Here is a 57,671-nt window from a genome sequence, read left to right on the forward strand (position 1 = left end):
TTTTTAGTTAGTTTTACACAATAAAATAGTGTTAATAATTATGTGGAAAACTTGTGGATAAATAATTAAATAAATGTTGATAACTCAAAAATTAAATGTTTTTTTATACCTTTATTATTTAAAAATAATAAGATTAAAACATGTCGATAAGTATTAAAAATGAAAAAAGTTTAGCTTTACAAACATACACAAACACTTTTTTAGAGATTTTGCAAAATGAAATTGGCGATCAATTAACTTTTAAAACATTTTTTAATGATTTTAGGATTACTAACATTGATGGTTCGCATATAACAATTGCTGTTTCACATGCTTTTATTAGCAGACCAATTGTTTTTGAAATGTATAAGCCAAGTATTCAGAAAGCATTAGATGAGGCATTTGATTTTGATTGCACTTTTGATTTTGAAGATGCTTCTGAAATTCAAAAAACTAAAAAGAAAGCTACTGTAAAAAATCCTGAAGTTGAATTTCAAGATATAAAAAAGGAAGCAACATTTGATAACTATGTTGAATGTGATTTTAATAAAGAGGCTATAAAAATTGCAAAATACATAATTGATGGTGGTAATGACTATGTTCCTGTTTTTATTTTCGGTAAATCGGGACTTGGAAAAACTCACTTAATTCATGCTGTTTGTAATGAACTAATCAAAAAAGGTGAAAAAGTTAAATATATAAACGCTAACTCATTCTCAAGAGATATAAGCTTGATATTACAAGAAAATGATCAGAAAAAGCTGAAAAAAATTAGAGATGAATTTGATGAAGCGGACGCTGTTATGTTTGATGATTTTCAAAGCTATGGTATTGGAAATAAGAAAGCAACTTTAAACTTAATTTTTAACATATTAGACTATAGAATAGAACAAAAGAAAACAACAATCATCTGTTCTGATAGACCTATTTACTCACTTAAAAACATGTTTGATGCTAGATTAATAACTAGGTTATCTATCGGTTTTCAATCGGAAATTAGGGAACCACAATATAATGATTTATTAAAGATTTTGGATTATATGATCGAGGAGCAAAACCTAGAACCTTCTCTTTGAGAAAAGGATGCTAAACAATATATTATAAGAAACCATGCTAATAGTATTCGTTCATTAATTGGAGCTATTAATAGATTGCGTTGATATAACAAAGATATTATTAAAACTAATTCAAAATATACATTATCAGTTGTTAATTCAATTCTTAAAAATATTCAAGAAGATAAAAAAGATATTACACCTGATATGGTCATAGATTATGTTGCTAAATACTACAAAATATCTAAACGGGATATTTTAGGCAAAAGCAGAAAAAAAGATGTTGTTTTAGCTAGACATATTGCTATGTGATTAATTAGATCTATTATTGATATATCACTAGAACAAATTGGAAAAATGTTCAGTAATAGGGATCACTCAACAGTTATAAATGCTATTAATAAAATAGATAAAGAATCAGAAGAAAGTGATACAGCATTAAAAAGAACTATTTCACAAATTACTGATGAGCTTTATAGGAATAAATAAACACATAATATACATATTTTATCCACAACTTAGTTTTGGGAAAAAGTTCAAAATTAGCAGAAAAAATATACAAAAATTACATTTTTTGGACTTATTCACATAACCACACAATATACTATATATACAAGCAAGAGCTTAAGTAATTAACTTAATAAAAATCTTGGAAAGAGGCCAACATGAAAATAAAAATTAATAAAAATAAATTAGATGAAATTATTGAAATTGTTTCAAAATTTACTGACCCAACAAGCTCATTTTTCAGTATGAGATGTGTATTAATAACAGCAACAGGCGGACAACTTGTTTTTAAAGCATGTAATGAAATAACATCTATTATTAAAAACTTGCCAGTTGACGACGAAAATGTTATTGTTGAAGAACAAGGTGAAGTATTGGTTCAATGTAATTTATTCAAAGGTATTATTAAAAAATTATCTGGTTTCATTGAAATTAAAACAGATCAAAATAATAACTTAGAAATTATTCAAGAAGACTCAAGGTATTCACTTAATACAACAGATGTAAATACATTTGTAGCTATTGAAGGTAATTTAAATGTTAAGAAGTTTGAAATTAATACAGAAGAATTTAAAAAGGCTATTAAAGATGTTGCGTTTGCGGCAAGTACAGAACCTAACTTAATTTATAAATGTATTAACTTTAAATCAAAAGGAAATAAACTCAATTTAGCTGCAACTGATATTTATAGATTAGCTTACTACACAATTGATACTAAGAAACCATTAGAAGAATTTGACTTTAATGTTAATGCAAAAGATGTTAAAGAATTAATTCCTGCTGATGCACCTAAGAAAATAACATTATTCTATAACTCACTTAAATTTGGTGTTGAATATGAAAATACAATTGTTGCTGCTAGAATAACAGATCTGCCTTATCATGATATTGAACAATTATTTAATCAAGTTATGAATGAAACTAAATACAAATTAACAATTGATAAAAAAGAATTAAATAATTTACTTAATAAGATTTGATTAAATAGTAATGATAAACAAAATAGAATTGAAATTAAGATTACTAAAAATGAATTAAGTATTTACAGTAGACTTGATGAATTAGGCGATTCTTTAGTAAAAACTGATAAATTTGATATTGAAGGTGGAACATTAGTATTTGATATTAACTATAACTATTTAAAAGATGCTTTAAATATCTTGGATGATGAAATCTATTTATTAATAGATGAAAAGATACAAAAGATTTTAATTTTATCTAAATCAAATCCTAACTCTAAACAAATAGTTTCACCAATGAGAAGATAATATGAAAATAAATGTTGAAATTAAAGAAGACTCAATTGAAATAGGTCAATTAATAAAGAAGCTTGGTTTAGTTTCTACTGGTGGTCAAGTAAAATACTTCATGAGCAATAACAAGGTTTTAATTAACAATAAAATACCAACTGGCAGAAGTACTAAAGTTCATCCTGATGATATTATTTGAATTAATGATGACTTAATCAAAATAAATGAAGTTAAATAATGCTTGTGTATATTTCTATAAATTTATAATTAAATAATTAGATATATCAATATAGATATATCTTTTTTATTGATCTAATTTAAAATTAAAGACAATAAAAAATCAACCTAAGGTTGATAATTTTATCTTTTAATATATTTCTTAAATCATGTTTTCTTATCTATTGTATAGCTTGATATATAAGTCTTATAATATCCTTCATTAGCAATAACACCGAGATATATAAAATATGACATGTTAGATACTAATAAAGCAATATACATGAATACACCAAATACACCAAATTTTTTATAATCTATTAATGATGTTAAATAACCAAAGATTGAGATGAAGATCATAGTTGGAACAGAAGCAATTAAAACTCCAGGTGTAACTGTATTTCAACCAACTTTAAATGCAGGTGTAAACTTAAATAATAATGAAAATCCTAAATATAAAGTAACCATTAAGTAAATAGAGAATGATATATAGAAATAAACGTTTTTGGCTATTTCATTGGTTGTTTTGGCAAATCCAAAAGCTTTATAAAATGATAAATAAATAGCCATTGTAACAAAAATGTAAATAGAAATTCAAAAGACTGTAATAAATCCCTTTCCTCTATTTATGAACCAGTTTCCAGTTGTCTCATGTTTATAAATATAGTTTTCACTATAAATAAATTTAGCAAATCCACTAGAAGCTACTCATAAAGAAGCTAAGAATAAAGGAATAATGACAGCATATGTACCAGCTATAGAAAAGTCAATACCTTTTGTAATAGATTCAAAACCAGGGATAATCTTAACTAAAATATTGTTTAGGAATAATGTTTCCAAACCTCACGGTAAGAACTTTAATAGCAGGAATACAGAAAGCATAACAGGTATAAAAGAAATTAATAAGTAGAATGAGAAAGAAACAGGAATAAAAGCGAAATCCCGACCTGAGAACCGTTTATATACTCTATCAATCATTTCTCTAACTTTAGGTTTATTTTTTCATGATGATTTAGGTATAGCAATAAACATAATTATTGAAATAAAGAATTTAATGATCTTTTCAATAAGCATTGATTGATGCTTAACAGGCATAATGTTTTTATTAAAAGCAGACTTCTTAAGCAAAGAATTATATTTCCTTTGCATTGCTTTCACATTATTGTTAGAATAAATCACAGGTAAATTTTGCTTCATATATTAAATATTAACAAATTTAAACAAAGATTAAATTAATTAAAAAATAAGGAAACTATTTTTCCTTACTTTCAACTTTATTATAATCAAAATCAGTTGGAACTTTTTTACCAAAATATTCAATTTCAACAGTTACTGTTTGTCCTTTGTCACTGCTTTCAAGAACTTTACCTTCAGTGCCTTTGAATGGACCGTCAATAATTTCAACAATTTCACCAATTGAGAATTTGTTTTGTGGTGCATTCTTATCAAATTCTTCTTGTAATTTTTCTTCTTTAGCAAATGATTTCTTCATTTGTTCATCTGAAACAGGAGTTGGTTTAGAACCTTTACCTGAAGAACCAACAAGTCCAGTAACATATTGTGTATTACGGATAACAAATCATGCATAATCTTCCATTTCCATATTGATGAAAATGTAGCCACTATACATATTTACGTATTTAACTTTGTATGGTTCACCCATGTTTTTCTTTTCAGCTTCTTTTGCTGTTAAAGTAGGTTTTTTAAAAATTTTGAAAGCACCATCAGGTGTAGCATCTTGATTGAAAAGATCTTCAATTTGTTCACTGATAATACGGTTTTTTAAAGATTCAATAACTTGTTCTTCTTTACCAGAAACAGTTGTAATCATGTATCAACGATAATTGTGCATATTGGCTCCTTTTATTTTGGCATTATTCCAGATTGTTTAAAAATAAAGAAAATTAATGTTGTAAAACCAAACACGATAAGTGTGAAAATAATTGTAAATATGATAACTTGAGCAAATGAAGCTCATGTTTTCTTTGCTGAAGGTCATCTAACTCTTTTGAGTTCTTTAACAAAACGTCTAATTAAATATTTCTTTTTCTTAGCTTGTTTTTGAGCAGTTATATCTTTCTTTTTCATTATTTTTCTTCCTTATGTAATGTATGTTTTTTGCAATTTGGACAATATTTTTTGATCATAATTCGATTAGCACTACTTGATAAGCTCTTAGAAGTAGAGTAATTTAATTTATGGCATTCTTCACAACTTAATGAAATTTTCTTTTTTAACATAGTTCAATTATAAATTAATATTAAATTATTAATATGATATTTTATATTAAGTTTTAAATATGTGAAGTGAACTTCAAAAATACGATACTTATAATAACTTCAAAAATAACGAATTTTTAACTTTTTGGTATCTTTATTTATGCTATGAAAAAAATTGAAAAAATAAATTGTTCTAATTATGAACTTAGAAATGAGTACAGATTAGAATTTATAGCAAAAAATATGAATAAATCCATCACTTGAATTAGTAAATATTTGCAAATTAATTGGCATACAGCAAAGAAACTTAGAGATAAAGTGTTAAACAATTGCTTAATTATTTCTCATAAAAATAAAGGTAATCAACACCATAGAAAAATTAGCACTAATAGGATTGATGAGTTGATTAATGAATATCTCACTTTTATTGATGATGTATATGACCGAAAATGCGATTGTTCTGTTTCATTAATATTTTTTTATGATTATTGCTTAAAAGATTTTGACAAGAACAATATGACTTATAGATTATTCATAAAGAATCTGGTTGCTAAGGGTTTTTATTCAAAAAATATGACCAAGAAAACAAAGAAAAAAGCAAGAGAAAATTTAAGAAAACTTAAAGAAAATAATGGAGATGTAATAGCAATAAAAAGATTAATTAAATATAATGAAACTATGGAAACGACAATGTTTAAAGCAAGAAAATGTAGAGATAATAACCTTGATTTTGGTGAAATAGTTGAACTTGATGCTTGTGAACATCGTTGAATGAATGGCGAAAAATCTAATATTTATGTAGCTGTAGATTCATCAACTTCAAGAGTTTTAGCAGTACATATTGAACAAGGAGAGACTAATCTAGGCTATATGAAATTATTGGAAAATCTATTTAGAAATTATGGTAAACCAAAAATAATTAGAACTGATAAAAGAAGAACTTTTTGAGGTACTGATTATTCGGATACGCCTTTAAAACAGTATTTAAATTCAAAAGGTATAGAACTCCAAAGCTCTAGTATTGCCATTTTTAAACCTCATGTTGAAAGAGCAAATAATTCTCTACAACAATTCTTACCTCCATATTTACATTTAAAGAAAATAAAAACATTTGAAGATTTTATTCACAATAAAGAAGAAATCATTCAAGCTTATAATAAAAGAAATAAAAAAGATTATGAGCACAAGAAAAATATATTTTCTAAAATGGATGAAAGTCAATGTAGTGTCTACTTAACAATAAAAAGAAAGATATACGCATCAACTGTACAATTTCAAAATAAGTTTTATGTTGCTGTTAATGAAGAAAACAAAAGGCAATTTATTTCGCCTGATGACGATGCTGCATTTATTATTAAAAGTGATGGAAGTTTATGTTTCTCAATAAACCAAAAAGAATACAAAACTGAAATTTTAAAAGACAAGGAGCTAAATGATTTTCAGCAATTTTGTATTCACTTTAAATTTGATTCTAGTCAGTCATATTCGAAAGAAATATATCAATGATCTAAAAGAGGCTATTCTTTTTATAGAATGCTTGATGACTTAGTTTTTAAGCTTAAAGATGCTTTAATTAAGTTTGATCCAGATGATGAAACATTAAAGAATATTGTTGTTCAAAACGATGAAATTCTAGAGTTTTTCCATAAATGACTTTTAGAAATAGAATCAAAAAATCTCGACGTCATTTAAACGCAAAGATTTTAAAATTTTAAAACTATAATCTACCCAAGATGATTATAGTTTTTTTCTTTTAAAAAAGAAGAATTTTAATGTTTTTCCAATAATTAATTTGTTTTAAAAAAATCGTTATTTTTGAAGTTCAGTTCACAAATTATTAATATGATATTTTATATTAAGTTTTAAATAATTAAAGAAAAAGCTAGTAATTGTAGAAACTAACAACCTTACTAGCTAAATCGTTTTTATATTGGTTAATCTTTTGAGGAGAGCAAAAATCTTTTGCATCTGATAAGATTAAATTCATTTTATTTTTGTCTTTTTTATTTAAATATTCATAAAAGTTTTTATAGTCTAGATTATCGATCAGCATATTAAATTTATTTTCAGCATCTTCATCTTTTACATAATGTAAATCTTCAAACGACACCATATTAGAAGCGAAGAAACGTTTTTTAGCACATCAATATTTGATTGTTGAAAAACAAAAATTCTTGATAATAACTTTTAAATATGATAAGAATGAAGCATCATCTTCATATTTATATTTTCGAATTATCGGTATACAAAAACTTAAAAATTCGTTTGTTATATCTTCTGGTTCTAATGGCATGTGTTTTACTTTATAGACATTAAAATAGACGTTTTGGTAAATTTCTTTATAATAATTTAATGCTAAAAATGAGATTAATTCTTTATCAGTTAATCTAGCAAAAATTTGAGGTAAATCGTTATCTTTTATATTTAATAAATTTAGTCAAGTTTTAATTTTCGGCTTTTTCATTTTTTATTAATTCAAACAAAAGAATACCGGTTGCAACAGAAACATTTAACGATTGTACTGTTCCAAATTGATCAATATGAATAATTTGATCAGCAGCATTTAAAACTGATTTAGATACTCCACTTTCTTCATTTCCTACAACTAAACATGATGGTTTATTGTAAGTAATTTGATTGTGAGGCAATGACTTTTGTTCAAGTGCTGAAGCGTAAATCCAAAAGTCCCATTTTTGTAATTTTTCAATTGAAGCCACAATACTATTAACTTTTATAATTTTTACACCAATAAAACCACCCGAACTAATTTTTAATACAGTAGGTGTGATATCTGCTGAACGTTCTTTCGGAATGATTATATGTTTGATACCAGCAGCGTTTGCTGTTCTAAGAATAGCGCCAAAATTATGAGGATCTTGAATATGGTCAAGTATTAAAACGTTATTTGGTTTATCATGTTTAATTGATTCCAAATCATAAATAGGAAAATCTTTTAATAAGGCAACATATCCTTGGTGATTTTCATTTTTATAGGTTTGAAAAAAGTTTGCATCTTTAATTTCAATTTTTATTTTGTTTGATAGTTCCTTTATTTTATTAGCGTGTGGTAATGATTGAACATAAACGCAGCTTATAGGAAAGTTATTTTTTATCGCGTCAATTACTGTATTTCTACCACACAAATATAATTCTTTCATATTCAAAACCTCGATTTTATTATTTTTTTACTTATTTTACTTTGTTAATAAAAGTTTTTTTCCATAAGAATTTTACGGATTTTATCAGCTTCTAAATAGTCTTTTTTATCTACTAAACAGCGTCATTCGTCAAATTGAGAAAGTGCTTCTTCATAACGAGTAAACCTTGTTAATTCAGGGTGAATAACATTAAGAATTGAAAAAATATTTTTAGCATTTTCTAAACTTTTAGTTTTATTGAATTGTTTAATTTCTTCATTTAAAATGAAGTTGTAATCAGAAAAATTACCATTTGAAATAGCTTCTAGCATTTTAACAACTTGTTCAGATTTAACATCAATTAAGTTAATATTTTTAAAAGTTGTAAAGAATTTAAATATTAATTTTTGGAATTTATTTTCTAACTGAATCATGTTATTTAGCATATCTTCAGTGATGTTAATATTTGCTGTTAATTTTGTATTTGTAAAGATTAATTTTAAAACAGTTGGTGAATAAGTTTTAAGGAAATCTTTAGCTAAAATTACATTACCTAAAGATTTAGACATTTTTACTCCATCAAGATTAATTTGTCCACATCTTAATCATTCTTTTACTAAAGGTTTTTTAAATAATGAATAATGTTGGATGTTTTCATTTTCATGATGAGGAAAAGTTAAATCCATTCCACCACCGTGCAAGTCTACTCCATCTGATCCAAAATGTTTATTGATTAAAGCACAACATTCGGTATGTCAACCAGGACGTCCTTTTCCAAAAATTGAATCAAATTTTATTCCTTTGGTTGTTTGTTTTCATAAAGCAAAGTCAGCTTCGTACTTTTTACTTGTGCTTTGTTCTTCAAAAATCATATTTTCTAACTTTTGATTAGATACCATACCATATGCATCACGGTTTTTTGCTACATCAAATCATACATTGCCTTCATTATCAACGTAGGCATTTTTTGAATCAACAAGTTTCTTTATATAGTTAATAATTACATCCATATTTTCAGTAACTTTTTCAATATGAGTAATTGTGTCAACATCAAGATTTTTTAATAAATTAAAATACTCTTCAGTATAAAAATTGCTGATATCTTTTTCAGTTTTGTTTTCTTGAATTGCTCTATTAATAATCTTGTCATCTACATCTGTAATGTTATGAACAAAGCAAAATTTTTCACCTAAAATACGTCTACTTTTAAGCATGATATCGTAAGTAATTACGGCTCTCATGTTTCCGATATGAGGGCTATTATAGACCGTTGGTCCGCAAAGATAAATTTTTAACATATAAAAATTATAAAGCATAAAAAAATATTTATAAATAATCCAAAAAGCAAAATTTTAGAACTTTTTGCAAATCCACATTTTTTATTATTCTACTATTTTATAGGCATATTTGGAAACACGATGTTTTTATATCAAGGGTGCTAGTGATTTTTAAATATATCATATTAAAATTATAATTTTAATCTATAATTTAAACATTGTATTTATATATGAGAATTTAATATTAAGTATTAAATAAATACAATCACTAAAAAGAATTAAATTTTCATAATTTAAAGGAGAACTCATGTGAAAATTAAATTTGAAAAAACATGTATGACATAAATATGTTATTTCAGCAGGTATCTTAGGTGGTATTACAGCAATCGCATTAGGATCAATGTATGCTTATTCAAAAAATTCAGACGACAAATTAGGTAAAGTTAACCCTACAAATCCTGAAGAATTAAAAAATATTTTTATTGACAGGAAAGTAGAGCCAAAAACTAATTTTGTTGAAATTCACAATAATAAGCACCGCATTACATATGACCCTAAAACAGATAGCGTATTACTAGAAAACAATAGATCTGTATCAGCTGAAAAATATTTAGATGACTATTACAAAAAATATCATGCACTTCCATATTTAAATATTAAATATGGTTCTTTCAATTTCTACAACCAATACATTGAAGCAGTTAGTCCTTATGAGTTCTACAAGTTCACAAAATGATTTATGAATAATGTTTCATGAGGACCAGAAATTATCACCTTGAAATCATTCTCAATTGTAAAAGGTGTTGAAATGCACGGAAACAGTATTACTCTTGGTTCGCACGCTAATAAGAACAAAGAATATACAACAATTAAGTTCTTCCCTGATGCATTTTTTGGTACTTTACCAGTTTATTCAGAACTTGAAGGAAAAGGGAATGCTCAAGATTCATTAACTTACAAAATCAACAAGAAGATTTTAACTGAACCAGAATTACAAAGTTTTTTAGGAAATATTGCTAGATATAATGCAATTGCTAATGTTTCAGCAAAAACAATTAATGCAAATCATTTTAGAACAATTAGTAACGTTAATGCATTAATTGGTAAAAAAGTTTTTGCTGTTAAAGGCAATTTAAGTGATGTATATGTTAAACAATCAATTTCACCAGTTGAAAAGAATAGATACTTTAATAAGTCTCCATACCTTATGGTTATTTCAGCACAAAACGAAGCGGAAGCTAGAGAAATTCTTAAAGCAAAATTGGAACAATATAAAGATCCTAACAATATTTTAAAAATTGATCCAGCAACTGTTACTTTGGAACAAAAAACTATTTTAAATGTAACCTTAGATGCTAATGAGTCAAATAATTCTAAAAGAATTATCGACAAATATTTAAATATACTTTTTGATGATGGAACAAGATACTACCTTAATAGAAGCTTTAATGAAATCCTTACTTTAGAAAAAGACCAATTTGTATTATTGGATGATTTTATTCAAGTTGATAAAGCGTTATCTCAATACAAAAATGATTATGATGAAATCAACGAAAGATATAAAGAAGCTATTAGAAAAGTTGCAAATAAAAAAGAATGAACTGACGAAGAAATCAATAAACTAGTTAAATTAGCTCATGACTGATCTATTGCAAAATTTAAGAAAGAAACATTTTCAAAACAAAAAAATATTTATGAAATAACCAAAAAATGATATCTTGACATCAAGAAAAATATTAGTAATTATGAATTAGAGGTCAAGGGAATCAATGAAAAAATTGAAAAACTTCGTAAAGATGAAAAAGAATATGAAGAGAAAGTCAAAAACGCTACAGATAATAACGAAAAACAAGTTGCTCAATCTAAATTAGATAGTATAAGACAAGATATTAAAGAACATGAAGAATGAAAGAAAAGTAAAGAAGACACGAAAAAAGCACTTTCAAATCAAATTAATGACGCAGGAATTAAGAAGTACATTGAAGATAGAATCATAAAACGTCAATCCACAATAGCAAAATATGATCAAAAAATTGAAAAAGAGTTAGAACCTGAACTAGAAAAAGCTGAAAAAGCGAAAAATCAAAAACTTGCTGCGGCTCTTGAGGATGAAATTGCCAGAAGAAAACGCTTTAAAAATGAATTTGGTTTATTCAATTCAAACGACCAAGAAATTGTTGCACAATTTACAATAAATCCTAAAGATTTAAACTTAATTATTGATGAACTAATGGCAAAAAATGATTCACGGTTCCAAGAAGCAGATGCTAAAGTACAAGAATTAAAAACTGAATTCATGAAACTCGGAATGCTTTCAGCTGAAGAAAGCGAAAAAGACAAAAACTTAGCTTTTCTTGAACTAGTAAATAACTTTTGAACATTCCAATATGACTATTATGCTCTTTTACCAACTCAAGCAGATTTTGAAAAAGAATTTAAATCTGAAAGAATGAATGATTCATTCTCGAGAGTTATAGATCATAATAATAAGTTAAACAAGTTCTTCAATATGCTTGATCCAGAAAGCAAAACTGCTGAACAAAAGACGCACATCAATTATAACTACTACAAATATGACATTGCATATACACCTATGCAAGTTATTACAAATGAGTCATTAAGTGAACTTGTTGAAAATACACAATTAAACTGAAGAGATTTTTATAACCTTCATGATTTTGCTAAAGATAGAAAAAATATTTTAGGTGATGATAAAACTGAATTTTTCGTTTACACCAATAAATTAACTGAATTAGCAAATATCTTAGAACAAAAGAACCCTGATTTCTTTAAAGCTATTGATAAAGATAAATTGCTTAATGATTTAGCTAAAGCTAAAGCGACAGTTAAAAATGATTCTGAATTCATTACTAATTATGAAAAAATGCAATTATCTATTTATGATAGTCTTAAAAGATTTATTGCTAACGATGTTTTACCAAACGATTTTGCACTTTTAGGTTTTGAAAAAGAGGGTAAATTATTTAAAGATGAAAATGAATTTCAAAACTTCATTTTGAATGATTTAACAAATGTTAAATTGTATTTAGAATCTATTTTAAATGGTGTTCCTAATTCAAAAATTGATTCAAAGAAAATTGGCTTAAAACAATACCTAGCAAATTTAGTAGGTACAATACCAGCTGATAAAAAAGCAGATTTTGAAACATTAATTAATGCTATTGAAAAATTTCAAGAGTTAAACAGTTCAACTGCTCTAGATACAGCTGAACTTGCTAAAGCTTTAAATGATTTGCAAAAAGCTAAAGATAAATGAAATGAAAATCAAAAAGAAACTTGATTCATTAAATACAGCACAATTGTGAACTTATTAGATTACAAGAAAATAGTAGAAAATAATCTTGAAACAATTTCTCTTCTTGAAGGTAAGTATGTTGAATACAAACAAAAAGTTGCTGAGCTTCATTTTGAAACTTTAAAAGTTAAAGAATTAAGCTGAAAATTCCAATTATTCAGTTCAGCATTATCAGCAAACAATAAAAACTTGCAACAACAATTTAAAGACTTGATTAATTCATTTGAACAAGAAATGCCACAAGTTAAAAATGATGTTGAAGAAAAAACAAAATTAATTTTTGATAGTAGAGAAAAACTTAACACTGCATTAATGACATTATTGCTTAAAAGTGATGATGATCTTTTAACACTAACTCACTTAAATAATCAAAGCTTAACAAAAGAAGCAATCGACAAGACAATTCAAGATTTAAATACTAAATTAACAACTGCTCAAGCAGCTACAAATAATTTAAAAAATGCAAGTGATAATGCTAGAAATGTTTTAAATACCAAACTTAGAGGAACAACTCTTGATAAAGAAACTCTTGATCTAATTAATAAAGAAGGCGAAGAAGCCAATAATGAATTCTTTAAACCTCTAAAAATAGAAGAAAATACCAATCTAGAAAAAGCCTTTGAAATATTATTTGATCCTATTTTCAAAATTTTAAAAGAGTTTAATCATGATATGCCTGCTGAAAACGGCGGAATAAATGCTAGTTGATATAGATATTTAAAACAACAACTATTAAAAGATTTAGAAGCAGCGGTTAAAGACTCTAAACTTGAAGATGTTCAACGAATTACTGATTCATTAGATAAATTAGAATTAATGAGTGAATGACACAAGAATATTGAAAATGAAATTGAACAAATTAAACAAGGTGCGAAAAACGGTACAAGTAGTATTGTTGAATTATCAGCAATTTTTGGAAAAATTAAAACTGATGTTTCAGATTTTATTAATAATAAAAATCTCAATTACAGCAAAGAAGCATTTTTCGCACATCTTAAAAGACTTAAAAGAATCATTAATATTAATGGAGAAAAGTTAACAACTGTAAAACGTCAATCTCATAAACTTAATGAAGAATATTTTAAAGCTTTAAACAAATATAAAGACAATTTAGCAAGTATTGATTTGATTCAACAACGTATAAAACAAGAGGAAACGTTAAAACAACATATTGAAAACTTTGACAAGAATCAAACTCTTAAAGACAACTTTAATAAATATATTAGTGAAACTGATCAATGCAATAAAGATCTAAAACAAGCGATAGAATATCTAAACTCGTTAGAAAAAGTTTTAAGTGATAAAAGTGTAAATCATCAATTAAATACATCGCTTAACACATACTTAAATGCTTTAGATGATTATGTAAATTCAACTCCAGAAGGCAAAGAATTAACTAAAGCCGAAAATGAATTAAAGGATCCAAAATACGTTATTAATGTTAAAAAGCAAGAACTTGATAATGCACGTCAAAAGTCACCATATCTTGGTGTATATAATGAAATAGAAGCAACAAAACAATACTTTAAAGACTTTATTGCTAACTATACAGAAAGCTATAAAGCAGCTATAGAAAATAATATTATTGCTGAGATCTTCCCAGCACGTGACTGAGCATCATTTATTGAACCAGCTTTAAAAGATTCAAAAAATAATTTCTCAGAAAGATTCCAAAATCTTTTTGCTGCATTCTTTAAAAATCTAAATATTTTAAATAATAAAGATGAAATTGATTTATATCAATTATGTCAGAAATTAACTTATAGAATTATTGCATTAAACAAGAAAATTATTAGTGGAGATGCTGCAGTGAACGCTAAAGGTGCAGCGTATAAAGAAGCTCTTAAAACAGAATTTGATAAAAGAACCAGCATTGTTTTTGCCAAAATTAACCCTGAAACAGTCACATTGGACGAAATGAAAAAAGGTTTTGAAAATCTTAACAATATAATTAAAGAATTTAATACTCAGTTCCTTCATTCATCAGAAACTGTTTCAATAAGTCTTGATTGATTCAATGAACTTAAACATTTCGAAAAACAAATTCAAATCTTCCAGGATTCAGCAGCCGGATATGCAGGCAAGTTGTTTGGTATTATTAATAGTTCAAGTTGAGCGATAGTAGGCCAAGATTATCTACGCTATGCTTGAGGTCTTAATTATGCAATTAAGAATAGCAAGATTAATAAAGGCTACAAACTTAATGAATTTAAATCGAAAATTAAAGAACAAATTGCTAGCTCAAAAGATCCAGTAGAAAAACAAAGTTTAGAAAAACAATTAGATGCTCTTGACCATATTGATGAAGTTTATGATGAAGTACATAAATTAACTAGAGATGATTTTAAACCTTTTGATGAAAGTTTAATTCCACCAGACAAAACTATTGAACCAAGACGTTTATTTAATAGTGCGTTGAAAGAAGTTAAGAAGAGTGAGAAAAATCTTACTAAATTACTTGAAAAAGAATCTCCTAAATTCCAACAATATGCTAAATATATTAATTTTGCTACAGTTAAATCAGGAAATGAACAAAAACACTTAGATAATTATTTGATGAAGGTAGCAAACAAGCTATTGAATTTATTAAAATTAGATCTTAAAAACAAATTATTATATGGTAATTCAGATAGCGTTCTTAAAGACATTCCAGTAAATGAATGAGTAAATGCAGATGATTTAATTGTTGCTAAATCAAGAATTGAACTTTTTGAAATCTTAACCAAAAAAGGTATTCTTAAATTCAATGCAACTAATGACGAAATCAATAAAGTTGTTCATAAAATGGATTTAAGAGATTTCAAAAAAGATGGTTCAAAATTAATTATTGAAATGGCTTCAAATAACCAAAGCGACTATATTAATACTAAAATGGTCAAATTCTCTGTTGATGCAAATGCGAATAATGCAATCCTTGAAAACGTTAATGAATTCATGTCTGTAGTAGGATATAAGAAGATTCTTGTACCTACATTGATTAAAGAACAAAGTGAAGTTAAGAATCTTGAAACTGGTAAATATGAAAAAACATATGACTTGTTTGCTGATGCTTACGAAAACTTAATTGATTACTTAGTTCAAAAAGTTCCTTATGCTGCTGAGTGATTAGAAGGTCCACACATTGTAAAGAAACTTAATGCTCAAGGTGTAATGGAATATAAAGTTGAAAACGGGAAATACTTAGGATTTAATAAGGATTCTCGTGTTGGATTATGAGCTATTCTTAAGATATCTGATCCAAACTTTGCAGGTATTTCAACTGACTTCCTTAAATTTGTTGGTGCTCACGAATATGGTCACCACATGACATTAAATGGAGCTCAAGATTTAAGTAATAGAGGTAATAACCCAATCTTCGTTAGTGCTTTAACTCCAAACTCAACCCCTAATATTAATAACTACTATAGTAAAGATGCTGTTGAACTTTACTTAAAAGCTAGAACTCACGTTGAGTTAGATACCAAACGTCTTTTAGATGAATTTGGTGTTGTTAAAGACTATGGTGAATATGCTACATTTAAATTCCCTATATATAATAATGGCAAAGTTTCTTATGGAGATGATGAAGCAGATAAAGATATCTGAGGTGTTGATTTAGATAGCCAAGATGTTAGAGCTGCTTTAGAAAATAAGAGAAGAAGATTCTTACAAGATTACGCCGGTATGATTAAAGCTGTTGAAGAAAGAAGAAAAGCTAATGGTTTAACCGGTGATAATGCAAAATGAATTAGTCCATTCGACTTATGAATTATTAATGCTATTGACTTCTACTCAGGTACATTAAACCCTACTGTAGATAGCGACTTCGAAAATGCTGCTGTTGTTAAATACATGATTAAAGATGGAAATAACCAATACGTCTTTAAAAAAGCATCAATTGAAATGCTTAAAGGTGTTTTAAAAGATGGTTCAGGTGCTCAAGTAGAATTTGAAGAAATTAAAAATCCTGATGGAACAATAATTACTTTAGTTCCTAAAGTAGTTGAAGGTATTAAAGATGATGAAACAGGCAAATATGTTCAAATTAATAAAGTATTAATGAAGAATAAAGATGGCTCACCAGTTGTTAGTGTACCTTTAGGTGTAAGACTTGATGACAAGAATGATCCAAACTATGACCCTAATGCTTTAAATTATGTAAATGAACAAATCAACATGATAACCAAGACCATTCAATCACTTATTGTAACTAGATTCCAAATTAATGGTTGAGATAAGAGCTGAACTCGTTTAGATGGAACTCCAGATATTCAAATTGATTATCCTGCTTTAAGAACAATGATGGGTTCAGCGTTATCAAGTGATGTTGCTAAAACATTCTTAAACGTTTATAAAGATTATGTAAAAATTAGAGACAATGAAACAGGTTCATTTGATTTAACTGATCCATTATTTACAGTATATAAACTTGATGGAACAGTTGATAAAGAAATTACTGCTTTATTTAGAGAAGAAGGTAAGGAACTTAGAAAACCATTAATCTATGCTAATCCAAACATCTTTGCTAAAAATAATGATGTAACTTTTGCTAATGTGCTTTCAACCTTGTTTATAGCTGGTAACCAATTAGGTAATAGAATGAACTCAGGTGAAGGTCAAATTCTTTACATTGATAAGGATCACCAATACATTCCTAACATGATGTTAGATAATGCATTTACTGATTTATTCTTTAAACATTCATTACCTGAAACACTCCAAAACCTCTTCCAAACAAAGAAATTGGTAAAATGATTATCTAAATATACACCTGACTTTATTGGTATAAACAAAGATGCAAACATTGTTTGATTAATGCAAAATAAGGATGGTGAATTAGTTAACTTATTTGAAAATAATGGTAGCTTAAGCCTAGCTGGAATTGGTAATACTGAAAAACTTCAACTTAACTACTCAGTTAAAATGGCTCAAATTGATAAGAACCCATTAAACGGTTTATTTGGATACATTTTAGGTGAAAAAGGTTCAACAGGAGATAAAACTTACTTCAGTGATTACAACAAATGATTAGACTTTGTTTCAGTAGACTTTTCAAAAGCTAAATATGATACTAAATCTAAATCTATAAATTGAGATGTTAAGTACGTTAAATCAAAAGTAGACTTTGCTAAATTCAAAGAAAACTTCAAGAAGAATGTAATTGATCAAATTCCAACTTATGTTCTTAACTCAGCTGATAGTGCTAAATTAGTTGCTGAATACACTAAATTCTTAGAAGAAGCTAATAAAGATACTAGTGATCAAAAATGAGCAAATGAAATTATGTCAAGATTTGCTCGCTCACAATATGTTATGTTTAATAGAAGTTTCACTTTTGATGAAATTAAGAAAAATCCTGATTTAATGTGAATCTTTGATTCAAAATTAGGTTATGGTGAATTCAAAAAAACTGAATTTAAGATTGAAAACCCAGATTCAAATAAATGAGAAATTAGCAAAGATGGTATGCTTAAAGCATTCGATGGTATTGCTAAGAAATTAGATGCTAAATTAGATCAACTTAACTTATTTGATACTTTAGTATTTGATAATAAAGTACAACTTTATACATCACAAACCTTAGCTATGTTCTTCTTACAAAGAATGGATTTATTAAGCATTTTTGCTTCGCTTGCAAATGCAACATTTACAACTAGTCCTACAAGTGATGTACTTGATTACTTCAAGACCAAGAATGAACGTAAGTACAATGAATTCTTCTCGGATTATACATATAACTTTGCTGAAGTTATAAACCGTGATAACTTACAAATTACTTACTCACCATCAACACATGACTTTGGTAACATGCCTTCATTCTTATCAGGAATTAGTGAATCTAATACTGGTTTAGAATACATTGTTGATGGTACATCAACCAAGAAATGAATTTCAAAAGCAATTAAATTTAAAGATACTAGAAATAGATATGGTATTGCAAATGCTATTTTAGACTACGAAGGCTTATATGACTTAGAACAAAAATACAAGGCCGAAGCTTTCAATAAGACCTATAAACAAAGCGTTTTCGTAAATGAAACAAACTTAAACAATACTGAAAATTACATCAATAATTACTTTGGAGACTTCCAATCAATTAATAATGGTTGATTTAAAGATAGATGATACCGTGATATCTTAGACTTCAAACTTTATGATGATAAAGGTCAAGATATTAAGGATGACACAATTAGAATTACAGATTTAACTGGTAAAAGAGTTGAAACTAGAGCAAAAGCTTACTGAGAATTCTATATTCAATCTCAAGGCGTTGGTAGAAGAAACATTTCATCAATTTGAAGAAATTCAGATAAAGATGCTGTATGTATGTTTGGTTACTTAACTAGTGATATTGCTGATAGAGTTAACTATATTGCTTTCAAAGATAAAGTAACTGGTGAAATTAAAACCTTAAAGATAAATAAAGATCATACAGATAACATGTTCTACTACAAATCACAACATATTCTTAATGAAGATAAATTTAATAATGGTGATAAATCAGTTCGTCATACACTAGCTGATGAAGAGTATGACTTTGCAGATAGAAACGGTCACCATAAAGGTAAAGGATTTGTGGGATGAGTTAGTGATTATGCAATCATGTCTAAATATAGAGATAGATTATTATCACCAGGTCATTCATATGAAATTTACTTCTGTAGCGATGAAAAAGGCTTAAAAGACAAAAAATTCATTGACTTAGGTTCATGAGAAACACTTGCTGAAAACGGCAAGACATTCTCGCAAGCGCCAATTAAGGTAACACAATACAAAGTTGATCCAAAGAATGGTTACAAATTAATTTTAGATGCAAACGGTAAACCAATTTATGAACCAACCATCTACATTAATGACCAATTCAATGGTGTTAAATAAAAGAAAGGAGAAAACAATGAAATCGAAAAAAATATTGTTAGGTGCATTAGCAATTTCATCGATTGCTTCCACAGTTGCACTTACATCTTGTGGAAATACAAAAATCCACAATGTTAAAGATTATGATTTAGGTTTAGTTTCTGAACCAATTAACTCATTGAACTATATTAAGTTCTCATCAGTTAATAAAATTTTGCCTTCATTAGTTGAATCTCCTTTAAAGAGTGGACCTAGTGAAAACATCAAAAGAATTTTAAGCTTACCTGAATTACCTATGGGCGTTTATCAAAATAATAATATGCCTATAGCTGAATACTTTAATAACGTTTCTGCTTCAGATCCACAAACTGGTACATACTACCCTCTTGACCAATTCGGCACTGCAGCAGGGGTTTTGAGCACAGATAGCTCAATTTATAGACCTGTAAATTTAGTTGTAAATAATAATAAAGTTCAATCAATGAGTATCTCATTGAATGAAGGAAATAGTAAATGAAGCAACGGAGATGAAGTTACTGCTGATGACTTTATTGATGCGGTTCATTACATCCTAGACTTAACAACTGGTAGTCAAAGATTAACTGGTATGCTTCAAAGAAAATTTGATAATGCCCAAAACTTAGTTGATATTCAACAAGAGTACATTAAAGAATTTGGTATTACTTATACTAATCCATTCCAATACCCAAGCTTAATTCAAGTTAATGGTGTTTGAATGTATGATGGATTTAATCCAAACTATAAATTATTCCCATCACAAATTGATAAAATTGTAAAAAGTCAAAAATTTGCAAATGTTAAAAAAGATGATGCTTGAAAGAAACAAATTCAAGCTAAAGAAGCAGAAATTCTAAAACGTTTAGAATATGCTGTTCGTAATTTAGGAATTTACTCAGGTCGTTTATATTGAAACTATTCAAATAAGGATATTCTTTCAAGTATTCCTTATTCACCTGATTTTGATCCTAATGCCGATGAAACAATTGTAATGCTTCCTAACCCAGATTATATGTATGGTAAACACAGCATGGAAGAACTAGCAAATATTCCTCAACGTGTTGCTACAAGAGTTAAAAAATATTTATTCACTGATAGAAGACAAAAGTTTTCAAGTAGTTTTGATGAATTATTAAGAAGAAGTAGAAAACTTAAAAACAAAGTTAGTGTTAAATATAGTGAAGCAAACAAAGCTGAATATAATGCTGCTGTAAATGCTGCATATAATAAGGAAGACACAATTAATAATGACTTCGTTAAGAAGTTTGACTCAAGAGTTTATAGATTTACAAGACAATTAGCTTTCAATGAATACTCAATTAGAGTTGAATACTCACCAAGTGAGCCAACTTCACTTTCAAATGCTGTACAAGATTTACAAAGCCATTTAATTCCAATTAATAGAAAGTTCGTTGAAATTAATGGTGGAATTACAGAATTTGGTTTGAACAAAAACAAATTCTTAACAAATGGACCATTTAATTTAGATGAAGTAGTGCTCGGACCTCAAGGTTTTGTAACCTTACTTAAAAATCCTCATTATTACTCATCTGATAAAACACTTTCAAATAAAATTAAAATTTTATTCAGCTCAGACCCTAATATTAACTCAGCACTCTATGCTGATAAATATATAGCAGCTACTAAAATTCCAGCAATTCAACAATTGCTTTACTGAACTGATATCAATTACAGAAAACATATGAAGAAAGCTTCAGGTTTTGGAACCATAGCATTAGCCTTCAATCTTGATCAAGAAAGATATGAAAAGGCTAGTCAAAATGAACGTTATATTTATGATGAAAACTTAAGATGTGCAATTTATTATGCTATTGACAGAAATGAAATGCTTAACATTGTAGGTTGAAACTCATCATATCCAGTTATAACTTGAACTGCATTTGGTCAAGGAGCTTCATCATTTGGTGACCCTATTGAATTAGCTTTCGACCACGACTACATGTATCCAAATGTTAGTGATAAAGTTAAAAAACCAATTCCAATTGAAAACTATACTCACATTGACCACTTATCTAAGAACTACAACTTTGAACATGTTGATAGAACAGATAAAGCTCACCATTTAGATATAGCTAGAGAATACTTAGAAAAATTTAAGAAAGCTCACCCAGAAGCTAAAAGTGTTAAATTGAGATATATTTCAAACTCAAGTGATGAACAACAAAATGCTGGGCTTGCTCTTCAAGACTTTATGACTAAAGCATTTGGTGGTTATGTAGATATTGAAATTAAAAGCTTACCTGAAAACGTTTATGAAGATTTCAGAACTAAAGGTCAATTTGACTTGCTTTATAGAAACTTTGATGCCTTCGGAACTGATGCTTATAGCTATGTAAAAGTGTTCTTTAGAACCGATGGAATTGATACTAAAAATGCTAAGGAAACTGGTTTTAGAAACAATCCTTCAGGTTCATGAACTTACGCAGACTATTTTGCTCAATTAGGCTATAAAATGGGCAAAGACGGAAAAGTTACTAACGATAATTTAGCAGCTGATAGTCCTGCTGAAACAACAAGAAAAAGACTAATGATAAAGCAAAAGGTATGAGACAAAATTGTTGAGTTAGTATTCAAAAAACCTAATGAAACAAATAATGATTTTACTAATAGATATACTTCATTCTTTACTAACCAATTTACACCAGAAGAATTAAAAGAAAACTGAACTGAACAAAGTGCATTTGCTATTATTGCTGGTTTAGAAAAAGTAGTTCGTGATGGTGCACCAGTAGTACCTTTAATGGAAGTTGATACTTATTGAGAAATCTCAAGAGTTAATGGTGCCGAAAACTTATATACATATTCATTACAATTTGCATATGATATTGCTAACCCACCTAAACCATATCTTCCAACTGAAATAAAAGAAGACTAATTATAGAAAGGAAAACCAATGAATCAGAACACAACCTTAATAGATAAAAAACAAGGTATTATGTTCATCGATGATTTAAGCGAGCTTGATCCAAAAGCTAAAATAGTTGATAACACTCAAAAAATCGACTTTGAGGGCAAACTAAAGAAAAAGCTTAAGTGAAATCAAAAAATCTTCGATATCCAGAACCCTTGATTAAAAATATTTTTAAAAACACTTTTGATACTTCTAGAGTTTTTCGTGATAGCTTTCATAGTTATTACAATTACGTTCTTCTTAATTAATTCAGTACCTGGTGGAACTGGTATTACAGCTGGACTAGACGAAGCATCAAGAAAAGCAGTTGAAGAAAAATATGGATTAAATGAACCACTTATTATTAGGTATTTCATTTATTTATATTCATTCCAGAAATAAAAGTCCCAACATTTATAAAATGTCGGGATTTTTCTGTCCTTTTGGTAAAATAAAAATGATAAAAAGAAAGGACAACATAATTATATATGAAAAACGATAAAAAAATTTTCTGTACTTTGGTTAGAAGTAAAAATGTGCATAACAAAATTCAAACTTCACAAATTCATTTCGCTGTTGATAAGAATTACTCTGAAATTTTAAGCCGCTCGAAAAACTACTCGACACACAAAAACCATATCGGTTTTGCAGAAGTGTTTCAGATAATATATGGATTACTAAATTTTCAATCTTTAAAAGAAATATCTCAAAATATTGAAATATCGACTAAAGCGATTAAAAGGTTTTTATTTAAATATTCAAAAGGAATATATTTAGGCAAAGGCGATAGAAAAACCTGTGATTGTTGTGATGCTAAAATTAAAAAAGTTCGTTATTTAAATCTTGATGAATTTATGATAAATGTTGCTAATTTTGATAAAAGTAAAAGAATAGCATATTCAAAAAAGAAAATAGAACAATATCAAGATTTTAGAAATTTTTGAACAGAGCTTTTTGATGATTATACCCAAAATAGAAATAATAAAGATTTAGCAAAAAGAACGCCTAAGCTAAGCGCTAACGAAATATTAAGAAGATTTGAAGAAAAGTATCCAAACAGCTATAAACCTTCAAAATCTATGGTATATAATTTGATATCACAAAGAGTCTTTAAAGACCTTGAAATAGGCATTTTGGTCAATTTATCCACCAAAGGAATTAAACAAAAACGACCCCCAAAAAGAGACAGTCGAAAGCTTAAAAAGATTGGAGTTAGCATTGATCAACGCAGCACAGAAATCAATGAAAGACTTAGAGATAATGATTATGAATTAGATACTGTTATTGGTTCAAAAACTGATCAATGTTGTTTCGTAACGCTAATTAATAGAAAGACTAGACGCTTCTATTTTCATATGGTACGGCGGACTAGCACTGGTGTTAGAGATGGGCTGATATACCTAATGCAAAAATATAACTTGACAATAGATTCGCTAACCATAGATAATGGTAGTGAAAATGCGAAACTAGATGAAGTGCCAGGTATTAAGCAAATATATAAATGTCACCCATATTGTTCGGGAGAAAAAGGCTCTATCGAAAACTGCCACAGGTTATTAAGACGGTATTTTAAAAAAGGCAAGTCTATAGACCCTTACTACGGTCAAGATTTGACTCCTGTTATGGATTTTATAAATAATTACAAGAGAAGCATTCGCTTCTAATCCAAACTTTTTATGTGCTAAAAAGTTTGACAAAAAGGCACTTACTTTTTTGGAAAAAAGTAAGCAAAAAACTCAAGTTTTTTACAAAACTTGGTATTTTCGTTTAAATTTTTTTAGGATTTTAAAGCTTTTCTTGGTAATAATTTATAATTTTTGTAACATTTTTGATTTTACGCAAAATTAGGACTTTTAAAATTGGAATTTATAATTTCATTTATTTAAAGAACTTAGCAAAATTTGACTTCGGTATATCATTATCAGTTTTCCCTGGAGAACACATTAATGATTTCGTATGAGTTAGATTTTACAAAAGTTTCTTAATAGGTATTTTCTCAGTTATGCTTACATTATTAATTGGTATCCCAGTTGGTGTATATGTAGGTATGAACCCAGATAAATTACCTGACCATATTGCGACTGTAGTTGTTTCAATTTTCTCATCTATTCCATCGCTTATTTTTGCCTTATGGCTCTTGTTAATAGGGCGTCAGGTCAATCTGCCATACTTGTTTGACGAGCATAATATCGCAACATATGTGCTGCCTGGTCTCGCCTTGTCGCTAGGTTCTATAATTGTTTATATTAAATATATTAGAACTGAGCTTAATAGAGAACTTAACTCGCAACATTGCAAATTCTGTTATTTAAAAGGTATTTCAAAACGCCGTTTTGTTTGAACACATGCTCTTAAACCTGCTTTATTCCCTATCGCAACATTCTTCCCTGTAGTTATCTTTGGTAGCTTTATTGGATCAATGTTTATTGAACAAATATTCTTTATAACAGGTTCTGGTGGACTTCTACTTAATGCTATTACTTCGAAAGACTATAACATTATTCTATTTATGGTTACATTATTCTCATTAATTACAATTCTTTCATATACTTGTCGTGATGCGTTATACCAAATCATCGACCCAAGGGTAAGAAAGAGAGGTTAATCGTGGCTAACAAGGTAAAAGAATGATTTTCTAATCTTTCTAGAAGAAATAAAGCAAGAAATGAGAGTCCAACCAATGAAATGGGGAAAGATTTAGCACCTAACCCTATTTTGCAACCATTATTACATAAAGAATGACAAATTATAGGGAACTTACTTGAATTTAACGAAACCAGCAGAATGCATAAAAAGCAAAATGCTTTCGTTGAATTCTTCTATCGTTTCAGCAGAAGCTTTGCCGGTGTATTTGGATTTGTGACCTTGATGGTACTTATCTTATTAGCGATGATTTTACCTTTTACAACTCAGAGCCCTTCAACTATTAATGTTCAAGAAAGATTTGAAACATTTTTCACAAACGGACATATTTTAGGAACGGATGCCTTAGGGCGTGATTTATGAGCTAGATTATGACATGGATTAAGATACTCGCTTACTTTGTCATTTGTAGCAACCTTTATCCAAGTGTTTGTTGGGTTAGTAATTGGTATTATGATGGGACACTTTAGAGTGTTTGATAAGATTATGACCTTCATAATTAAAATTATTTCTAACGTTCCATCAATTATTATTCTTATTGTTATTACAATTATTCTTAAACCAACATTCTGAGTTATGGTATTTGCTTTATCATTTACATCATGGGCGGGTATAGCTAACCAAATGCGTTCACAAGTTTTACGTGCTAAATCATTTGAATGAGTTAGTGCATCAAAAATTTTAGGTACACCTACTTATAAAATCCTCGCAAACTACTTACCTGTATTAATTCCATTATTAATTACAGAAATAGTATTCCACATCCCAGGTATTATTCTTTCAGAAACTTCTTTAGCATTTATTGGACTTTCAATTCCAAACGTTGCTACATTAGGTAACTTGATTTCGGAAGGTTCAAAAATCTTTACTGTATATCCTCGTTATGTATTAATTCCTTCATTCGTTTTAATTCTTGTAACTACCTCAATTCAATTAATGTCAGCTGCTGTTCAAGATAGCTTATTAAGACAAAGATAGGTATAAAACAATGGAAAAAGAAAAACAAACAGAAATAATTGAAGAAATTAATGAAGCTATTAAAGAAGATAAAAACATCTTAGGATACAGTAAGAAATTTAAAGAAGTGATTGAATATAAGAATAAACCTGCTCCATTAGATATGATGGAAATTAAGAGTGAAAAAGGTAAAGGATTTTGAAGAAACTTTAAAGATTACTGAATTCAAAAAGGCAGATGATTTAAATCATTAGGAATTAAAATTGCTAACCTTTTTAGAAAGAAAGATAAAAAGATTAAAGAAGCCGAAATTGATGTCTTTACAGGCACACAAAGCGAAATGGTTTTTGGCAAAGAAACTAAGATTGCTGCGGAAATTGATGATATTTATTTAACATTTAAAAACCCAGCAAACCCAAAAGAAAAGAACTTAGTTTTAAGAGGACCAAGTTTAAAAATTTACGAAGGAAAGGTTCATGCCTTAATTGGTGAATCTGGTAGCGGTAAATCAGTTATTACTTCTTTACTATATGGTTTAACCGGATCTAACTCAATTATCGAGGGCGGTAAAATTAGACTTTATGGTTTAGAAGTTCAAAACTTTACAGCTTATAACTGAGAAAAATCTAAACTTAGAGGAAGAATTGTTTCGGCAGTTTTCCAAAACCCTATGTCAATTTTGGACCCAACTATGAAAGTTGGTAACCAAATTATTGAAGGGATGCTAGTTAATAAAATTGTTAAAAACAAAAAAGAAGCTCGTGAAGAAGCTATTAAATACTTAAAATTAACTAAAATTAACAATCCAGAAGCTGTTATGAAGACTTATCCTCATGAACTTTCTGGCGGTATGATTCAACGTATAGCTATTGCTGCAATTATTTCGCTTAAACCAAAAATTTTGGTTATGGATGAACCTACAACAGCACTTGACCCAACTGTTCAAGCTTTAGTGCTTGATATTATTAGAGAACTTCAAGAACAATTCCATATTGCGATTGCATTTATTACACACGACTTAGGTGTTGTTGCTTCGATTGCTGACTTTATTAATATTATGTATGCTGGTCAAATTGTTGAAAGTGGTACAAAAGAAGAAATTCTTTTACACCCACAACACCCATATACTTGAGGTTTAATTACCTCAATGCCTGACTTTAATAAAGGTGAAAAATTACAAGTTATTCGTGGAGCTGTTCCATCTAACTTAAATAATATTCAAGGTGATGCTTTTGCTGTTCGTAATGATTATGCATTAGGTATTGACTTTAAGCAAGAACCTTCGTTTTATCAAGTTTCTAAAACTCACTTTGTAAAAAGTAGTTTATTAAGCAAAAACGCTCCTGAATATAAACCACCAAAAATTATTCAAAACTTGTGAAAGAAATACGATCATAAATTAGCTGAAATTGCCGGCAATAAAAATGATATTTATGTTTCTGATGAAGGATTTCAAGAATATGTAAAACTTGCCGAAAAGCATAATGAAGAAGTTCATGCTTTATGACAAGAAAGAGACGCTATTCTAAAAGAAAGAGCAAGAATTAAAGAAGAACAAAAAGCTAAAAAGGCTATGAAACAAGCTAAAAAAGAAAATAAAAAAGAAAATAAAGAGGTAAAACATGAGTAGATATTATGTTGAAAAAGGTAAATTTGGCAAGATATTAACTCGTGAAATTTTACCTGGAACAGAAGAGATGCTTAACGCATATCCTGATTTAGAAAAGCTTGTTGAAATTAGAAATTTAGATATTACTTATGGTTCTGGAAATAAAACTTTTAAAGCCATCAAAGATTTAAACTTAAACATTTATGATGGTGAAGTTTTAGGTCTTGTTGGTGAATCTGGTAGTGGTAAATCAACAACTGGTAGAGCTATTATTGGTTTAACTCCACATAGTTTTGGTTATATTAAAATCTTAGATAGAATTATTCCTAAAAATTTAGATAAAGGTTTTAAATGAGGTAAAGCATACAAAGATATTGTGAAATTCATGGTTAATAAAGTTCAAATGATTTTCCAAGATCCAACTAACTCACTTAACCCATTCAAAAATGTTGAAACAGTTGTAGGTGAAGGTTTGACTAACACCAAAAACTCAAAATGAATTTATTTATCATCATATGATGAAACAGTGTTTATTGAAATTAATAACAACTTAGTTGCAAAAAACAAAAAGTTTGAATTGTATAATAACCCATTAAAGGTTCATAGTGAAAACTCACAAACTATTGAAGCTTCATACAAATTTGTTTATGAAGATTTCAAGCAAGCTTTAGAAGAAAATAAACCTAAAGATGAAGCATTTTTTGCAGAACAACTTGAATTATTAGAAAAACACAGAATTGAAAGAGATTCATTAACTAATTTAAGTGAAAAAGAATGTAAAAAACGTTTAATCATTGATATGCTTAAACAAGTTGGTTTAGACGATTCAGTTCTTGATCGTTTCCCGCTTGAATTCTCTGGTGGACAACAACAACGTTTAGGTATTTGTAGAGCAGTTATTTTACAACCTAAATTACTTATCGCTGATGAACCTATTAGTGCACTTGACGTTTCTATTCAAGCCCAAGTTATTAATATTTTCAACGAACTTAAAAAGAAATATCACTTAACAATTCTTTTTATCGCTCACGACTTAAGAATGGTTGAATATATTTCAGATAGAATTGCCGTTATTAATAAAGGTGTTTTATTAGAAATTGGACCAACTGATGAAATTATTAATAATGCCTTTCACCCTTACACAAAAAGTTTATTAGATGCTGTGCCATCAATTGAAAATGAAAAAGGTTCATTGCTCGGTTCACAGTATGATCCAGCTATTCATGGTTATGATGAAAATGTTCAACCTAAATGAATTGATTTAGGCAACAAGCACTTTGTTTTAGCAACTGAAGAGGAAGTTGCAAAATATAAAGAAGCTAAAACAAATAAGAAAAAATAATATTTTAAAAGACACATCTTGGTTTGAGGTGTGCCTTTTATTTTGTGGTTTATGCCATGCGCAGATCTTAGTAAATATCTAGTTAATTATTAATTATTCATTTTGCTAATTTCCCTATGAAACAAATGAATTAGAAAATTAGCATCATTACTAATTACTAAATTCCACGAGTTTTTTAACAAACTACATATGAAATTTTTTATAAAAATTTAAAGCGTATATTCACGAAAACATGTGAACTGAACTTCAAAAATAACGATTTTTTTAAAACAAATTAATTATTGGGAAAACATTAAAATTCTTCTTTTTTAAAAGAAAAAAACTATAATCATCTTGGGTAGATTATAGTTTTAAAATTTTAAAATCTTTGCGTTTAAATGACGTCGAGATTTTTTGATTCTATTTCTAAAAGTCATTTATGGAAAAACTCTAGAATTTCATCGTTTTGAACAACAATATTCTTTAATGTTTCATCATCTGGATCAAACTTAATTAAAGCTTCTTTAAGCTTAAAAACTAAGTCATCAAGCATTCTATAAAAAGAATAGCCTCTTTTAGAATATTGATATATTTCTTTCGAATATGACTGACTAGAATCAAATTTAAAGTGAATACAAAATTGCTGAAAATCATTTAGCTCCTTGTCTTTTAAAATTTCAGTTTTGTATTCTTTTTGGTTTATTAAGAAACATAAACTTCCATCACTTTTAATAATAAATGCAGTATCGTCATCAGGCGAAATAAATTGCCTTTTGTTTTCTTCATTAACAGCAACATAAAACTTATTTTGAAATTGTACAGTTGATGCGTATATCTTTCTTTTTATTGTTAAGTAGACACTACATTGACTTTCATCCATTTTAGAAAATATATTTTTCTTGTGCTCATAATCTTTTTTATTTCTTTTATTATAAGCTTGAATGATTTCTTCTTTATTGTGAATAAAATCTTCAAATGTTTTTATTTTCTTTAAATGTAAATATGGAGGTAAGAATTGTTGTAGAGAATTATTTGCTCTTTCAACATGAGGTTTAAAAATGGCAATACTAGAGCTTTGGAGTTCTATACCTTTTGAATTTAAATACTGTTTTAAAGGCGTATCCGAATAATCAGTACCTCAAAAAGTTCTTCTTTTATCAGTTCTAATTATTTTTGGTTTACCATAATTTCTAAATAAATCTTCCAATAATTTCATATAGCCTTGATTAGTCTCTTCTTGTTCAATATGTACTGCTAAAACTCTTGAAGTTGATGAATCTACAGCTACATAAATATGAGATTTTTCGCCATTCATTCAACGATGTTCACAAGCATCAAGTTCAACTATTTCACCAAAATCAAGGTTATTATCTCTACATTTTCTTGCTTTAAACATTGTCGTTTCCATAGTTTCATTATATTTAATTAATCTTTTTATTGCTATTACATCTCCATTATTTTCTTTAATTTTCTTAAATTTTCTCTTGCTTTTTTTCTTTGTTTTCTTGGTCATATTTTTTGAATAAAAACCCTTAGCAACCAGATTCTTTATGAATAATCTATAAGTCATATTGTTCTTGTCAAAATCTTTTAAGCAATAATCATAAAAAAATATTAATGAAACAGAACAATCGCATTTTCGGTCATATACATCATCAATAAAAGTGAGATATTCATTAATCAACTCATCAATCCTATTAGTGCTAATTTTTCTATGGTGTTGATTACCTTTATTTTTATGAGAAATAATTAAGCAATTGTTTAACACTTTATCTCTAAGTTTCTTTGCTGTATGCCAATTAATTTGCAAATATTTACTAATTCAAGTGATGGATTTATTCATATTTTTTGCTATAAATTCTAATCTGTACTCATTTCTAAGTTCATAATTCAGAACAATTTATTTTTTCAATTTTTTTCATAGCATAAATAAAGATACCAAAAAGTTAAAAATTCGTTATTTTTGAAGTTATTATAAGTATCGTATTTTTGAAGTTCACTTCACATTTTTATAAAAATTTAAAGCGTATATTCACGAAAACAGCAATTTCCTTTATAATTTAAGAGAAATTAAAGCATAAAGGTGGAGCTAATGAACTATAAGAAAATTTTAATTAAGCTTTCTGGCGAAGGTTTGGTAAACAAAGAAAAACATTTAGCAATTGACTACACTCTTGTAGAAGATATTGCGAGACAATTAAAGGAAATTGTTAAAAAAGGAATTCAAGTTAGCGTTGTAGTTGGTGGCGGTAACTTCTGAAGAGGCGCTAGTGCAGCTAAGAATGGTATTCCAAGAAATAGAGCTGACTACATCGGTATGTTAGCAACAATAATGAATGGACTTGCTTTAAGAAGTGGTTTTGAAAAAAATGGATTAAAAGCTAGAGTTCAATCATCACTTAACATTGATCAAAAGGTAGCTGAAAACTACATAAATGAAAAAACAATCAAATACTTAAAAGATGGTGAAGTTGTTATTTTTGTTGGTGGTACAGGTAGACCATACTTCACAACAGATACAGCAGCGACATTATTTGCTTCAGAAACCGGAGCAGAAGTAATTTTAATGGGTAAGAATGGTGTTTCTGGAGTTTATGATTCAGATCCTAAGACTAATCCAAATGCAAAAAGATATCAAAAAATTTCATATGATGAAATCCTTGATAAAAAATTACAAGTTATGGATTTAACAGCTACAAGTATGGCAAGAGACAATAACATTAACTTAATTATTTTTAACATTAATGAAAAGGATTCTATTTTAAGAGCTATTGAAGGCAAAATAGAACACACAGAGGTAACTAAATAATGGAACTAGATTTATATTTATTAGAATTTGAAGAAGAAACAGAAAAAGTGCTTAACCACTATGTTTTCGAACTTTCAAAAATTTCAACAGGAAGAGCTAATCCTCAAATTATTAGAGGTATTAAAGTTATGTATTATGATTCTTTAACACCACTTGAAGAATTAGCAAATATTAGTGTTCCTGAACCACAACAATTACTTATCAAGCCATTTGATCAAACTTCAGTTAAAGATATTGTTAAAGCTATTTCATTGGCTGGCTTAGGAATTAATCCAGTTGATGAAGGTAGTCAAATTAGAATTACATTTCCACCTTTAACAACCGAAAGAAAGAAAGAATTAGTAAAAGGATTAGCTAAACATACAGAAGCTGCTAAAGTTGGTGTTAGAAACGTTCGTCAAAATATTAATAAGTCAATTAAAGCTGATGAAGAACTTTCAGAAGATGTTCAAAAAAGATATTTAGATGAAGTTCAAAAATTAGTTGATAAAAAAATAGCCCACATTGATGACTTAGAAGCCAAGAAAGAAAAAGATATCTTAACAGTTTAATTTAATAATTAATGCACTTCGTGTGCATTTTTATTTTGCCTAATTTTCCTATTAAATAAGGGCATAAGCGATTTATTAAACAGCTAAACAAGAGCACTTTTCATTTAATTAAGTGCCGCGTTCATAAGAAAATTTTAATAAATCGCTTTCTACACCACACTTAATTTAAAGATTTAATACTTGGGAAAAACATGAGGTTTTTATCATTTTAGTTCTTTTTCTCAATGAAAAGTCTTTTATTTAAATAAAAAGATGTATGAAAGCAAAATGAAATATATTTTTAGGAGTAGTTATAGGTATAGCATCTGTTGGAGCAGCAACTTCAATAGCTTTTTCGACATCAGAAGCCAAAATTAAACCTATTGACAAAAATAAAGAATCAGGTAGGTTTAAAGTAGTTGTTAAAGGCTGCGTTCAATTTCCAGATACATATTATTTCGATAAACCGACAAGTTTAAAAGAGATTTTTAGTATATGCCATCCATTAAATAATGCTGATCTAAGTTCTTTTGATTTAAATCAAACATATGCAACCAATACAACAATAGTAGTTGATAAAAAACAGAATAGTTTACATAATTCAAATAATGAATATGGCAATTCAGGTATGTTGCAATGAAGCCAATTAAATAATACTAATCAATTAACTTCTAGAGGAATAAGCAAATCAATTGCTCAAAAAATTATAAATTTAAGAAAAAATAGGGAGTATGTTACATGAAATGACATTTCAAATATAAAAGGCGTTGGAGAGAAAACGCTGAAAAAATTACAGAGTTTTTTAAGTTTGTAAATCCGTATATTTTAGCTTTTGCAATACCTATTTTCATGCATTTAAGTTTATACACTGAAACAACACAAATTTTATGAATAATAATATATACACTTTTATTATGTTTAATTGCATTACTATCTCAAAAAGCGATGTATGTAGCTGTTATTGTTGCTCTTGCATATTTACTTTCTATGATTCCTAGATTTAATTATCAAAGTCGTCCTATTGGCGAATATCTTATTAATGGTGAAATAATTAAAGTCTCCAAAAACTATTTTGTGATAAGTGATAAAGGATATAACATATTGGTTTTTTCAAGAAACTTGAGTGTTATAAATTTGCAAGAAGGATCAAGTGTTACTATTAATGGAGAGTTAAATAGTAATTTAAAATCATTCAATTTAGACCCAAATTTTTTAAAAAGTAATTCTGTTTCTTATGTGTTAGAGAATCCTAAAATTGAAAGTTTGAATCCACCAATTTATAACATTTCTAATAAAATAAATTGGTATCCTTATGGTTATCCATTTGCCGACAAATACTGAAAAACAGTAGTTTTTGGAATTTACGATAGTAATAATGAATTAATAAATGATATTAATAAATTGAACGTATTACATTTACTTGTTATTTCTGGTCTTCATTTCGACATTCTTTTTGTAATTCTTTTTTGGATATTTAAACCTTTGTCAAAAAGGTGAAAGCACACCAATAAATTCGTCTTTTTAATAGTCTTTTTATATTTAGTTTTGTTAAGAAGCTTTATATCAGGTATAAGAAGTTTTGTGATGCAAGCCGTTAAAAGAAAGGGCACTATAGGTAAAAGAAAAACTAATTTTTTAGATGGTTGAGCGACAGCCATAGTTATTGTCTTTCTGTTAAATTATCAATGAGTATTTAGCTTATCTTTTTTAATTTCTTTTATGTCCTCGTTTTTTGCGTTATGCATTGCTAAACTTTTATCTCATACTAAAATCAAAAGAAATATTTGGAAAACATTGATCATTTCCGTGTCTTTATATTTAATAAATCTACCAATATTATTGAAAATTAATAAATACTTTAATCCTTTCGGTCTCTTCTTTGGTGTTTTACTTATGCCTGTTTTTGAATTAACTTTTTTTGTTTCGGTATTTTGTTTTTGAAGTTTGGATTTTATCAATGCTTATTATTATGCGTTAGATGTTGTATTAAATTTTTTGATTGCAAATTCTTATCCATTAGAGATTAATTTTAAAATTAATTGATCATTGATTTTTTGTATGTATATTGTATGGTTGTCTATTTTGGCGCTGGTCAAAATAAAACAAAAAAATCAGCCGAAGCTGATTTACGGTTAACTTTTCGTTAATATGGCGCGCCCAAGAGGAGTCGAACCCCTAACCTTTTGGTCCGTAGCCAAACACTCTGTCCAATTGAGCTATGGGCGCATTATTTGGAGGCACCAACCGGACTCGAACCGGTAATCAGAGTTTTGCAGACTCGTGCCTTGGCCTTTTGGCTATGGTGCCATTGTAAGCAACTCCCAAAAAGTTTCAAAAGAATTATACAACAATAATTATCTTTTATATAGTAAAAAAATATATGAGCTGCTTAAAAAGATTATTTATAGGAAGAGATAAAATCTAATAATTGTTTTGTTTGTTTTTGATGATAAAGAACGTCAATAATGCTTCTAAGGAAAGGAACATGTAAAGAAGGGTATTGAGTTAAAATGTCTTCAAGAATTTTCGCATTGTGAAACCCCTCAATTGTTTTTTTGTTTTTCTTTAAAGTATTTTCTAAGCCTTCTTTAGCAACTTCATATCCAAACGAAAAGTTTCTGCTTTTTGGACTAGAACATGTTAAGAAAATATCGCCTATTCCAGCTAATTCAAAGCCTAATTTGTCAGAACCTTTAGGGAACATTGTTTTATATATTTGATCAATTTCCTTAACTCCAATAGAAAGAAGAGCTGCTTGAGAGTTTTGGTAAGGCATCATATAATTAATCATTCCTATACCAATTGCTAAAACATTTTTTAAAGAAGCAAATAATTCTGAACCTTGTTCATCTTCATTAATCACTGCTCCAAATGTATCATTATTAAAAATATGAGCAACTTCATGTAAATATTTAGTGTTAGGACCCACAATATTTACCATAGTTAAACAATTATGGAAAACTTCAACTGCGAATGATGGACCAATTAATGTACAATAGTTTTTAATATTGTCTGAAAATTTAGACATTAATATTTCTGAAAAGAACTTTTTACTTTGTGATTCAATACCCTTGGCAACATTAATAATATTTATCTTTTTATCTTTAATAATTTCTTTAATTTGTGAAAGAACTGAAACAATTGCACCTGATGGAACTGCTAAAACTAAATAATCAAAATCACTTAATGCTTCATTTAAGCTCAAAGTTGCTTTAATATTTTGAGGATTATTAAATTTCGCATCTTTGAAATATTTAGAGTTTAAGCCTTTGTTTATATCATTAATTTCATCATGATCAATGCCTCACAAAGTAACACTATTGTTATTTTTAGATAAGACAGAAGCTAAAGCACTGGCTCAAGCACCAGAACCTATAAATGTAATTTTTTTGTTCATAGTTTTTCCTTTTTTAATTGTTTTATAGTTTATTAAGTAAATTATACAACTTAACAAGTTGGTCTAATGTTAATTGTTCAGCACGAGTATTGTCATCGATATTCATAGTTGAATATGCTGATGTAATAAGTTCTTTATCATAGTTTTGTTTTAATGATCAAGTAAGTTTTTTTCTTCGATTAGCGAAGCAAAGTTTTAAGAAGTTTTTAATATTTTCAAAGTTATCTTGCTTGTCTTGATAGAACTCTAAAGAAACGATAGCAGAGTCTACTTTGGGAATAGGAGTAAAGTTATTTTTGCCTACAAATAATTCTTTTGTAACTTTTGCTACGTATTGACATGTTACAGTTAATTTACTATATTCTTTAGAATTAGGTTTAGCAACTAATCTATTAGCAACTTCATCTTGGACCATTAATGTAGCTCTTTTAAATAGGAATCTGTAATCCAAAAGTTTCATAATAATATCACTAGTTATATAGTAAGGGATATTACCACAAACCTCAAAACCACCGAAGCTATTTAAATCAGCTTCTAAAAAATCTCCTTGAATGATTTTTTTAGTTTCATCATTAAATCAATTCTTAGCATTTAAAATTTGAATCATATCAGTGTCTATTTCAAATGCTACAAATTCATCTGCTGCAGGAATTAAATGTTCTGTTAATGCTCCCATACCTGGACCAATTTCAATTATTTTTTTATTGGTTGGATTAATAATATTAACGATTTTCTTTATGATTCCTTGATTATTTAAAAAGTTTTGACCAAATTTCTTTTTAGCTCTAATGTTTTCTTGAGACATTTATTTTAAAAAGAGAATTTGCGTTTTTTAAAATTTGGTCAGTAAACTTTTCGATAGGCATATCCTTTAAGCCTGCAAGATAGTTCGCGGTATAAATAACATAATTAGGATAATTAATATCACTTCTTTTAATAGCAGGCGAAAGATATGGGGCATCGGTTTCAGTTAGCATTCTATCAATAGGTAGTCATTTTACTACTTCAACTGTTTTATAGGCATTTTTATAAGTTACAATACCGCTAAAACTAAAGTAGCAACCTAATTCATAGAACTTTTGTGCTCAATATAAATCGCCACTAAAAGTATGAATCATGAATTTAACATCAGGGAATTTTTTCATGATTTCATAAAGGTCTTCATATGAATCTCTCATGTGAATTACGACTGGTATATTATGTTTTTGAGCAACTTTAATTTGTGCTATAAATGATGCTTTTTGTTTAACTTTATCAGTTTCAGGATAATAATAATCTAAACCAATTTCACCAATTGCGACTACATCAGGTGTTCATTGCTTTTCAATAGTTTCACCATCAACAGCTCCATGTGATTCATTTGGATGGATACCAATAACTGGGAATGTGTAATCAAAGTATTTGCAAATTTCAAGTACTTCAGCATTTTCAGCTTCATTGCAACCTGTAATTAACATAGCTGCAAGTCCTTTATTATGCGCTTTTTCAATAACTTGAAAATTGTCTTTGTAATACATTTTAATTGGGTGAGTATGACAATCTATGAATTTAATTGACATATATGGCTCCTTTCTCTTTATTAATTATTTGCCTAAGCAGAAGTTTTTGAACATTTCATCTAGAAGCAATTCATTATCTGCTCTACCGGTTATATCAGTTAAACTACTTCATGCTTGACGTAAATCAATAATTGTTAAATCAGGGTCAAGATTATTATCAATAGCAGTGATAGCATCTTGAATTGAGTGTTGTGCTTGTTTAATTAAAGCTAATTGTCTTGAGTTATTTACATATTGTTCATTATTTAAATCAACATCTTTAAAAATAGAAACTAGTTTATCTTTTAGTTCTTGAACATCATTATTTTTAGCACTGACATAAATAGCATCTTTTCTGATTTTTGATGGATCAATCAAATCTTTTTTATTAATAACTGGAATATAAACTTTGTGAAAACTTTTAGCTAATGCTTCAATTTCAGCGTCTGATTCATCTTCGGATTGATTTGGATCAAAGACATGAATTACAATATCTGCCTCTTCTATTTGGTGCATTGATTTTTCAATTCCAATTTTTTCAATCGTTTCATTTGTCTTTCTAATTCCAGCTGTATCTATAAATTGGAATAAGTATCCTTTGTATTGAAATGATGCTTCAACTAAGTCTCTGGTAGTGCCAGCAATATCAGTTACAATTGCCTTATCTTGCTCTAAAATAGCGTTTAAGAGAGAACTCTTACCAACATTAGGCTTACCCAAAATTGCAACTTTAATACCTTCAAAAATTAATCTTGATGTTTCACTTAATTCAATTGTTTTTAGAAGTTTATTATTTAATGCTATCAATCTTGGCTTTAGTTCATCATTGAAAGGATTATCAAAATCATATTCAGGATAATCGATGCTTACTTCCATTTCACCAATCATGTAAGATAATTCACTTTTAAGTTCATTAATAAATTTGGTTGTTTCACCATCGAATTTTTTAAGAGCTAATTTAGTTTGATTAAGAGTTTTTGAATGGATTAATTCGTTAATAGCTTCTGCTTTGATCAAGTCCATTTTTCCATTTAAAAAGCTTCTTCTACTAAATTCTCCAGGTTCAGCTAATCTTGCCCCATTTGCTAAAAGTAGCTCAAGAATTCGATTGGTAACTATTATTCCACCATGGCAATTTATTTCAACTGTATTTTCACCAACAAAATTATTTTTACCAATATATCACACGCATAAAACTTCATCCACAACTTCATTATTGTTGAAGTTATCTATTATTTTTCCGAATGTAATAGTTTGGTTTGCTCCAATTTTACCTGTAAAAATTTTTTTAACGATGTTAATACTATCTTCACCACTAACACGAATTATTGAAATTGCTTGGTTAACTTTACCGCCTGAGGAAATTGCTGCTATAGTGTCATTTATCATAATAATGTAATTTTACATTATTAAAGATATAATGCTAATCATTTATTCAAAACTGGGAATAACTTGCGGTTTTTCCCAAAAAAGTTCATTTTTTGATTTTCTTTCAAAAAATCACAATAAAAACATATGAAAGACTTTTATATATCAAATACACATTTCAAAGAAGTTATTGCTAAATATTTCAATATGTTTGACTCTATAAAATCATTATCATTTTTGAATTATTCAGAGAATGAGAATAGGTTATCTTTAAGGGTCAGATTGTTAATTAATTACAAGTTCCTATTGCATTCGATAGGCTTAAATTATTGTAAAAATTTATATAGAAAATATAAAAGCAAAATCGAATTATTTAAAGATGATCTGCGGCAAAATAAGATTACATACGAAGACATATATAATGACATAAAACCCTATAAAAAAGACTTATTTATCAAAAAGATTATGGCAATTGAGAAGTGAACAAAGATGTATAAATTCACGAATTACACCTATCAATTTGAGTATTTTAAAATTAAACCAGAATATTCCTTTATGGATTCAACATATCAAAAAGCAAGCTTAATTGTCGTTTCAAAACCCAATTATAATAATGAAAGAGTTGTAATATATGGCATACCCAGTAATCTTTATAAATTTGAACATATAACGAAAAATAAATATTTTTATAATATGCAGCACAATGTAGTGAACACTGTGTTTTTACCAATTAGTGTTAAGTATAAAAAGATTTCGGATAAAGATTTAGAGTCATACCTGAAAGTTGATGTAACTTTTTGAAACAAGAAGCCATCTACAAGTTATCTGGCAAGTTAAACAAACATTCATATTATCATCGTAAAAATACAAGCATTTTTTAATAATAAAAAAAGAAAGGAAAAATCGTTGTGATCTTTCCTTCCAAATTAAGAAAATTGATAATTTCTTCTTTAGGTTTTTCCTAAGATTAATTATTATTTTTGTAATTTTACAAAGTATGTTAATGTTCTAACAAGTTGTGCTGTATATGACATTTCGTTGTCGTATCATGCAAATACTTTGTAAATTCTTTTACCATCATGTTCTTGAACTCTTGTTAATGTTGAGTCAAAGATTGAACCGTAGTGTGAACCAATAATATCTGATGAAACGATAGGATCTGTTTCATATTTTAATGTTTGGTTTGCTGCTTTTTCAAATGCTGCGTTAATTTCTTCAACTGTTGGTTCTTTCTTTAATTGAACTGATAAGTCAATAAATGAACCTGTAATTGTTGGAACACGTAAAGCAAAACCATCTAATGCACCATTAGCTTCAGGAATAACTAAACGAATAGCTTTAGCTGCACCTGTTGTTGATGGAACGATGTTTTGACTTGCTGAACGAGCACGACGTAAGTCACCTTTACGGTGTGGTCCATCTTGTAACATTTGGTCACCTGTAAATGAGTGAACTGTTGTCATGAAACCATTTTCTAATCCAAAGTTATCAACTAAAACTTTAACAACTGGAGCTAAACAGTTTGTTGTACATGAAGCAGCTGAGATAATTTCATCTTCTGCTGTTAATGTCTTGTGGTTTACATTGTAAACGATTGTTTTAACATCTTTACCAGCTGGAGCCGAAATAACAACTTTTTTAGCACCTGCTTCGATGTGTTTGTGAGCTAAATCTTTTTTAACAAAGAAACCTGTACATTCTAAAACGATGTCAATACCTAATTCTTTTCATGGTAATAAAGCAGGATCTTTTTCTGAAAGAACTTGGATAACGTGTTTTCCGTCATCGATAACGATTGTGTTATCTTTAACTTCAACTTTATTTTTTAATGGTCCAAATGCTGTGTCATATTTTAATAAATGAGCAAGCATTTTTGCGTCTGTTAAATCATTAACAGCAACAATTTCAACTTCTTTATTGTGAGTTTCAAGTAAGTAACGTAATGTTAAACGACCAATACGACCGAAACCATTAATAGCGACTTTTTTCATATTAATCTCCTTAAAAAATATTTTTATAAACTAGTTTATTTAGTATTAATTAAGTAATACTAACTAAATTATATATATTTTAAAAACGATTTGGCTTTCGAGGAAATATAAAAATATAAAAAGTATGGTATTTTTTCCCTTTTTATTAATAAAATACCTTATTTATTGTTGTTTTAGTTGAGTTAATATAAGCGGAAATGCTAGTTTGATTGCATTGTTAAGTTAGTTTAGTTAAAAGCAAAAAAATAACCGATTGACGATTATTTTTGAGCTTCGATTTTTTCACAACCCATATAAGGGATTAATTTTTTAGGAATTGAGATAGATCCATCTGAGTTTTGGCAATTTTCTAAAATTGCAGCTACTAATCTATCGATTGCTAAGCCTGAACCATTCATAGTGTGAGCATATTGAATTTCATTATTTTCATCACGATATCTAATCATAGCTCTTCTTGCTTGGAAGTCACCCATGTATGAAACTGAGCTAATTTCACGATATTTAATTTCTGATGGAAGTCATACTTCTAAGTCAATTGTTGTTCTAGCTGAAAATCCTAAATCACCAGTACATAATCTTAATTCTCTGTAAGGAAGTTCAAGTTCTTCTAACACTAATTTAGCTTCTTGGAGCATTTCATTAAATTCAGATTCTCAATCTTTTTCATTAGTAATTTTTACTAATTCAACTTTTTTGAATTGGTGATTTCTGATGATACCTTTCATATCTTTACCACCAGAACCAGCTTCTGATCTAAAGCATTCTGTGAAAGCAGTTAATCTAATAGGTTTAGATAAATCAATGATTTCATTATTATATAAGTTGGTTAATGGAACTTCAGCAGTTGGGATTAAATATAAATCATTTGAATTCATGTAGAATAAGTCTTCTTTAAATTTAGGTAATTGACCTGTACCAAAAAGAATTTCAGGTTTAACTAAAACAGGAACAGCATATTCTGTATAACCATGTTTATCATGTAAGTCAAGCATAAAGTTTTGAAGTGCTCTAGTTAATTTTGCACCTCATCCTTTATAAATAACAAAACGTGAACCCGAAAGTTTTACAGCTCTATCCAAATCGATGATGTCTAATTTTTTAGCAACTTCATAATGAGGAAGAACACCTGAGATTAAACCTCTACCTAATTTATCATGTGTAGCAATTACAACATTATCTCTATCGTCTGCACCTTTAGGTACAAAAGGCATAGGTAAGTTTGGAATTCTAATTAAAGCATCTTGAACTTTAGCATCAATTTTTTTAGCTTTTTCTTCATATTTTTGAACTTCTTTTTTAAGTTGTTCACATTCGCTTTTTACTTTTGCAAAAGCTTCTTTATCATCTTTTAATTTAGGTAGTTCCTTACTTAATGAAGATAATTTAGCTCTTTTTTGTTGAGCTTTGAACATGATTTTTCCTCTATCGCTGGCATGTTTCAACATGTTATCGTAAAATTCAATATCAAAATTTCTTGATTTTAAAGCTTCTCTAACACTATCAGGATTGTTTAAAATATATTTAAGGCTAAGCATACTAAATCTCCTTTTTTATAGTTGTTTTAGCAAATTTTATAAATTCAAAATATTGAATATTTTTAGCTTGCTAATTTGTTATATAAATCATAATACATTTATTTTTAATCAGGCAAAAAAGATTATTAAAAAAATGATGTGTTTTTTGCTTATTTATATATAATTAGAAAATACATTTATAATTAATATATTATATTAGGAGGAATTATGAGTTTAAGAACATATCAACCTAGCAAAAGACAAAGAGCTAAAGTACACGGTTTCCGTGCAAGAATGGCTACTGCAAACGGTAGAAAAGTTTTAGCTGCTAGAAGAGCAAAAGGTAGAGCAAGATTAACTGTATCAGACGCAAAATAATTTTTTAGAATGGTATCTTATTTAGCATGAAGAAAAAATACAGACTTCAAAAAAGTTGACAATTTGATGAAATAATTAAATCGAAAAATCAACTAGTAAATAAATATTTAGTGCTTTATTATAAGCCTGCCAACGAGTTTAAACTTGGTATTACAGTTCCAAAAAAATTTTGTGGAGCATTTTGAAGAAACTATTATAAAAGGCAGCTAAAAGCAATCGTTCATTCATTAGATGTTTACGATATTAAATATCATTGTGTTTTAATTCTCAGAAAAGAATTCCTGACTGAAAATTATGCAACGAAATTTGATACCACTAAAGAAATGTTTAAGAAGTTAAAGAAATAAATTATGCAAGAATACAGATCAGATAATTTTAACTATTTTTCAAAAGAAGACCAAAACAAACAAAAACGTAAGAATGTTTGAAAAAAGGTTTGATTTTGAATTAAGATAGTTCTTTATATCTTTTTATTCGGTATAACTTTGACAGGTTGCGTGCAAAGTTGTACTATCAAGTCATCTAACTATACTGGTAATGGTGTTGAAATATATACTAGTGCACAGAATGTTAGCCCTCACGTTGCTACCTTTAAAGCAAACAATCTCTCAAAAGACGATACAAACAAATTGAAAGACCAAGGTGTTGATTTAGAAGCCTACGGATTAAATAACAAAAATAATGTAATGTCATTTAAATCTGATGCAGCTGCCAACTTCAACCTTTCACATAGATTTTATCGTGATCAACTAGAAGCCATTCGTAAACAAACCAAAGAATACGGTGGTGAATACGGTGCTTACAAAAACACAAACGTTGGTTTCCAACTTTATAACCAAAAGAATGAAATTATTGGTGGTAAAGAACAAGCTATAACCAACAAAAATGGCAAATATATCTTTGCTACAATGCCAGTTGGTGTTAGCGATGAAAAATTGCCAGCATATAAATATGAATCGATTTATAAACCAGGTGAATTAAAGACATGAGAATTTATTGACCCAGGTTTTAACTTTGATAAATACTTTCAATATGATGCTACTTCAAAAACTTACAAATTAGCATTGCCTAAAACAGGTGAAGATGCTAATAGAACTAAATTACTCATTCAAGGTAAATTTATAGATACTTTAAAAGTTCCTAATGGTAAGAAATCAGCAGATCTTGTTTTTGAAAAACCTCTTTCTGTTTTATCTGTATCAGCAGATAATCAATACTTTAGAAACGGAATTTACTCTGATAGATATGGCTTTGGTAAAGTAAGACGTGATATGTTTGAAACCTTAGCAAATAATACCTTCTATTCAGAAAACTCTATATTCTACAAAAAAGCTTTAGAAGAAGCCAAAACAAAATTTGGTGCATCTATTGATGATTATTCAAAACTTTCTAAACATGTGTTAGGTATCTTAGCTTCAAAAAATGAAGCACAATTACAAAGTTTAGAATTATCTCCAGTGTTATTTACAGCACTTAAAACATATACAAATAGCATTTCAGAATATGCTAATTCAGTTGGTTTTACAGCATTAGATCAATTCGATCCTATCAGAAAGCAAATTGCCGAAGAATACAATAAAACAGCTGTAGACTACAATAATCAATGAAGCGTTGTTCAAGCAGCTAAAGCTGCATATGATGCTAATAAAACTGATGCAAACAAAAAAGCTCTAGATGTTGCACAAGCTCGTTTAGATGAATTAAAAACTCTTCTTAGTCAACAAAACAAAAATTTAGATTCAACTAATAGAGTGTTAGCTACATCTCCAAATTCAGTTCTTGCTCCACAAGGTCAAAGCTTAAGCTCATTACCATTTACTGGTGAAACTCAAAGAGTTATAGCTAGCTGAGGAACTGCTTGAAAACTTGGACCATTCTACGGTTTATTCGTATGACCATTAGCTTGAGTTTCAGATAAATTAACAAGCTCAATTCCTGTATGACAAGGTTGAGGAACTATTCTAGCTCTTGTTATTATTACAATTGTGCTTCGTGCTACAATGTTTGGATTGACATTTAAATCAACTATTAACCAATCAAAACAAGAAGATCTTAAAGCTAAGAAAGCTAAAATTGATGCTAAATATGCTGAATTTAAGAATAATAAACAAATGAAAGCAAGACAACAAGCAGAAGTTGCTGAGTTGTACAAGAAGAATGGTATTAACCCATTAGATTCATTTGCTGCAATACTTATTTCATTCCCTGTCTTCATTGCTGTTTGACGTGTTATCCAATCACTTCCTGATATGAAATCGACAGTATGGCTTGGAATGTCATTCGCTGAAACATCATGGAGACGGCTATTCTTCAATGGTGAATGGCAATATCTCGGATTGCTGATTGTCGCGGCAGCCGTACAATCTATATCCCAATTCTTGCCTCAAATGTTGAACCACAAGAAATTCAAAGAACGTACCAACTTAGAAGAAGTTAAAGCACTTAAGAAACAAAATAAAACACAAATTATTATGGCTATTGTAATGCTTATAATGACGCTTATCTTTAGTGCCGGTGTTCAAATCTATTGAATTATTTCTGGTCTTTGAATGATAGGTCAAACTCTAGGTATTCACTACTTCAAGAAGAGTGCATATTACAGAAGAAAATTCTTAAATAAAGAAGCAAAAATATAATAATTTAGTCGGTGAAAACCGACTTTTATTTTGCTTTTATTGAAAAATCTCTATACCTTATATATAATATATAAATATATATTAAGGAGCAACTTATGAAAATTTACGATATAAAATCAACCTCACCATATGAAACATTAAATTTAGAAAATATTATTATGAGAGACCCTGATATTAAAGGTGATGTTTTATTATTTTACCAACACAAAAATGCAATTATTATTGGTAAAAACCAAAATATTTATGAAGAAATAAATGAACAATTTGTTAAAGACAACAATATAACTTTAGCTAGACGTAAATCAGGAGGTGGAGCAGTTTATCATGATTTAGGTAATTTAAACTTCAGCTTTATTTCTGATAAAAGTGATAACAATAGTTATCAAAAATTCTTAGAACCTATCATTGCTTTTTTAAACTCATTAGGTATTAAAGCAGAATTTCATGGGAGAAATGATATTTTAGCTAATGGTTTTAAAATTAGTGGTAATGCACAATATTTAGAAAAAAATAGAATTGTTAGCCATGGAACATTATTATTTGATGTTGATATGACTATTCTAGCCAAAGCTTTAAACCCTAACAAAATTAAATATGAATCTAAAGGTATTCAATCACATAGGGCAAGAGTGTCAAACATTAAAGATTTATTACCTGTAAAAATGTCTGTTCAAGAATTTAAGGATAAATTAATTCAATTTTTCTTGAAGGATCCAAATAATACACTAGAAGAAATTCCTCAAGATAAATACAAAAATGAATTTAACAAGTTAAAAGAATTATTCCAATCTAAAGAATGAATTTTTAATAGATTTGCTGATTTTACATACACTAATACTCAAAAGTTTCCTGGTGGTTTAATTACAGTTAAGGGTTTAATTGAAGAAGGAGTTATTAAACAAATAAAATTTGAAGGTGACTTCTTAAGCAAAAAAGATGTTTCAGAAATTGAACCATTATTTAATAATGTCGCTTATGATTCAAAAGAAATAGCAAAAGTACTTGATAAGATTAACCTTGAAGAATACTTTGGAACTATTACAAAAGAAGAGTTATTAACTTTAATAAAAGGATAATTATGGAAGCTTTTATTAAAATTAAAGATGATGAAATTCATTATACTTATGAACCAAACCCAAATAATTTACCGATAGTTTTATTTGTACACGGTTATAATGATAGTTCAAAAACAATTACTCCATTAACAGTTATTAAGAATCGAAATTATGTAGTTTATGCAATAGATTTACCAGGATGTGGTTTATCTAGTGCTTTACATAAGCCTATTACTTTAGAATATTATTGTTTAGTTCTAGAAGAATTTATTAAGCAAGTTTTTGGTGATAAACACATTAATTTATTATCACACTCAATGGGCTCTATTCCTTGCTTATATGCCTATAAAACAGACCAAATAGACAATTTCATAATGCTTACTCCGCTTAATTATTCCTTAGTTCATGACGCTAATGATTTGAACAAAAACATTAGACAATGATTGCTTCCAAAATCATATGAAGAAGCTTATGATGGAGTTATTCATTTAGTTTATGAACCTAATGAAGCATTTAAAGCTCATGCGACATTTTTGGCTAATAAGCTCTTTGTTAGAAAAGATATTATTAAAGAAAACTTTAATTATTTAGTTAATAATGAAATTCTAAATAACACATTTTTAGATAAGCACATCAAGCCATTATTTATCGAGTCAAAACCTTTTACATTGGTTTATGCTCAAAATGATAATTATGTTACAACCAAGCAAATTAATCATATTAAACCTGATTTACCACAAGTTAATTTTGTTGAATTAGAGCGCTGTGGTCATGCCGCTATCTTCCAAAAATCACATGAAATCAATAACTTAATTAACAAATTAATTAAATAAATATATATAATTAACAAATATGGAAAAAATTTATAATGCTTTTTTTGTCAATAGCGCTCGTCCAATATCAGCATGATTTATCATCATTTCTGGTATTTTAGGCGCTACTATGACAATTGTAATTGGATTACCCCAAGCTATTCACCTTTTTAAAACTAAGAAAGCAGGATTAGTTAAATACTATTCATTCTGAACTTTCTTTGCCGGAATTTTAGGTTGAATATTCCTTGGTGCTTTTGATCCAAATCAAAAAATTTTAATTTTAGTTATTGCTAATATTATTTGTGGTTTTATATACATCTTTGTGCTTTGACTTATTTATAGATATGCTGAAGACAGCAAAAGACAAAAATATCAATGAGTATCATTTGGAGTTGCTCTAGGCTCAATGATTTTAATTACTGTTTTAGCTATTTTAGGCTTAACATTAAATTTAAAAAATAACGAATTAGTACAAACTGTAGTAGCTCAAATTATTCCAATTTTAACAACTTTTGCTTTCTTACCTCAAATCTTAAAATCAATTGAAACAAAAGATTTTTCAGGTATGTCAATTGGAATGGTTATAGTTTTTGTACTTGCTAATGTATTTTGATGTACATATTGAATTTCATTTATTTTAAATGCTGGAGCTCAACCTCAATACATGAGTGCTATCACATGACAAGTACTTTCTTTATTACTTTATGTTGCCGTACTTATTATGATGATTGTACTTGAAAAGAAAAAGAAAATGAAGTTCAATCCTTCAAATGAAGAAGAACCATTTGTTCAACTTAATGGAGAATAATCTATGTACAAATCAAAATTAGATATTAAACAAACTCAGCAAGCTATTCAAGATTTAAAATTTGCTTTTACTAAGAAATTAAATAAAGAGTTAAATTTAACTAGAGTTTCAGCTCCATTATTTGTTTCTAGCAATTTAAAAATTAACGATGGTTTAAATGGAGATGAACCAGTTTCATTCTCGCCTAAACAATGATCATGCAAAATGGAAATTGTTCATTCACTTGCTAAATGAAAACGTGATGCATTAAAAAAATATAACTTTTCACTTTATGAAGGTTTATGAACTGATATGAATGCAATTCGCAAGGATGATGAAGTTGATTATAAACACTCACTTTATGTGGATCAATGAGATTGAGAATTAATTATAGACAAGAAAGATAGGAACTTAAATTACCTTAAAAAAATTGTCGAAATTATCTATGAATCAATTAGATATGTCGAAAATAAGATTGTATTTAAGAACCCTCAATTATCAGTTAAATTACCTAAAACTTTAACTTTTATTGATTCAGAAGAATTGTATAAAGAATATCCAAATATGACTCCAGAAGAAAGAGAAAATATTGTTGCTAAAAAATATGGTGCAGTGTTCATTTACAAAATAGGCTACAAATTACCTGACGGAGTACCTCATTCAAAAAGAGCTTTTGACTATGATGATTGAAATCTAAATGGTGATTTAGTATTCTATGATTCTATTAATGATAAAGCACTAGAAATTTCATCAATGGGTATTAGAGTTGATAGCGAGTCACTTAAAAAACAATATGAATATTTAAATAAAACCAAAAATGATTTAGGTTTATATCATGAACAAGTTTTAAACAATGAATTACCATTAACTATTGGCGGTGGTATTGGTCAAAGTAGATTAAGTATGTTTATTTTAGAGAAAAAACATATTGGTGAAGTTCAAGTAAGCGTATGACCTGAAGAAACTAGAGAAGAACTTAAAAAAGAAGGTATTATTCTTTTATAGTTTTCAAAATAATAAGAATATTTAATCCATACAATATTAAATATGAAGGGATAATTAGTTCCCTTCTTTTATTTTTTGCTTTGTTTGTACTATACACAAATAGCTATTTTATAGATATAAAAAGACACTTCCTTTTCGAAAATGTCTTAATAATTAGTAATAATAACTTCTTCTACGCATCCTCTTCCATCACCTTTTGAACTGATGAGTCTTCTTACTTCAATTACATGAATATTGAAATCTTTATAAAGCTCATTTATAAATGGAGTATTGAGATTAGATAGCATTAGTTTTACACCTTTTTTGTCTAGTTTTTTAAATACTTCAGCTAATCTTATTTGTTCCTCTTTTCCGAAACCGTCTTTTGAATAATCAACAAATCCTTTTTTATCAGGAAGAACATCGTAAGGAGGATTGAAGTAAATGAAGTCATCTTTTTTAGCACCTTTTGTAGCTTTTTCAAAATCCATCATTGTAATTTTGACTTTATTATTTGCAAAATAATTTTGTATATTACACAAATTCGTTGTATCAAATATCTTAATTTTTTGTTTTTTGCCTAAAGGAACATTAAAATATCCTTGACTATTAACACGATATAAACCATTAAAACAAGTTTTATTTAAATAAATCATTCTTGCTGCTCTTACATAATCAGGTAATTTATTATAGTTAGGATCTCTATCCATGTTTCTTATTTCATAATAATATTTTTTGGAGTGATTTAATTCATGTGTTTGTAATAATTCAATTAATTTTGTAAAACTTTTATCATTTTGAAAACAATTCAAAGTTATAATTAATTCTTCATTAATATCATTGATATGAGCTTTTTTAGGTGTTCAATTAAATAATAGAGCTCCGCCACCGAAAAAAGGTTCATAATATTCTTTAATAGTTGTAGGATTAGGCAGATAGTGTTTTAATTTATTAATAATTTGACTTTTACCACCTGCTCATTTTAAAAAAGGATGAATAATATATTTTCTTTCAATATCCATCAATTGCGAAAGAGGGACATTTAAAGCAGTACTTAATTTGTCAATGGTTTCTAATGTTACATTTGCTTTACCTTGTTCTATTTTAGAAATTTGAGATCTTTCAATTCCGGCTTTTAAAGCTAATTCTTCTTGTGAAAGCATTTCACCATTTCTAAGTTCTTTAATTTTTTCTCCAAATAATATTTTTATCATATATATCCTTAATAATATTATTGTGTAATAAAAAGCACAATATTAATAGTTCTATTATATATGTTTTGATCATAAAAATAAACAATATTTTTTATTTCTTGATTTTTTAATAAAAAGATATCTGATAGAGATTATTAATTAGTTAAAAATTCCTTAAATCACTTTAAAATAGACTTTTTAGTAAATTTTTAGTAAATAAAATTAATAAACAATATATAGATCAGGAACCTTTTAAAGTGGGTGACAATTGATTATGATTACTAGCAAAAACCTATACAAATTTTTACAAAATTATAGTTAAATTTTTAATTATTTGACAACATTTAATTCCAATTGAACTGATTTTTTGAACAAAATAAATATTTATACATTTGTTAAGTGAAATTCATAAATTAACTTTTTCTGAATGTATGATCATAATCTATATTTCATTATTAAATTCAAAATGATTTTAATATTTTAAAACTTAAAAACTCCATCAAATTACATTGTAAAACCCGGAAACTTTTAAAAGAATTACATTGTAAAACTTGGAAACTTTTGACAAAATTACATTGTAAAACTTGGAAGCTTTTAGAAAAATTACATTGTAAAACTTGGAAACTCTCGGAAGAATTACATTGTAAAACTTGGAAACTCTTGAAAAAATTACATTGTAAAACTTGGAAACAATTTTAAAAATTACATTGTAAAACCTGGAAACTTTTAAAAGAATTACATTGTAAAACTTGGAAACATATCGATAAATTTGGTATTTATAAGCGTGCTAGGAGGATCATTTAGCACCAAGACACTATTTATAAAGAATAATAAAAACACTCTTACATAATGTAAGAGATGTTAAAAATTACATTGTAAAACCTGGAAACTTATTTGTAATTTTTATATTTAATTAATTATTAAGGAACAATTTTAATAATTATTTTTTAAGCTTTTTTATTATTAGTATTAAATTGTTCATCTGTTAAAGCATAGAAATTGTTTGATGATAGCTTGTATTCAGTACCTGTACTCTTACTTTTTACAGTAGCTTCAATATAATAAATTCCAGAAGAATCATTATTCGCTTCATTAATTGTATGAAGAGCTGTATAAATATCAATATTTTCAATTGATCCTTCTTTTATTGTGCTTACACTATTATTTTTAAAGCTTATATATTTTAATTCGTAAGTACCTGTAAAGTTGGTTCAATCTCCACCAAGAGTTAATTGAATATTTGATTTTGCTAATTTTGATAATGATAGTTGATAGTTATTTCCGCTAGATAATCAATGTAATTTTAATTTAGGAACTGCTTCATTAACAAAATTAATTTGAACTTTAGGTGATTGAACTATGTTTTTATTATCAGCATATGATTTTGCAACAACATAAACATAAATTGATTTTTTGTCTTTAATTTTATCTTTTGGAATAACTAGATTATCAAATATAACATTTGAAAGCACTTGTGTATAAGAACCATCTTTACTATCTGCTAAATAAACATCATAAATTAAGTTTGAGTTTAATTTTGATACAGCACTAAAGGTATCAACTGCTTCAAATTCACTAAGACGTAATCCGTTATTATTCACCTCATCTTTAGAAACGCTTATTATATTTGGAATTTGATACATAAAGAAAATTTGAGGATTTTTCTTAATAATTCTAGCAATAACTTCTTTTTCAAATTCTTTAATTTCTTTAATATATTGACCAATTAAATTAGAATCACTAATATATTGCTTAAGCATTTTCATAGACATATTATTAAATTTAATTTTGTCGTTTAAGTCTATTTGATGGGCATTTTGACCAATTGTGAATGTAGATAATTTTGTTTTAGTAGTTAATAATTGGTTTACTAAATCAGTTCAATTTAAATTGCTTTCAAAAATTAATTGATGTTCCTCTGGCGTAAAATTGTAAGTAATTCAATTATTATTTGAAAGTTGAATAAATAATTTTTCATCTTGGATGTAGTAGTTAACAATTTTAGTGCCAGTTTCAATATTTTTGAGCTCAATAACTTGACCCTTTTTAATTTTTTTGTTATATACATAAAGTGATTTTTTATATGTGCCATTGTCTTTTAAAAAGATAAAGCTATCTCTAAAAGAAGTTAATAAAGGGTATCTTAGTTCTTCTTTTGGAACATAAGACATAATGAGTCTTGCCATATCTTGATCGCCATCAAGAAACTCTGATAATGGAACTTCAATTGGTTTATCTTGATTAAATCTTGTTTTAAAGAATGATTTTTTTCATTCTCTAGTTCCTTTTGAAAGAGTAGATCTTAAGCCATAATATCATCCTTCATAAAATTCAAATGAGCTTCTTTGGTCATAAAGGAGATTTTTATCTGCGTAGTCATTTCATAAGTAAGCATACATATTATCTTTACCAAAGACACTAAATTGGTTTTTCCCATTAAATATTTTGCCTAGTCATTGTTTACTATTTTTTACATCTCAAGGTAAATAGTTGAATTGATTATAGTGAAATTGTTGACCGTTTAATGGTGTATCATAATCGGCGCCAACAGGAAATATTATTTCATATCTTGATGCTGCATCCTTAGTATAAGCATATTGGTAATCGGTTTGTATACCTGAAGCAGATGTAGCATAAGTAGGATCTGATGCATATCAATATTTTTCATTTTTACCAGGAGCTTTTAAATAAACATATGAAATTTGGTGAAGAACATTGCCTGGGTTTTGACCTGTGATAACAGATAATGATGGAATTCCGGCTATATTTAAAAGTATTGAAAATGCAGTACTTACACTTGAACATACCCCAGCGTGGATATCTACCAAAATATTTATATCAACTTCAAGCATGTTGATATCATATTTAAATCAGTTAACAACATATCTTTGAAGTACGACCATTTTATCAAAATCACTCATTCCAGGTTTAATTAAATTAAGACCATTTCTAATAAATCTATCAAAACTTTCTTTCTTTTGACCATTAACCATTCATGGATATTGGATATTAACACGGTTGATATTTGTAACATATTTTTTATCACCGCTAAGGCTAAAAGTCATTTGTGGGTTTGCAGTAACAAAATTTGGATGTTCTTTTCAATCATATAGTAAGAGTTCTTGATAACCTTTAACCATTGATTCTGTTGGAATCTTTCTATCTCCAAATATGTATGATGAATTACCTAAACCATTGCCGCTATGTAAATGAACATATTTCTAATATCTTGGCTAGTAAGGAATTTAGTATCTTTTTTAATTAACGGAGCATTACCTCAATTTGTAATAGTTCCACGTTCATTAGGTTTTACCTCAAATGTATTAGGATTAATATATCCGGTTGTAGGATTAATTAAAGAAAAATTAATTTTAGAAACAACATTTTCATAGTCCGCTTTCACTAAAGCATCAAGGTCTTTTGGTGCTTCATCCACAGGCACAATAGGTGTTGGCTTTTCTTCGTCATGCTTAGGTTCAGTATTGTCATCTTTATGAGAAGGATCAGTTGGATTTGTTGTCGATCCACCGGTATTAGGGTTTGTTTTTCCTTCATCAGGTTTTGTTTTGTTTCCCCCTTCTGATGATGGTGTGGTTTTATCTTTTTCTTCTGTTTTATTTCCTTTTTCGTCAATTCCTGGTTTCTTTTGTTCGATGTCTTTTTTATCTTTAGAATCGATTATTTTGTCCTTATTTTTATCTTCTTGTGTTTTACATGACGATGAAATTATAGTAGGCATAAATGTACCTGCTAGTGCTAATGATAATAATTTAAATCCTATTTTCTTTTTTGACATATATTTCTCCTAACTTTGATATCCGTATTATATAGTATTTAATATAAATATTAGATTAAAAATAAAAGACCCAACACTTAAAAAAATGTTGGGCATTTTCTGTCCTTGGTTAAATAAAAATGCTAAAAAGAAAGGACAAGTTAATTATATATGAAAAAACGATAATAATCAACTTTTTTATAATACATGTTTTACATGATGGGTTAGGTATATTTATTTTATTAAATTAAGACCGTTCATTATTTAAATTATTACAATTTTATTGATATACAACAACAGGCAAGCATTTCCTAAATATCATTAAAAATAAGCTAATTAGTCAATTTGCTAATTCTAGAAAATTGCATTTGCAACGACATTTATACTATTTTTATTTTTTAAAAACAATTGCTTTTATGATCAATGTTTAATTTTTATATCCTTTTTATTTCTTCAATTTAGATTAGGACTTTTAAAACAGAAATGAACAGATATAAAAAAATTTAAAAAAATATTTTTGTTTCGTGTTTTTAATATATAATAATAACACATTTATTAAATAGCACATATGCCGATTTAGCTCAGCGGTAGAGCAGCTGGCTGTTAACCAGTTGGTCGCAAGTTCAATCCTTGCAATCGGCGCCATATGGTCTGTTGGTGAAGCGGTTAACACACATGGTTTTCATCCATGCACGCACGGGTTCGATTCCCGTACAGACTACCATTTTTTGGAGAGTTAGCTCAGCTGGGAGAGCATTACCCTTACAAGGTAGAGGTCATGGGTTCGATCCCCTTACTCTCCACCATGCCGTCTTAGCTCAGTTGGTAGAGCAACTGACTTGTAATCAGTAGGTCGTAGGTTCGAGTCCTATAGACGGCACCAAGACTTTGCTTCGGTGAAGATATTTTTTTATTTATTTAGTAGATGCGCATGTGGTGGAATTGGCAGACACGCTAGATTTAGGCTCTAGTGCTTCGGCATAAGGGTTCAAGTCCCTTCTTGCGCACCAAATCATTTTGATAATTCCTTAAACAAAAAATACCATTAAGAGGTATTTTTATTTTTTCATTTTTTGAATGCTATCTCCTTTGCGCATTCATCAAAAAGTAGTTTCTTAGCTAAATCATTATTTTTCTTAATTATTCTATAATTACTCATTAATGATAAAGAACCAACAATAGTGTTTTTTCAGCCGATCAAAATTTCAATATCATCCATTAAGCAATTAAAAGAGTGAATATAAAAGTTATATTTAAAAAGTATTTTATTTAATTGTTCATATCCTATATCTGTTTTCATATACTTCTTAAATATGATTTTTATCAAAAAGTTCAATTTGTGAACTTAAATGAGAAAAATAATATGTTTTTATCATATTTTTCCATTAATTAATGAATCAGCTTACTTTTAGACATAAAACTTCGGAGGTAAGAAAAAATGATTTTATATAGAATCGGAGAAATTATGCATAAAAATGGCTCGAATATTATTTTTGAGAGCCAAAGTGTAGGATATACAGGACTAATGCCAGAAGCTGATAGAGTGGAAAAAGGTCAAAAGTTAAAATTATATTTTTATGAAATAAAAAATGATTATTATCAAGCAACTTATTTATTTAGAGATTTTAAAGAAAGATTATTGTTTATTGACTTAGTTTCATTAAATGGTGTTGGACCAAGAATTGCATTTAACGTTCTTAATTTAGGTTATGAAAAAGCAGCTGCATTAATAGCTGCAGGTGATTTTGATTCATTATTAGAAACGCCTTATATGAATCCTAGAAATGCAAGATTAATTATTGCTGAATTACAAGACAAATGAAGAAAAATGATTAATCCAAAAGAAGTTTCAGAAACCATTGTAAGCACAAATAAAATAAATGAAACAAAAGAAACATTAAAAATGTTAGGTTTCAAAACTAAGCAAATTGATTTGGCTTTAACTAAATTAACAAGTTCAAACGATGTTGAAGCAATGGTTGAAGAAGCTATTAAAATAATTTCAGCAGGTACATATGAATCAACTGTCGCTTAGACCAAATAATTTTCTTGAATTCGTAGGTCAAAAGAAACTAGTTGTAACTATTCAAGCTATGATTAAAGGTTCTCGGACTAGAAATGAGACTCTTGATCATATCTTATTTTATGGACCACCAGGAACTGGTAAAACATCATTAGCAACAATAGTTGCAAATGAACTAGATGTTAAAATTCATTATTTACAAGGATCTTTAATAGAGAAAAAATCAGATATTTTAAGCGTTTTCGCAAATATCAATGATCACGATATTATCTTTATTGACGAGATACATAGCATTAATAAAAATGTTGAAGAGATTATTTATAATGCAATGGAAGATTTTACAATCGACATTATTCTCGGACCCGAAGGTAATTCAAAAGTTATGAGAATGAATCTTAAACCATTCACATTAATAGGCGCAACTACTAAACCAAATTTAATCAGTCAACCATTTAAAGATAGGTTTGGTTTTCATGCAAGATTGAGTCCTTATGATGAAGATGACATTGTTGAAATTTTAAAAAGAAGCAGATTAAAATTAGGTTTTAATGTACAAGATGATGTTTTAAGATTAATTACAAAATATTCTAGAGCAACACCTAGAGTTGCTAACCATTTATTAAAGAGAGCATTTGATTTTTCATTAAAAAATAATGGAAATGAAATCACAATGGATTCAACTTATTCAGCCTTAAAATATCTTGAATTATATGATTATGGTTTAACCAGAGATCATATTGATTATCTTGAATTATTGAATAATGTTTTTAATAGTCAATATGTTTCAATTGATTCAATTTCTGGAATTTTAAACATCAATAAAGATAATTTAATTAATGATATTGAGCCATATCTTTTATATTTAAAATTCATAGAAAAGTCGCCGAGAGGTAGAAGAATTACAACAAAAGGAATAGATTATTTATTAAAAGTTCATCTAAATATTAGGCAAGAATAAAATAAATTTTTAGCTTATGTTTTAGATGTTTTAAATAAAAAGTTTTAGTAGATTATTTAATTGTAAAATTGTTTAATTTAATTGTTTTATAGTGCTTTTAGAAAAATTAAGTAGTTTATTTTTGGTGTTTAAAAAGTTATATATATAATGGTTTTAATAAAACTAAAAAGCTGTATAGTAATTTTCGAAAAGTAGCAAATAGACTTTTTATAATTAATATTCAATATTTAATATATAATGTAATACATAATGTCTGTAGGTCAAAAAATTAAGAATTTTTTTAAGAAAATGTTTAAAGTAACCAACTGAAAAAGGTGGTTGCTTTTGTCGTTCACAATCATAGGTGCGATTATCGGAATTGTTCTTGGATCTATTTATCATCTTCGTAAAAATGTTAATAAATCTATCCAATATGGTGGTGGAGTTAGATACCAAGTTGAAGCCAAAAATGTAGGCCCCAAAAATGATGGTGAGTTAGTTAAAGGCAATGAACTTAAAGATATAGCTGAATCACTAAATTATAGATTCTCAAGTTTAAATGACTTCTCAGCTTCTTTTAGACCTAAAGGTGATGGTATTGTTGAAATTACAAGAAGTAATGTTTTAACTGGTGCCCAAACAAAGAATTTTGAAAATGCTATTGTTAAAAAACCTACATTAGTTTTCAC

The 57,671-nt window shown here is 27.9% G+C and carries 44 protein-coding genes, 7 tRNA genes and 1 pseudogene (1 of these 52 running past the window's edge); 32 read left to right on the top strand and 20 right to left on the bottom strand.

The window, feature by feature from the left end; all coding sequences use genetic code 4:
• Positions 1–140: 140 nt before the first annotated feature.
• From dnaA to ACJA22_RS00015, 3 genes are all read left to right on the top strand, one after another.
• Positions 141–1,523 (top strand): chromosomal replication initiator protein DnaA, encoded by a 1,383-nt coding sequence (gene dnaA / locus ACJA22_RS00005; RefSeq protein WP_406617107.1) that lies wholly within the window; start codon positions 141–143, stop codon positions 1,521–1,523.
• Positions 1,524–1,699: 176 nt separating this feature from the next.
• The gene (gene dnaN / locus ACJA22_RS00010) at positions 1,700–2,809 is read left to right on the top strand and encodes a DNA polymerase III subunit beta (RefSeq protein WP_406617108.1); all 1,110 of its coding nucleotides are present in this window, start codon (positions 1,700–1,702) and stop codon (positions 2,807–2,809) included.
• Between the two features lies 1 nt (position 2,810).
• Positions 2,811–3,029 (top strand): RNA-binding S4 domain-containing protein, encoded by a 219-nt coding sequence (locus ACJA22_RS00015; protein WP_406617109.1) that lies wholly within the window; start codon positions 2,811–2,813, stop codon positions 3,027–3,029.
• Positions 3,030–3,151: 122 nt separating this feature from the next.
• Here ACJA22_RS00015 and ACJA22_RS00020 read toward each other — a convergent pair whose 3' ends face one another.
• The 4 genes from ACJA22_RS00020 to rpmG form a co-directional block, all read right to left on the bottom strand.
• On the bottom strand, positions 3,152–4,135 hold the full coding sequence (locus ACJA22_RS00020) for a YhjD/YihY/BrkB family envelope integrity protein (RefSeq protein WP_406617110.1): 984 nt from the start codon (positions 4,133–4,135) through the stop codon (positions 3,152–3,154).
• A gap of 124 nt (positions 4,136–4,259) precedes the next feature.
• The gene (gene nusG / locus ACJA22_RS00025; protein WP_406617111.1) at positions 4,260–4,859 is read right to left on the bottom strand and encodes a transcription termination/antitermination protein NusG; all 600 of its coding nucleotides are present in this window, start codon (positions 4,857–4,859) and stop codon (positions 4,260–4,262) included.
• A gap of 11 nt (positions 4,860–4,870) precedes the next feature.
• Complete coding sequence (gene secE, locus ACJA22_RS00030; protein ID WP_406617112.1) at positions 4,871–5,095, bottom strand: preprotein translocase subunit SecE; 225 nt, start codon at positions 5,093–5,095, stop codon at positions 4,871–4,873.
• Positions 5,095–5,247 carry a 50S ribosomal protein L33 gene (gene rpmG / locus ACJA22_RS00035; protein ID WP_406617113.1) on the bottom strand — a complete coding sequence of 51 codons (153 nt, stop codon included), beginning with the start codon at positions 5,245–5,247 and terminating at the stop codon, positions 5,095–5,097. The genes secE and rpmG overlap by 1 nt, the downstream gene beginning before the upstream one ends.
• A 144-nt stretch (positions 5,248–5,391) precedes the next feature.
• Between rpmG and ACJA22_RS00040 the strand changes: the two genes are divergently transcribed.
• Positions 5,392–6,918, top strand: coding sequence for a hypothetical protein (locus tag ACJA22_RS00040; protein WP_406617114.1), 1,527 nt, complete (start codon positions 5,392–5,394; stop codon positions 6,916–6,918).
• A gap of 190 nt (positions 6,919–7,108) precedes the next feature.
• Here ACJA22_RS00040 and ACJA22_RS00045 read toward each other — a convergent pair whose 3' ends face one another.
• Genes ACJA22_RS00045 through ACJA22_RS00055 form a run of 3 tightly spaced genes read right to left on the bottom strand, consistent with a single transcriptional unit; the run spans position 7,109 to position 9,661 of the window.
• Entirely contained in the window at positions 7,109–7,690 is a 582-nt protein-coding gene (locus ACJA22_RS00045) for a hypothetical protein (protein ID WP_406617115.1), read from the bottom strand.
• Entirely contained in the window at positions 7,671–8,384 is a 714-nt protein-coding gene (gene rlmB, locus ACJA22_RS00050) for a 23S rRNA (guanosine(2251)-2'-O)-methyltransferase RlmB (RefSeq protein ID WP_406617116.1), read from the bottom strand. The genes ACJA22_RS00045 and rlmB overlap by 20 nt, the downstream gene beginning before the upstream one ends.
• Positions 8,385–8,428: 44 nt before the next feature.
• Complete coding sequence (locus tag ACJA22_RS00055) at positions 8,429–9,661, bottom strand: class I tRNA ligase family protein (protein ID WP_406617117.1); 1,233 nt, start codon at positions 9,659–9,661, stop codon at positions 8,429–8,431.
• Positions 9,662–9,947: 286 nt separating this feature from the next.
• Between ACJA22_RS00055 and ACJA22_RS00060 the strand changes: the two genes are divergently transcribed.
• From ACJA22_RS00060 to ACJA22_RS00095, 8 genes and pseudogenes are all read left to right on the top strand, one after another.
• A complete protein-coding gene (locus ACJA22_RS00060; RefSeq protein ID WP_406617118.1) occupies positions 9,948–19,814 on the top strand; it encodes a PDxFFG protein in 9,867 nt (3,288 codons plus the stop codon).
• Positions 19,815–19,830: 16 nt separating this feature from the next.
• Positions 19,831–22,707, top strand: coding sequence for an ABC transporter substrate-binding protein (locus ACJA22_RS00065; protein ID WP_406617119.1), 2,877 nt, complete (start codon positions 19,831–19,833; stop codon positions 22,705–22,707).
• Between the two features lie 18 nt (positions 22,708–22,725).
• A complete protein-coding gene (locus ACJA22_RS00070) occupies positions 22,726–23,124 on the top strand; it encodes a hypothetical protein (RefSeq protein WP_406617120.1) in 399 nt (132 codons plus the stop codon).
• A gap of 86 nt (positions 23,125–23,210) precedes the next feature.
• Positions 23,211–24,386, top strand: coding sequence for an IS30 family transposase (locus ACJA22_RS00075; RefSeq protein WP_406616729.1), 1,176 nt, complete (start codon positions 23,211–23,213; stop codon positions 24,384–24,386).
• Between the two features lie 212 nt (positions 24,387–24,598).
• A pseudogene (locus ACJA22_RS00080) lies at positions 24,599–25,327 on the top strand (ABC transporter permease); the annotation flags it as partial.
• Positions 25,327–26,343 (top strand): ABC transporter permease, encoded by a 1,017-nt coding sequence (locus ACJA22_RS00085; protein ID WP_406617582.1) that lies wholly within the window; start codon positions 25,327–25,329, stop codon positions 26,341–26,343. The pseudogene ACJA22_RS00080 and the gene ACJA22_RS00085, both read left to right, overlap by 1 nt.
• Positions 26,344–26,353: 10 nt before the next feature.
• Positions 26,354–27,952: an ABC transporter ATP-binding protein gene (locus tag ACJA22_RS00090; protein WP_406617121.1), complete on the top strand. Its 1,599-nt coding sequence runs from the start codon at positions 26,354–26,356 to the stop codon at positions 27,950–27,952.
• On the top strand, positions 27,945–29,273 hold the full coding sequence (locus ACJA22_RS00095; protein WP_406617122.1) for an ABC transporter ATP-binding protein: 1,329 nt from the start codon (positions 27,945–27,947) through the stop codon (positions 29,271–29,273). Before ACJA22_RS00090 ends, ACJA22_RS00095 begins: the two co-directional genes overlap by 8 nt.
• Before the next feature lie 373 nt (positions 29,274–29,646).
• Here the strand turns inward: ACJA22_RS00095 and ACJA22_RS00100 are convergent, their stop codons facing one another.
• Complete coding sequence (locus ACJA22_RS00100; protein WP_406617123.1) at positions 29,647–31,095, bottom strand: DDE-type integrase/transposase/recombinase; 1,449 nt, start codon at positions 31,093–31,095, stop codon at positions 29,647–29,649.
• A gap of 249 nt (positions 31,096–31,344) precedes the next feature.
• Between ACJA22_RS00100 and pyrH the strand changes: the two genes are divergently transcribed.
• From pyrH to ACJA22_RS00120, 4 genes are all read left to right on the top strand, one after another.
• Positions 31,345–32,061 carry a UMP kinase gene (gene pyrH / locus ACJA22_RS00105; protein WP_406617124.1) on the top strand — a complete coding sequence of 239 codons (717 nt, stop codon included), beginning with the start codon at positions 31,345–31,347 and terminating at the stop codon, positions 32,059–32,061.
• Positions 32,061–32,612, top strand: a complete 552-nt coding sequence (gene frr / locus ACJA22_RS00110) for a ribosome recycling factor (protein ID WP_406617125.1) — start codon at positions 32,061–32,063, stop codon at positions 32,610–32,612. Before pyrH ends, frr begins: the two co-directional genes overlap by 1 nt.
• A gap of 256 nt (positions 32,613–32,868) precedes the next feature.
• A complete protein-coding gene (locus ACJA22_RS00115) occupies positions 32,869–33,405 on the top strand; it encodes an MAG0490 family ComEA-like DNA-binding protein (RefSeq protein WP_406617126.1) in 537 nt (178 codons plus the stop codon).
• Complete coding sequence (locus tag ACJA22_RS00120) at positions 33,330–34,727, top strand: MAG0480 family ComEC-like protein (RefSeq protein WP_406617127.1); 1,398 nt, start codon at positions 33,330–33,332, stop codon at positions 34,725–34,727. Before ACJA22_RS00115 ends, ACJA22_RS00120 begins: the two co-directional genes overlap by 76 nt.
• A gap of 13 nt (positions 34,728–34,740) precedes the next feature.
• On the opposite strand, the gene ACJA22_RS00125 is transcribed toward ACJA22_RS00120, so the two are convergent.
• The 6 genes from ACJA22_RS00125 to mnmE form a co-directional block, all read right to left on the bottom strand.
• Positions 34,741–34,817 (bottom strand) — tRNA-Arg (locus ACJA22_RS00125).
• Positions 34,818–34,823: 6 nt separating this feature from the next.
• Positions 34,824–34,898 (bottom strand) — tRNA-Cys (locus tag ACJA22_RS00130).
• Between the two features lie 91 nt (positions 34,899–34,989).
• The gene (locus tag ACJA22_RS00135) at positions 34,990–35,988 is read right to left on the bottom strand and encodes an NAD(P)H-dependent glycerol-3-phosphate dehydrogenase (RefSeq protein ID WP_406617128.1); all 999 of its coding nucleotides are present in this window, start codon (positions 35,986–35,988) and stop codon (positions 34,990–34,992) included.
• Between the two features lie 22 nt (positions 35,989–36,010).
• Positions 36,011–36,793, bottom strand: a complete 783-nt coding sequence (gene rsmA, locus ACJA22_RS00140) for a 16S rRNA (adenine(1518)-N(6)/adenine(1519)-N(6))-dimethyltransferase RsmA (RefSeq protein ID WP_406617129.1) — start codon at positions 36,791–36,793, stop codon at positions 36,011–36,013.
• On the bottom strand, positions 36,774–37,547 hold the full coding sequence (locus tag ACJA22_RS00145; RefSeq protein WP_406617130.1) for a TatD family hydrolase: 774 nt from the start codon (positions 37,545–37,547) through the stop codon (positions 36,774–36,776). The genes rsmA and ACJA22_RS00145 overlap by 20 nt, the downstream gene beginning before the upstream one ends.
• A 24-nt stretch (positions 37,548–37,571) precedes the next feature.
• Complete coding sequence (mnmE, locus tag ACJA22_RS00150) at positions 37,572–38,915, bottom strand: tRNA uridine-5-carboxymethylaminomethyl(34) synthesis GTPase MnmE (RefSeq protein WP_406617131.1); 1,344 nt, start codon at positions 38,913–38,915, stop codon at positions 37,572–37,574.
• A gap of 444 nt (positions 38,916–39,359) precedes the next feature.
• Between mnmE and ACJA22_RS00155 the strand changes: the two genes are divergently transcribed.
• Positions 39,360–39,731, top strand: a complete 372-nt coding sequence (locus ACJA22_RS00155; RefSeq protein WP_406617132.1) for a hypothetical protein — start codon at positions 39,360–39,362, stop codon at positions 39,729–39,731.
• A 137-nt stretch (positions 39,732–39,868) separates the two neighbouring features.
• Here the strand turns inward: ACJA22_RS00155 and gap are convergent, their stop codons facing one another.
• Together gap and serS are read right to left on the bottom strand one after the other, a co-directional pair.
• Positions 39,869–40,885: a type I glyceraldehyde-3-phosphate dehydrogenase gene (gene gap, locus ACJA22_RS00160; protein ID WP_406617133.1), complete on the bottom strand. Its 1,017-nt coding sequence runs from the start codon at positions 40,883–40,885 to the stop codon at positions 39,869–39,871.
• 260 nt (positions 40,886–41,145) lie between these two features.
• Positions 41,146–42,420 (bottom strand): serine--tRNA ligase, encoded by a 1,275-nt coding sequence (gene serS, locus ACJA22_RS00165; RefSeq protein WP_406617134.1) that lies wholly within the window; start codon positions 42,418–42,420, stop codon positions 41,146–41,148.
• A 207-nt stretch (positions 42,421–42,627) separates the two neighbouring features.
• Here serS and rpmH point away from each other — a divergent pair, with 207 nt between their 5' ends.
• From rpmH to asnA, 7 genes are all read left to right on the top strand, one after another.
• Positions 42,628–42,777, top strand: a complete 150-nt coding sequence (gene rpmH / locus ACJA22_RS00170; protein ID WP_406617135.1) for a 50S ribosomal protein L34 — start codon at positions 42,628–42,630, stop codon at positions 42,775–42,777.
• A 26-nt stretch (positions 42,778–42,803) separates the two neighbouring features.
• A complete protein-coding gene (gene rnpA / locus ACJA22_RS00175; RefSeq protein WP_406617136.1) occupies positions 42,804–43,124 on the top strand; it encodes a ribonuclease P protein component in 321 nt (106 codons plus the stop codon).
• 3 nt (positions 43,125–43,127) lie between these two features.
• Complete coding sequence (gene yidC, locus ACJA22_RS00180; protein WP_406617137.1) at positions 43,128–45,413, top strand: membrane protein insertase YidC; 2,286 nt, start codon at positions 43,128–43,130, stop codon at positions 45,411–45,413.
• A 95-nt stretch (positions 45,414–45,508) separates the two neighbouring features.
• Positions 45,509–46,489: a lipoate--protein ligase gene (locus tag ACJA22_RS00185; RefSeq protein ID WP_406617138.1), complete on the top strand. Its 981-nt coding sequence runs from the start codon at positions 45,509–45,511 to the stop codon at positions 46,487–46,489.
• Between the two features lie 2 nt (positions 46,490–46,491).
• Positions 46,492–47,301 carry an alpha/beta fold hydrolase gene (locus ACJA22_RS00190; protein WP_406617139.1) on the top strand — a complete coding sequence of 270 codons (810 nt, stop codon included), beginning with the start codon at positions 46,492–46,494 and terminating at the stop codon, positions 47,299–47,301.
• A gap of 19 nt (positions 47,302–47,320) precedes the next feature.
• Complete coding sequence (locus ACJA22_RS00195; protein ID WP_406617140.1) at positions 47,321–48,091, top strand: PQ-loop domain-containing transporter; 771 nt, start codon at positions 47,321–47,323, stop codon at positions 48,089–48,091.
• A 3-nt stretch (positions 48,092–48,094) separates the two neighbouring features.
• The gene (gene asnA, locus ACJA22_RS00200; protein WP_406617142.1) at positions 48,095–49,075 is read left to right on the top strand and encodes an aspartate--ammonia ligase; all 981 of its coding nucleotides are present in this window, start codon (positions 48,095–48,097) and stop codon (positions 49,073–49,075) included.
• 146 nt (positions 49,076–49,221) lie between these two features.
• Here the strand turns inward: asnA and ACJA22_RS00205 are convergent, their stop codons facing one another.
• From ACJA22_RS00205 to ACJA22_RS00215, 3 genes are all read right to left on the bottom strand, one after another.
• Positions 49,222–50,268 (bottom strand): Dam family site-specific DNA-(adenine-N6)-methyltransferase, encoded by a 1,047-nt coding sequence (locus tag ACJA22_RS00205; RefSeq protein ID WP_406617143.1) that lies wholly within the window; start codon positions 50,266–50,268, stop codon positions 49,222–49,224.
• Between the two features lie 926 nt (positions 50,269–51,194).
• Positions 51,195–53,387 carry a hypothetical protein gene (locus ACJA22_RS00210; RefSeq protein ID WP_406617144.1) on the bottom strand — a complete coding sequence of 731 codons (2,193 nt, stop codon included), beginning with the start codon at positions 53,385–53,387 and terminating at the stop codon, positions 51,195–51,197.
• Positions 53,388–53,434: 47 nt separating this feature from the next.
• Entirely contained in the window at positions 53,435–54,043 is a 609-nt protein-coding gene (locus ACJA22_RS00215) for a hypothetical protein (protein WP_406617145.1), read from the bottom strand.
• A 549-nt stretch (positions 54,044–54,592) separates the two neighbouring features.
• Between ACJA22_RS00215 and ACJA22_RS00220 the strand changes: the two genes are divergently transcribed.
• The 5 genes from ACJA22_RS00220 to ACJA22_RS00240 all read left to right on the top strand — a co-directional run bounded on the left by ACJA22_RS00220 (position 54,593) and on the right by ACJA22_RS00240 (position 55,032).
• Positions 54,593–54,667, top strand: a tRNA-Asn gene (locus ACJA22_RS00220).
• A 3-nt stretch (positions 54,668–54,670) separates the two neighbouring features.
• Positions 54,671–54,746: transfer RNA gene (locus tag ACJA22_RS00225), tRNA-Glu, on the top strand.
• A 6-nt stretch (positions 54,747–54,752) separates the two neighbouring features.
• A tRNA-Val gene (locus ACJA22_RS00230) sits at positions 54,753–54,828 on the top strand.
• 1 nt (position 54,829) lies between these two features.
• Positions 54,830–54,905: transfer RNA gene (locus ACJA22_RS00235), tRNA-Thr, on the top strand.
• A gap of 44 nt (positions 54,906–54,949) precedes the next feature.
• Positions 54,950–55,032: transfer RNA gene (locus ACJA22_RS00240), tRNA-Leu, on the top strand.
• A gap of 35 nt (positions 55,033–55,067) precedes the next feature.
• Here ACJA22_RS00240 and ACJA22_RS00245 read toward each other — a convergent pair.
• Entirely contained in the window at positions 55,068–55,322 is a 255-nt protein-coding gene (locus ACJA22_RS00245) for a hypothetical protein (RefSeq protein WP_406617146.1), read from the bottom strand.
• Positions 55,323–55,460: 138 nt separating this feature from the next.
• Here ACJA22_RS00245 and ruvA point away from each other — a divergent pair, with 138 nt between their 5' ends.
• The 3 genes from ruvA to secDF form a co-directional block, all read left to right on the top strand.
• The gene (ruvA, locus tag ACJA22_RS00250) at positions 55,461–56,057 is read left to right on the top strand and encodes a Holliday junction branch migration protein RuvA (protein ID WP_406617147.1); all 597 of its coding nucleotides are present in this window, start codon (positions 55,461–55,463) and stop codon (positions 56,055–56,057) included.
• Entirely contained in the window at positions 56,038–57,003 is a 966-nt protein-coding gene (gene ruvB / locus ACJA22_RS00255) for a Holliday junction branch migration DNA helicase RuvB (RefSeq protein WP_406617148.1), read from the top strand. The genes ruvA and ruvB overlap by 20 nt, the downstream gene beginning before the upstream one ends.
• A gap of 249 nt (positions 57,004–57,252) precedes the next feature.
• Positions 57,253–57,671: the 5' end (the start) of a protein translocase subunit SecDF gene (gene secDF, locus ACJA22_RS00260; RefSeq protein ID WP_406617149.1), read on the top strand. It continues 1,924 nt past the right edge of the window; only the first 419 of its 2,343 coding nucleotides appear in the window; the start codon lies at positions 57,253–57,255; the stop codon falls past the right edge of the window.

This window comes from Mycoplasmopsis adleri (assembly GCF_045276205.1).
In the GTDB taxonomy this organism is placed as follows: domain Bacteria; phylum Bacillota_I; class Bacilli_A; order Mycoplasmatales; family Metamycoplasmataceae; genus Mycoplasmopsis; species Mycoplasmopsis adleri.